At 29.8% G+C, this 57,671-nt stretch carries 68 protein-coding genes and 1 riboswitch (1 of these 69 running past the window's edge); of the genes, 65 read left to right on the plus strand and 3 right to left on the minus strand.

Annotated elements, in window-relative coordinates; genetic code table 11:
- The first annotated feature begins 115 nt into the window (after window positions 1-115).
- From glnA to rpsD, 13 genes are all read left to right on the plus strand, one after another.
- Window positions 116-1,546: a type I glutamate--ammonia ligase gene (gene glnA, locus V6137_RS05610; RefSeq protein WP_425446910.1), complete on the plus strand. Its 1,431-nt coding sequence runs from the start codon at window positions 116-118 to the stop codon at window positions 1,544-1,546.
- 14 nt (window positions 1,547-1,560) lie between these two features.
- On the plus strand, window positions 1,561-1,794 hold the full coding sequence (locus V6137_RS05615; protein WP_425446911.1) for a hypothetical protein: 234 nt from the start codon (window positions 1,561-1,563) through the stop codon (window positions 1,792-1,794).
- Window positions 1,795-1,957: 163 nt separating this feature from the next.
- Entirely contained in the window at window positions 1,958-2,407 is a 450-nt protein-coding gene (gene rnhA / locus V6137_RS05620) for a ribonuclease HI (protein ID WP_425446912.1), read from the plus strand.
- Window positions 2,408-2,478: 71 nt separating this feature from the next.
- Entirely contained in the window at window positions 2,479-3,132 is a 654-nt protein-coding gene (locus V6137_RS05625; RefSeq protein ID WP_425446913.1) for a DUF4397 domain-containing protein, read from the plus strand.
- A gap of 177 nt (window positions 3,133-3,309) precedes the next feature.
- Window positions 3,310-4,209, plus strand: coding sequence for a DUF5685 family protein (locus V6137_RS05630; RefSeq protein WP_425446914.1), 900 nt, complete (start codon window positions 3,310-3,312; stop codon window positions 4,207-4,209).
- Window positions 4,178-4,789, plus strand: a complete 612-nt coding sequence (locus V6137_RS05635; RefSeq protein ID WP_425446915.1) for a J domain-containing protein — start codon at window positions 4,178-4,180, stop codon at window positions 4,787-4,789. Before V6137_RS05630 ends, V6137_RS05635 begins: the two co-directional genes overlap by 32 nt.
- Window positions 4,790-4,804: 15 nt before the next feature.
- Window positions 4,805-5,326: a hypothetical protein gene (locus V6137_RS05640; protein WP_425446916.1), complete on the plus strand. Its 522-nt coding sequence runs from the start codon at window positions 4,805-4,807 to the stop codon at window positions 5,324-5,326.
- Window positions 5,327-5,568: 242 nt separating this feature from the next.
- Complete coding sequence (locus V6137_RS05645; protein ID WP_425446917.1) at window positions 5,569-6,576, plus strand: 2-hydroxyacyl-CoA dehydratase family protein; 1,008 nt, start codon at window positions 5,569-5,571, stop codon at window positions 6,574-6,576.
- Window positions 6,573-7,328, plus strand: coding sequence for an acyl-CoA dehydratase activase (locus V6137_RS05650; RefSeq protein WP_425446918.1), 756 nt, complete (start codon window positions 6,573-6,575; stop codon window positions 7,326-7,328). The genes V6137_RS05645 and V6137_RS05650 overlap by 4 nt, the downstream gene beginning before the upstream one ends.
- A gap of 20 nt (window positions 7,329-7,348) precedes the next feature.
- The gene (locus V6137_RS05655) at window positions 7,349-8,008 is read left to right on the plus strand and encodes a queuosine precursor transporter (protein WP_425446919.1); all 660 of its coding nucleotides are present in this window, start codon (window positions 7,349-7,351) and stop codon (window positions 8,006-8,008) included.
- Between the two features lie 117 nt (window positions 8,009-8,125).
- Complete coding sequence (locus V6137_RS05660; protein WP_425446920.1) at window positions 8,126-9,244, plus strand: MBL fold metallo-hydrolase; 1,119 nt, start codon at window positions 8,126-8,128, stop codon at window positions 9,242-9,244.
- Window positions 9,245-9,255: 11 nt separating this feature from the next.
- A complete protein-coding gene (locus V6137_RS05665) occupies window positions 9,256-9,471 on the plus strand; it encodes a DUF3006 domain-containing protein (RefSeq protein ID WP_425446921.1) in 216 nt (71 codons plus the stop codon).
- 120 nt (window positions 9,472-9,591) lie between these two features.
- Window positions 9,592-10,188, plus strand: coding sequence for a 30S ribosomal protein S4 (gene rpsD / locus V6137_RS05670; protein ID WP_425446922.1), 597 nt, complete (start codon window positions 9,592-9,594; stop codon window positions 10,186-10,188).
- Window positions 10,189-10,208: 20 nt separating this feature from the next.
- Here the strand turns inward: rpsD and V6137_RS05675 are convergent, their stop codons facing one another.
- Window positions 10,209-10,877, minus strand: a complete 669-nt coding sequence (locus V6137_RS05675; protein WP_425446923.1) for a BON domain-containing protein — start codon at window positions 10,875-10,877, stop codon at window positions 10,209-10,211.
- Between the two features lie 207 nt (window positions 10,878-11,084).
- Here V6137_RS05675 and V6137_RS05680 point away from each other — a divergent pair, with 207 nt between their 5' ends.
- The 11 genes from V6137_RS05680 to V6137_RS05730 all read left to right on the plus strand — a co-directional run bounded on the left by V6137_RS05680 (window position 11,085) and on the right by V6137_RS05730 (window position 18,841).
- Window positions 11,085-11,324, plus strand: coding sequence for a YkoF family thiamine/hydroxymethylpyrimidine-binding protein (locus tag V6137_RS05680; protein WP_425446924.1), 240 nt, complete (start codon window positions 11,085-11,087; stop codon window positions 11,322-11,324).
- A 172-nt stretch (window positions 11,325-11,496) separates the two neighbouring features.
- Entirely contained in the window at window positions 11,497-12,669 is a 1,173-nt protein-coding gene (locus tag V6137_RS05685; protein WP_425446925.1) for a CD0519/CD1768 family membrane protein, read from the plus strand.
- Window positions 12,670-12,841: 172 nt separating this feature from the next.
- Window positions 12,842-13,312 carry a hypothetical protein gene (locus V6137_RS05690; RefSeq protein WP_425446926.1) on the plus strand — a complete coding sequence of 157 codons (471 nt, stop codon included), beginning with the start codon at window positions 12,842-12,844 and terminating at the stop codon, window positions 13,310-13,312.
- A 147-nt stretch (window positions 13,313-13,459) separates the two neighbouring features.
- Window positions 13,460-13,834, plus strand: coding sequence for a NifB/NifX family molybdenum-iron cluster-binding protein (locus V6137_RS05695; protein WP_425446927.1), 375 nt, complete (start codon window positions 13,460-13,462; stop codon window positions 13,832-13,834).
- Between the two features lies 1 nt (window position 13,835).
- Entirely contained in the window at window positions 13,836-14,675 is an 840-nt protein-coding gene (locus V6137_RS05700; RefSeq protein ID WP_425446928.1) for a nucleotide-binding protein, read from the plus strand.
- Window positions 14,676-15,533, plus strand: coding sequence for an ATP-binding protein (locus V6137_RS05705; protein ID WP_425446929.1), 858 nt, complete (start codon window positions 14,676-14,678; stop codon window positions 15,531-15,533).
- Window positions 15,534-15,538: 5 nt separating this feature from the next.
- Entirely contained in the window at window positions 15,539-15,898 is a 360-nt protein-coding gene (locus V6137_RS05710) for a NifB/NifX family molybdenum-iron cluster-binding protein (protein WP_425446930.1), read from the plus strand.
- Window positions 15,899-16,082: 184 nt separating this feature from the next.
- The gene (locus tag V6137_RS05715; RefSeq protein WP_425446931.1) at window positions 16,083-16,565 is read left to right on the plus strand and encodes a Fur family transcriptional regulator; all 483 of its coding nucleotides are present in this window, start codon (window positions 16,083-16,085) and stop codon (window positions 16,563-16,565) included.
- Window positions 16,552-16,929, plus strand: a complete 378-nt coding sequence (locus V6137_RS05720) for a DUF134 domain-containing protein (RefSeq protein ID WP_425446932.1) — start codon at window positions 16,552-16,554, stop codon at window positions 16,927-16,929. The genes V6137_RS05715 and V6137_RS05720 overlap by 14 nt, the downstream gene beginning before the upstream one ends.
- Before the next feature lie 73 nt (window positions 16,930-17,002).
- Window positions 17,003-17,782 (plus strand): nitroreductase family protein, encoded by a 780-nt coding sequence (locus V6137_RS05725; protein ID WP_425446933.1) that lies wholly within the window; start codon window positions 17,003-17,005, stop codon window positions 17,780-17,782.
- Between the two features lie 135 nt (window positions 17,783-17,917).
- Window positions 17,918-18,841: an aminoglycoside phosphotransferase family protein gene (locus V6137_RS05730; protein WP_425446934.1), complete on the plus strand. Its 924-nt coding sequence runs from the start codon at window positions 17,918-17,920 to the stop codon at window positions 18,839-18,841.
- Between the two features lie 115 nt (window positions 18,842-18,956).
- Here the strand turns inward: V6137_RS05730 and V6137_RS05735 are convergent, their stop codons facing one another.
- Window positions 18,957-19,157: a hypothetical protein gene (locus V6137_RS05735; RefSeq protein ID WP_425446935.1), complete on the minus strand. Its 201-nt coding sequence runs from the start codon at window positions 19,155-19,157 to the stop codon at window positions 18,957-18,959.
- A 133-nt stretch (window positions 19,158-19,290) separates the two neighbouring features.
- Here V6137_RS05735 and V6137_RS05740 point away from each other — a divergent pair, with 133 nt between their 5' ends.
- The 30 genes from V6137_RS05740 (at window position 19,291) to V6137_RS05885 (ending at window position 46,456) form a co-directional block, all read left to right on the plus strand.
- The gene (locus V6137_RS05740) at window positions 19,291-19,869 is read left to right on the plus strand and encodes an NAD(P)H-dependent oxidoreductase (protein ID WP_425446936.1); all 579 of its coding nucleotides are present in this window, start codon (window positions 19,291-19,293) and stop codon (window positions 19,867-19,869) included.
- Window positions 19,870-19,975: 106 nt separating this feature from the next.
- Entirely contained in the window at window positions 19,976-20,173 is a 198-nt protein-coding gene (locus V6137_RS05745; protein ID WP_425446937.1) for a hypothetical protein, read from the plus strand.
- 14 nt (window positions 20,174-20,187) lie between these two features.
- On the plus strand, window positions 20,188-20,361 hold the full coding sequence (locus V6137_RS05750) for a hypothetical protein (protein ID WP_425446938.1): 174 nt from the start codon (window positions 20,188-20,190) through the stop codon (window positions 20,359-20,361).
- Between the two features lie 177 nt (window positions 20,362-20,538).
- On the plus strand, window positions 20,539-21,159 hold the full coding sequence (locus V6137_RS05755; RefSeq protein WP_425446939.1) for a DedA family protein: 621 nt from the start codon (window positions 20,539-20,541) through the stop codon (window positions 21,157-21,159).
- A gap of 10 nt (window positions 21,160-21,169) precedes the next feature.
- Window positions 21,170-21,859, plus strand: coding sequence for a TIGR01906 family membrane protein (locus V6137_RS05760; protein ID WP_425446940.1), 690 nt, complete (start codon window positions 21,170-21,172; stop codon window positions 21,857-21,859).
- A 56-nt stretch (window positions 21,860-21,915) separates the two neighbouring features.
- Window positions 21,916-22,881: a restriction endonuclease gene (locus tag V6137_RS05765; RefSeq protein ID WP_425446941.1), complete on the plus strand. Its 966-nt coding sequence runs from the start codon at window positions 21,916-21,918 to the stop codon at window positions 22,879-22,881.
- A gap of 57 nt (window positions 22,882-22,938) precedes the next feature.
- Window positions 22,939-23,511, plus strand: a complete 573-nt coding sequence (locus V6137_RS05770) for a flavodoxin family protein (protein WP_425446942.1) — start codon at window positions 22,939-22,941, stop codon at window positions 23,509-23,511.
- Between the two features lie 3 nt (window positions 23,512-23,514).
- Window positions 23,515-23,826, plus strand: coding sequence for an MTH1187 family thiamine-binding protein (locus tag V6137_RS05775; RefSeq protein WP_425446943.1), 312 nt, complete (start codon window positions 23,515-23,517; stop codon window positions 23,824-23,826).
- A gap of 50 nt (window positions 23,827-23,876) precedes the next feature.
- The gene (gene aroC / locus V6137_RS05780; RefSeq protein ID WP_425446944.1) at window positions 23,877-25,028 is read left to right on the plus strand and encodes a chorismate synthase; all 1,152 of its coding nucleotides are present in this window, start codon (window positions 23,877-23,879) and stop codon (window positions 25,026-25,028) included.
- A gap of 4 nt (window positions 25,029-25,032) precedes the next feature.
- Complete coding sequence (aroB, locus tag V6137_RS05785) at window positions 25,033-26,115, plus strand: 3-dehydroquinate synthase (protein WP_425446945.1); 1,083 nt, start codon at window positions 25,033-25,035, stop codon at window positions 26,113-26,115.
- Entirely contained in the window at window positions 26,112-27,389 is a 1,278-nt protein-coding gene (gene aroA, locus V6137_RS05790; protein ID WP_425446946.1) for a 3-phosphoshikimate 1-carboxyvinyltransferase, read from the plus strand. Before aroB ends, aroA begins: the two co-directional genes overlap by 4 nt.
- A gap of 147 nt (window positions 27,390-27,536) precedes the next feature.
- Complete coding sequence (gene pduL, locus V6137_RS05795) at window positions 27,537-28,109, plus strand: phosphate propanoyltransferase (protein ID WP_425446947.1); 573 nt, start codon at window positions 27,537-27,539, stop codon at window positions 28,107-28,109.
- A 15-nt stretch (window positions 28,110-28,124) separates the two neighbouring features.
- A complete protein-coding gene (deoC, locus tag V6137_RS05800) occupies window positions 28,125-28,793 on the plus strand; it encodes a deoxyribose-phosphate aldolase (RefSeq protein WP_425446948.1) in 669 nt (222 codons plus the stop codon).
- Between the two features lie 67 nt (window positions 28,794-28,860).
- Window positions 28,861-29,058 (plus strand): CDGSH iron-sulfur domain-containing protein, encoded by a 198-nt coding sequence (locus tag V6137_RS05805; protein WP_425446949.1) that lies wholly within the window; start codon window positions 28,861-28,863, stop codon window positions 29,056-29,058.
- 180 nt (window positions 29,059-29,238) lie between these two features.
- On the plus strand, window positions 29,239-31,137 hold the full coding sequence (locus V6137_RS05810) for a glutamine synthetase (RefSeq protein ID WP_425446950.1): 1,899 nt from the start codon (window positions 29,239-29,241) through the stop codon (window positions 31,135-31,137).
- 84 nt (window positions 31,138-31,221) lie between these two features.
- Window positions 31,222-31,485 (plus strand): hypothetical protein, encoded by a 264-nt coding sequence (locus V6137_RS05815; protein WP_425446951.1) that lies wholly within the window; start codon window positions 31,222-31,224, stop codon window positions 31,483-31,485.
- A 240-nt stretch (window positions 31,486-31,725) separates the two neighbouring features.
- Window positions 31,726-32,772 (plus strand): HD-GYP domain-containing protein, encoded by a 1,047-nt coding sequence (locus tag V6137_RS05820; RefSeq protein ID WP_425446952.1) that lies wholly within the window; start codon window positions 31,726-31,728, stop codon window positions 32,770-32,772.
- Window positions 32,773-32,906: 134 nt separating this feature from the next.
- The gene (locus V6137_RS05825) at window positions 32,907-33,362 is read left to right on the plus strand and encodes an RNA polymerase sigma factor (protein WP_425446953.1); all 456 of its coding nucleotides are present in this window, start codon (window positions 32,907-32,909) and stop codon (window positions 33,360-33,362) included.
- Between the two features lie 11 nt (window positions 33,363-33,373).
- Complete coding sequence (locus V6137_RS05830; protein WP_425446954.1) at window positions 33,374-34,564, plus strand: hypothetical protein; 1,191 nt, start codon at window positions 33,374-33,376, stop codon at window positions 34,562-34,564.
- A gap of 91 nt (window positions 34,565-34,655) precedes the next feature.
- Window positions 34,656-34,824: riboswitch (Lysine riboswitch) on the plus strand.
- A 221-nt stretch (window positions 34,825-35,045) separates the two neighbouring features.
- Window positions 35,046-36,347 carry a diaminopimelate decarboxylase gene (lysA, locus tag V6137_RS05835; protein ID WP_425446955.1) on the plus strand — a complete coding sequence of 434 codons (1,302 nt, stop codon included), beginning with the start codon at window positions 35,046-35,048 and terminating at the stop codon, window positions 36,345-36,347.
- Window positions 36,348-36,361: 14 nt separating this feature from the next.
- Complete coding sequence (locus V6137_RS05840) at window positions 36,362-37,567, plus strand: aspartate kinase (RefSeq protein WP_425446956.1); 1,206 nt, start codon at window positions 36,362-36,364, stop codon at window positions 37,565-37,567.
- A gap of 154 nt (window positions 37,568-37,721) precedes the next feature.
- Window positions 37,722-38,600, plus strand: a complete 879-nt coding sequence (gene dapF, locus V6137_RS05845) for a diaminopimelate epimerase (protein ID WP_425446957.1) — start codon at window positions 37,722-37,724, stop codon at window positions 38,598-38,600.
- Complete coding sequence (locus tag V6137_RS05850) at window positions 38,587-39,594, plus strand: aspartate-semialdehyde dehydrogenase (RefSeq protein ID WP_425446958.1); 1,008 nt, start codon at window positions 38,587-38,589, stop codon at window positions 39,592-39,594. The genes dapF and V6137_RS05850 overlap by 14 nt, the downstream gene beginning before the upstream one ends.
- Window positions 39,581-40,471 carry a 4-hydroxy-tetrahydrodipicolinate synthase gene (gene dapA / locus V6137_RS05855; protein ID WP_425446959.1) on the plus strand — a complete coding sequence of 297 codons (891 nt, stop codon included), beginning with the start codon at window positions 39,581-39,583 and terminating at the stop codon, window positions 40,469-40,471. The genes V6137_RS05850 and dapA overlap by 14 nt, the downstream gene beginning before the upstream one ends.
- Before the next feature lies 1 nt (window position 40,472).
- Window positions 40,473-41,231, plus strand: a complete 759-nt coding sequence (dapB, locus tag V6137_RS05860) for a 4-hydroxy-tetrahydrodipicolinate reductase (protein ID WP_425446960.1) — start codon at window positions 40,473-40,475, stop codon at window positions 41,229-41,231.
- A 33-nt stretch (window positions 41,232-41,264) separates the two neighbouring features.
- Window positions 41,265-42,002, plus strand: a complete 738-nt coding sequence (gene dapD / locus V6137_RS05865) for a 2,3,4,5-tetrahydropyridine-2,6-dicarboxylate N-acetyltransferase (RefSeq protein WP_425446961.1) — start codon at window positions 41,265-41,267, stop codon at window positions 42,000-42,002.
- Window positions 42,003-42,041: 39 nt separating this feature from the next.
- A complete protein-coding gene (locus V6137_RS05870) occupies window positions 42,042-43,238 on the plus strand; it encodes an aspartate aminotransferase family protein (protein ID WP_425446962.1) in 1,197 nt (398 codons plus the stop codon).
- 16 nt (window positions 43,239-43,254) lie between these two features.
- Window positions 43,255-44,403: a M20 metallopeptidase family protein gene (locus V6137_RS05875; RefSeq protein WP_425446963.1), complete on the plus strand. Its 1,149-nt coding sequence runs from the start codon at window positions 43,255-43,257 to the stop codon at window positions 44,401-44,403.
- A 329-nt stretch (window positions 44,404-44,732) separates the two neighbouring features.
- Entirely contained in the window at window positions 44,733-45,347 is a 615-nt protein-coding gene (locus V6137_RS05880) for a nucleoside deaminase (RefSeq protein ID WP_425446964.1), read from the plus strand.
- An 11-nt stretch (window positions 45,348-45,358) separates the two neighbouring features.
- Entirely contained in the window at window positions 45,359-46,456 is a 1,098-nt protein-coding gene (locus V6137_RS05885; protein WP_425446965.1) for a hypothetical protein, read from the plus strand.
- Window positions 46,457-46,488: 32 nt separating this feature from the next.
- On the opposite strand, the gene ychF is transcribed toward V6137_RS05885, so the two are convergent.
- Complete coding sequence (gene ychF, locus V6137_RS05890) at window positions 46,489-47,580, minus strand: redox-regulated ATPase YchF (RefSeq protein ID WP_425446966.1); 1,092 nt, start codon at window positions 47,578-47,580, stop codon at window positions 46,489-46,491.
- A 125-nt stretch (window positions 47,581-47,705) separates the two neighbouring features.
- Between ychF and V6137_RS05895 the strand changes: the two genes are divergently transcribed.
- The 11 genes from V6137_RS05895 to lgt form a co-directional block, all read left to right on the plus strand.
- The gene (locus V6137_RS05895) at window positions 47,706-47,906 is read left to right on the plus strand and encodes a hypothetical protein (RefSeq protein WP_425446967.1); all 201 of its coding nucleotides are present in this window, start codon (window positions 47,706-47,708) and stop codon (window positions 47,904-47,906) included.
- A 458-nt stretch (window positions 47,907-48,364) separates the two neighbouring features.
- Entirely contained in the window at window positions 48,365-49,291 is a 927-nt protein-coding gene (locus V6137_RS05900; RefSeq protein ID WP_425446968.1) for a phosphate ABC transporter substrate-binding protein, read from the plus strand.
- Window positions 49,292-49,402: 111 nt separating this feature from the next.
- Entirely contained in the window at window positions 49,403-50,359 is a 957-nt protein-coding gene (pstC, locus tag V6137_RS05905) for a phosphate ABC transporter permease subunit PstC (protein WP_425446969.1), read from the plus strand.
- Between the two features lie 2 nt (window positions 50,360-50,361).
- The gene (gene pstA / locus V6137_RS05910; RefSeq protein ID WP_425446970.1) at window positions 50,362-51,165 is read left to right on the plus strand and encodes a phosphate ABC transporter permease PstA; all 804 of its coding nucleotides are present in this window, start codon (window positions 50,362-50,364) and stop codon (window positions 51,163-51,165) included.
- A 21-nt stretch (window positions 51,166-51,186) separates the two neighbouring features.
- Entirely contained in the window at window positions 51,187-51,942 is a 756-nt protein-coding gene (gene pstB, locus V6137_RS05915) for a phosphate ABC transporter ATP-binding protein PstB (RefSeq protein WP_425446971.1), read from the plus strand.
- Window positions 51,943-51,968: 26 nt separating this feature from the next.
- On the plus strand, window positions 51,969-52,616 hold the full coding sequence (gene phoU, locus V6137_RS05920; protein ID WP_425446972.1) for a phosphate signaling complex protein PhoU: 648 nt from the start codon (window positions 51,969-51,971) through the stop codon (window positions 52,614-52,616).
- Window positions 52,617-52,715: 99 nt separating this feature from the next.
- Complete coding sequence (locus V6137_RS05925) at window positions 52,716-53,288, plus strand: YhcN/YlaJ family sporulation lipoprotein (protein WP_425446973.1); 573 nt, start codon at window positions 52,716-52,718, stop codon at window positions 53,286-53,288.
- A 91-nt stretch (window positions 53,289-53,379) separates the two neighbouring features.
- Complete coding sequence (locus tag V6137_RS05930; RefSeq protein WP_425446974.1) at window positions 53,380-54,552, plus strand: ferrochelatase; 1,173 nt, start codon at window positions 53,380-53,382, stop codon at window positions 54,550-54,552.
- A gap of 108 nt (window positions 54,553-54,660) precedes the next feature.
- Window positions 54,661-55,953, plus strand: a complete 1,293-nt coding sequence (gene yfmF, locus V6137_RS05935; RefSeq protein ID WP_425446975.1) for an EF-P 5-aminopentanol modification-associated protein YfmF — start codon at window positions 54,661-54,663, stop codon at window positions 55,951-55,953.
- The gene (gene yfmH, locus V6137_RS05940) at window positions 55,946-57,229 is read left to right on the plus strand and encodes an EF-P 5-aminopentanol modification-associated protein YfmH (protein WP_425446976.1); all 1,284 of its coding nucleotides are present in this window, start codon (window positions 55,946-55,948) and stop codon (window positions 57,227-57,229) included. The genes yfmF and yfmH overlap by 8 nt, the downstream gene beginning before the upstream one ends.
- A gap of 261 nt (window positions 57,230-57,490) precedes the next feature.
- Window positions 57,491-57,671 carry the start of a prolipoprotein diacylglyceryl transferase gene (lgt, locus tag V6137_RS05945; RefSeq protein WP_425446977.1) on the plus strand. Its footprint extends 572 nt past the window's final position, so 181 of the gene's 753 nt are visible here — the first part of the coding sequence; it begins with the start codon at window positions 57,491-57,493; its stop codon lies beyond the right edge, outside the window.

A 57,671-nucleotide genomic window follows, 5' to 3' on the forward strand; every position in this document is an offset into this window, starting at 1 on the left:
TATATAATATTATGAAATTTATAAATATATAAAATAATATAAAAATATGTTGACAACTGAAAATATTTGCAATATTATAAGGGTGCAATACTTAAAGTTAAAAGGGGGGCATCTAATGTTTAATAATGTTAAAGAAGTAAAAGAATTTTGTGATAAGGAAGATATAAAGATTATAGACTTTAAAGTAGTAGACTTAACTGGTAGATGGCATCATCTTTCTATTCCAGTAGAGAGATTTGATGAAGATCTTATGGAAAAGGGAATCGGATTTGATGGATCAAGCTATGGATTCTTAACTGTAGAAAAGTCAGATATGATATTTAAACCCGATATAAATACAGCATTTGTAGATCCATTTTGTGAAATAAAAACTTTAACTATGATTGCAGATATATATCAATTAGGAGATGAAACAAAGAGGTTTGAAGGGGATCCAAGATATATTGCCGAGAAAGCCCAACAATATTTAAGGGAAACAAAAATAGCAGATGAAAATATAATTGGACCGGAGTTTGAATTCAATGTATTTGACCATATTTCATACGTAAATAAAGGCCATCATCAGGAAGTGTTTATAGACACAGCCCAGGCCCATTGGAATATGGGAAGGAAAGAGGAACAAAACTTAGGCTATAAGGTACCGTTTCAAAAAGGATATCATGTGGACATACCAAATGATCTAACCAATGACTTTAGAAATAAAATAACTCTACAACTAGAGAAAATGGGGATAGAGGTAAAGTATCATCATCATGAAGTAGGGGGAGCAGGACAAATTGAGATTGAAGTTGAACGGGGTAAGTTATTAGATATGGCGGATAATACTTTAAAATTGAAGTATATTGTTAAAAATTTGGCAGTACAAGAGGGTAGAACAGTTACCTTTATGCCTAAGCCAATATATGGAGAAGCAGGAAATGGTATGCATGTACATATGCAGTTATTTAAAGACAATGAGCCAATTTTTTATGATGAAAATGGTTATTCCCAATTAAGTGATATTGCATTATATTATATAGGAGGCATATTAAAACATTCAGCTGCATTATTGGCATTTACTAATCCTAGTACTAATTCATATAAAAGACTTGTACCTGGATATGAAGCACCGGTTAGTATATGCTTTGCAACTGCAAATAGAAGTGCAGTTATAAGGATACCAGATTATGCTAGAAAACCTGAAGAGAAAAGATTTGAATTTAGACCTTCAGATGCTACAGCAAATCCTTATCTAGCCTATTCAGCGCTACTAATGGCAGGGATAGATGGTATCATTAATAAAATAGATCCAACTGAAGAGAAATTTGGGCCATATGATGTAAACATTTTCGAATTACCGGAAGATAAAAGAAAAGAAATTAAAAGCTTACCGAAGTCATTGGAAGAGGCAGCAGATGCTTTAGAAAAGGATTATGAATTTTTATTATCCGGAGGAGTATTCACTGAAGCATTAATTAAAGATCAGATTATGAGAATTAGAAAAGAAGCTAATAAAGTTAATACATTTCCAAATCCTAAGGAATTTGAATTATACTATGATTTATAAAAAGGTGGTTTTTGGTGCTTACTATAAAATGTGCAAGGTGCGGTAAAAAAGTATTTAAATATCTTAAGATAGGGCAAGGTAAGGTACTAAGATGTTACCGTTCAAGAATAAAAAAAGATTATAGCAAATCAAAGAATAATAAAATAAAGTGTTATAAATGTGATAACGTTATAGGCATTGACGAAGAAAATTATATTAAGATGAATCAGAAAGAGTTTACTTATACAGGAACTAAAATGAACAAATAAACCAAGGGTATGTTAACATACCCTTGGTTTATTTGTTGTCACTTATGGAACTTAATTTTTTATAAAAAATTAAGTTGTTATAATAAAAAATAAAGTATGATATGCTATAATAGGCAAGAAGATTTTACTATTAGAATAAAATACATATAGGAGAGATTAATATATGGAAAAGATAATTATATATACAGATGGAGCTTGTAGCGGTAATCAAAATGAAAAAAACAAAGGAGGATATGGTGCTGTATTAATATATAAAGAGCATAAAAAAGAAATCCATGGAGGGGAAGAAAACACTACTAATAATAGAATGGAACTAAAGGCATGTATAGAAGCCCTTAAGACATTGAAAAAAGTCAATATTCCCGTTGAAGTATATACAGATTCAGCATATCTATGTAATTGTATGAATCAAAAATGGTATTTAAAATGGCAAAAAAATGGCTGGAAAAATTCTAAAAAGAAACCTGTTGAGAATAAAGACTTATGGGAAGAATTATTATACGTAGTAGGAAAAATTAATGATATAACCTTTTTAAAAGTAAAAGGTCATGCTGGAATAGAATTAAATGAATTGGCGGACCAGTTGGCAAACAAAGGGGCCAGAGAAGTGTAACTCCCTATAACATTGTTGAATATATTATAGTAGCAAAAAATATATTTAATAATGTTATGGAGGGTTAAATAATGTATAGTTATTGTGATTACTATCCCTATGAAGATTATGCATCAATGGAAACAAAGTCCTATGTAAGGTTATTTCATGCATCTCCAGATGCACCGCCGGTGGATATATATATAAATAATAGATTAACAGCATCCAATCTAAAATTTAAAGATTTTACTGAATATTTACCATTGGAATCAGGATTATATAATGTTAAAGTATATCCTGCCGGCAAAAAAAATAATCCAGTTTTAGATAGAGATATACGTATTCCAGCTAGAGGAATATATACAGTTGCAGCTATCAATAGACTTAAAGATTTGGCTTTATATCCTATTTTAGATGAACCAAAACCTATACCAAGTGGAAAAGTATATGTTAGATTTGGACATTTATCTCCCAATGCACCAGCAGTTGATGTAAGGCTTCCAAATGGTCAAAATATTTTTAAGGATGTAAAATATAAAGAAGTGACTGATTATGTACCGGTTAATCCAGGAACATATACATTTGAAGTATATCCTACGGGAACTAATAAGAGGGTATTATATGTTCCTAATATAACCTTAAAGGGAGATAGATTCTACACAATATATGCTGTGGGGTTGGTTGGAGAAGAGCCACCACTACAAGTGGTAGTTCCCCTTGATGGGAATTCTTATATTAGGGTATAAAAAAATATATTCTTGTACAATAGACCTTCTAGAAGAAGGCTTAAGGGCTTCAATATATTGAAGCCCTACATATCAAAGAAGAATGGGTAAAGACGAAAGAAGAATTGTTGATATTTTTCTTTAGTTAAATTAAAATATATATAAAGTCTTAAATTTTTTGAGAAATGAGTGAAGTAGTTGTTTGGATATGTAAAACCATATAAGAGTGAACTAAAAGTTAGAGAGTATGATGTATTCAAAGGATATTATTGTGGGCTTTGTAAAAGCATAGGAAAAGAATTTAATCAATTAAATAGAATGGGACTAAACTATGACTTAACTTTCTTAGGTTTATTATTATCTTCATTGGATGAAAAGAAGGATATTGTAAAGGTACAGGGATGTATTGCTAATCCTTTAAAGAAAAAGCCAATAATAGACTCTAATATGTATCTTGAGTATACCTCTAATATTAGTATAATGTTAGTATATTTTAAGTTATTAGATGACTGGAAAGATGAAAAATCTATAAAAGCATTGGTTGGAATAATTCCTTTTTTAACATCTATTAGAAAAGCCAAGAAGGCATATAAAAATAAATATTGTCATATAAAAAAACAGTTAGATCATCTTTCAGAGCTTGAAAATAATAAGTGCGATATTATAGATAAAAGTGCAGATGCCTTTGGGAAACTGATGGAAGAGCTTTGGAATCCACCATTCATTGAAGATAATAAGAAAAAAAGAATATTAAAGTGGTTAGGATATAACCTTGGTAGATGGATATATATAATTGATGCATATAATGATATAGAGAGGGATTTGGAAAAATCTAACTATAATCCAGTAATATTACAATATAAGTATAAGGAAGAAGAAAGTATTGAAAATTTTAAAAATAGGATAAAAGATAACATTGGATTTTCACTTACTTTAACCTTAGATAATATTGCTAAGAGTTTTGAATTATTAGATATAAAATATAATAGAAGTCTTCTAGAAAATATTATATATATGGGTACAAGACATAAAATGGAACAGATTATTTATAAGGAGGAACGTGGACATGGAAAATCCATACAAAGTATTAGGCGTTAGAGAAGGAGCCAGTGAAGAGGAGATAAAGAGAGCATATAAACAATTAGTAAAAAAATATCATCCCGACCAGTATTCCAATAATCCCCTTTCGGATCTAGCTGAGGAAAAGTTAAAAGAAATAAATGAAGCATATCATATTTTAATTAAAGGTAAAGGGAAAAGTAACTATAATAACCAAAGGAGTACTAGAACTAATAACAGTCATAGCAGTAGTGGGAATAATCTTGCTGAAGTAAGAATATTAATAGATAGAGGAAATATTATGAAAGCAGACCAGCTACTTGAAGCTATTAGTAATAGGAATGGGGAGTGGCATTTCTTAAAGGGTGTTATATTTTTAAGAAGGGGATGGCATGACCAAGCTTATCAATATATAAAAAGGGCTGTGCAAATAGATCCGGCAAATACTGAGTATAGAACTGCTCTTAATAATATGACCCATAGAAATAATACATATAGAAGTTTTGGAAATCAGGGAGGATATAGAAGAGGCCCGTCGGCATGTCAAATGTGTGAGTGCTTAATTTGTTCAGATTGCTGCTGTGAATGTATGGGCGGGGATCTAATCGAATGTTGTTAGCGGGAGGAGCTAATAGTGGATTATAGAGGAAGGGGAAGTTTAGCTAGGAAAATAGCATTTGGCGGTATTATAACTTTACTTACAGTTATATCTTTATATTTAGCATCTTTTTTACCCACCAATAGAATATTTTTCTTTGGTTTAAGTTCGGTATTCTTAGCGGCTATGGTGATAGAGTTTAGTATAAAAGATGCTATTTTAACATATATAGCTATTTCTATATTAGGTTTTATAGTTATTCCCAATAAGTTGATGCTTATACCATATGTATTGTTTTTCGGATATTATGGGATACTAAAATATTTTATTGAGAAACTAAATATTTTAATTATAGAATGGATATTAAAACTTTTATCCTTTAATATAGCAACATATTTAATATATGTCCTAGCAAAGGAACTTCTTATGATAGATATTATAAACAGATTACCTATTGGTATTTTAATATTAGGAATTGAAATTATTTTTATATTATATGACTATGGCTATAGTGTTGGAATATGGTATTATAAGAACAAACTAAGGAATATTAAATAATTATTGTTATTGAAAAGTCTTTATGATATACTACCTAAGTACAATTAAATAAGACAGTTCGAAACCATCCTGTCTAAAAATAAAACTAGGGCCAGCTACCTTTATTACATTAAGGTGGCTAATAATACTGGGCTCTTATGCCCTTTTTTTATTGCAAAAAATAGACTATAAATATATTGTATTAGTTTTTGGTGGTCACTGGGGATTATAATCTTCAAACTAACTTGAAAGGAATGAAAATTATGAATACAAATAAAATAGGAATCACAACCACCGTTCCAATAGAAATTCTTATAGCAGCAGGATATGAAACCATTGATTTAAATAATGTGTTCATTACATCGGATAAATATGAAAAGTACATAGATATAGCTGAAAGAGAAGGATTCCCAAAAAGTTTGTGTGCATGGATAAAAGGAATATATGGAGCATGTATATATAATGATATAAAAGAAGTTGTGGGAGTTAAAGAAGGAGACTGTTCTAATACAGAAGGGCTAATAGAGGTGCTTAAATTAAAGGGAATAAAGGTGCATCCCTTTTTATATCCAAATATCCATAAGCTTCAAGATGTAAAATACTCTATAGATAATTTTATGAATAGATTTGATGTGGATTTAGAAGAGGTAGAGAAAACAAGATTAAGGCTTAATAAGGTTAGGAAACTGGCAAGGGAGATAGATCGGTTGACTTATATTGATAATAAGGTGAGGGGTTTTGAAAATCATCTATATCAAATAAGTCTAAGTGACTTTAATGGTAATGTGGATAAATTTGAAGCGGAATTAAAAGATAAGATAAAAGAATTTAAAGGTAGAGGTACTAAAGATATAAAATTAAGATTAGGATATATAGGGGTACCTCCAATGACAGGGGATTTATATGAATATGTGGAGGGATTTAATGCACATATAATCTATAATGAAGTACAGAGGGAATTCGCATTTCCAAGATATGATCAGTGCAAGAATATTTATGAACAATACTATGACTATACTTATCCCTATGATATACATTTTAGACTTGAAGATATAAAAAAGCAGATAGATGAAAGAAAGTTAGACGGACTAATACATTACACCCAGGCTTTTTGTCATAGGGCTATAGATGATATAGTTATAAAAAATAAAATAGATATGCCAATTTTAAATATAGAAGGGGATAAATTAAATACATTAGATGCAAGAACTAAACTTAGAATCGAAGCTTTTTTAGATATGCTTATAGATAGAAAGGAAATGTCAAAATGAGAATATTAGGAATTGATTTAGGCAGTAGAGAAGTTAAAATAGCTATAATGGAAAATAACAAATTAGTATATAGTAAAAAGGTTAGTACTATGGCCTTTTATAGAGATTATTGTAATTTCGATGGAAAAATAGTTGTGGATTTAAATAAATTAAACATAAAGAATATAGATAAATTTATATCTACAGGCTATGGTAGAAATAATACTGATTTAAGAAAGTTTAGAGTAATAAATGAGCTTAAGGCCCATGTATATGGTGCTTTTTATCAAACAGATTTAGAAGACTTTACATTATTGGATGTGGGTGGGCAAGATGTTAAAGTTGTAAAAGTAGAGAAGGGTATAATTACAGACTTAGAGTTAAATGACAAGTGTGCTGCATCATGTGGAAGATACTTAGAGAATATGGCAAATGTTTTAGAAATAGATTTAGATGAAATGTTTAACTACTATGGGGATCCTATAGAATTAAACTCAACATGTGCTGTTTTTTCTGAATCGGAATTAATAGGCAAAATTGCAGAGGGAATCGTTATAGAAAGATTATGTTCAGGAGTTAACTATTCATTATATAAAAGGTTACGACCTCTTTTAACTAAGTTTAAGAATAAAAAGATAGTACTATCTGGAGGAGTTGCAAGAAATAGAGCAATAAAAAGGTATTTACAAGATGATTATGATGAAGTTATACTACTTAACAAACCTCAACTTAATGGAGCTATAGGTTGTTGTTATTATGGAAGCAAAATTTAAATTATAGAGGAGGAATTTATATGGAGAAAGGTTTCACTAGGGAAAACAAAGTATTTTTATTGTTAAGTTGTTTATTTGTTACACTTTTAGTAGTGAGTAATATTATAGCAAGTAAAATAATGATAATAGGTGGTTTAATGGGACCAGCGGCAGTGTTGTGTTATGCCTTTACATTCGCTATTTCAGATACTATGGCGGAGGTATGGGGAAAAGAAAAAACCACATATATTGTAAGACTAGGTTTTTTAGCAAGTATAGTTGCAGCTATATTGATTAAAGTTGCCATAGCTATGCCTGCTTCTCCATTTTGGAAAAATCAAAGTGAATATAGCTTGATACTAGGTAGTAATATAAGGATGGTTATAGCCAGTATGCTTGCATATTTAGCGAGTCAACATCATGATATTTGGGCATTTCATTTCTGGAAAGGAAAAACAAAGGGAAAATATCTATGGATAAGGAATAATATGTCCACATTGATATCCCAAATTATAGATACAGTTATATTTATATTAGTGGCATTTTATGGATTAGGTATGCCCCTTTTAACGATGATAAGGGATCAATATATATTAAAGATTATAATTGCGATAGGTGATACTCCATTGGTATATTTATTTGTTTATATGGTTAGAAGGTATATTGGAGATGAAAGAAGGGAAAAAGTAATAGAAGCATAGTAAAGACGACTCATAAGTCGTCTTTTTCTTGATATTAATGTTAAAATGATCTAGAATATAAATACAAACCTATGTTCCCTTATACTGGGAGATGGAAAAGACAGGAGGAGAAAAAATATGTACATAAGAAAAAAAGCAGGATTAAGTTTAGTGTTTATATTCATTTTAAGTTTATTTTTAGTGGCTGGATGTGATGGTGTTATAAGTGAACAGGATGTGGTAGGTGAAAGTTTACCTAAGGAAAACTTTGATTTAGATAGTATTGATGGAAAATTAGCGGTACACTTCATCGATGTTGGACAAGCTGATAGTATACTTGTACAATTGCCCAATGGTGAAAATTCTCTAATAGATGGGGGAAATAGGGGGGATGGGGATCTTATTATAGATTATATAAAAAATCTTAATATAAGAAAAATAGATTATCTTATTGGAACCCATCCCCATGAGGATCATATAGGGGGATTACCGAATATTGTTAAAAACTTTGAAATAGGAAAGATATATTTACCCAAGAAATCTGCAAATACAAAAATATATAAATCATTATTAACTGAAATAAAAAAGAAAGGATTAAAGGTTACAACTGGAAAAGGGGGAATAGATATATTAAAGAGAGAAAATTTAGTTTATAGTATATTAGCCCCTAATTCAAAGGAATATGATGAAACAAATGAATATTCTATTGTAAACAAACTAACTTATAAAAATAATAGCTTTATATTTACAGGAGATGCTGAAAAGGAATCTGAAAATGAAATGTTAAAATTAGGATATGACTTAAAATCAGATGTATTAAAGGTAGGTCATCATGGGGGAAAAACTTCGACGAATAAAGAATTTCTAAAGAAGGTAGATCCTAAATATGCTATTATCTCCTCGGAAAAGGATAATAGTTATGGTCATCCCCATAAAGAAGTATTAAATAGACTTAATAACAGAAATATAAAGCTATATAGAACGGATAAAATGGGGACAATAGTAGTTACTTCAGATGGGAATAATTTGGAATTTAATAAAGCACCAGAAACTAATAAAGAAACTAAAAAAGCAGATAGTATTAATATTAAAGGAAATACGAAAGAAACTAAAAAATATATAGGTAATAAAAATTCAAAAGTATATCATTCACCAAGTTGTGGAAGTCTTCCTAATAAAGAGAATCAAATATTATTAAAGTCAGAGCAGGAAGCTAAGGAACAAGGATTTAGACCCCATAAAATCTGTGTAGAATAGGAGGAAAGCTTATGAAGGGTATTGTGGATAGGTTTGAAGGAAAATATGCTGTAGTTGAGTTAGATAGTAATATTATGAAGAACATACCTATAGAAAAGTTACCCAATGGAATAAGGGAGGGAGATGTAATAAGTATAGGAGAAAAAGACATAGTTATCGATAAAAAAGAGACTAAAAAAAGGAAGGAAGATATAGAAAAATTAATGAATGAAGTCTTTGAAGAATAATGAACAAATGATAACGCATATCATTTACAAACGCATATCAATATGCTATAATAATAACTGGCATATTCTTAGAATATAATACCGCGGCAAAATATATATTCTAAATGCGGAGGAATGAAAATGGCAAAAATAATGGAACCTAGATTTAAACTATCTAGAAGGTTAGGTGTAAATATATATGGACATCCTAAAGCTATGAAAAGAGCTAAACCGGGGATGTCAAGGAGAGACAGGAAACTATCTGATTATGGATTACAGCTTTTGGAGAAACAAAAGTTAAAAGCATATTATGGAGTCTTAGAAAAGCAAATGAGAAAATATGTGGATAAAGCTAAGAAATCTTCACAGATAGCAGGTGAGACTTTAGTTGAAAAATTAGAGTGTAGACTTGATAATATGACATATAGAATGGGCTTTGCCTCATCAATAAGGCAGGCGAGACAAATGGTAAACCATGGTCATATATATGTAAACGAAAAAAAGGTAGACAGACCTTCATATGAAATAAAAGTAGGAGATAAAGTTAGCCTTAGGGAAAAATCAAGGAAAGTAGATATGTTTAATGAAAACTTTACTGAAGGTAGTAAATTTAGTCTTTCCTATATTTCTAAGGATATAGATAATTATAAGGCAGAATTAGTAAAAATGCCTAAAAGAGAAGAAATACCAGTGGAAGTTAATGAGAATTTAATAATAGAATACTATTCAAGAAAATAAACCTATTCAAAAGAATAGGTTTATTTTTTTCTTATTTTGATCATATTTTTTACTTTAGTTACACCTTCAACATCCATTGCTATTTCCTTGGCAAACTCTGCTTCGGCTTTGTTGTCTACATATCCAATCAGGGTGGCTACACCGTTTTTAACATCGCAGCCTATGTCTTTGTTCTCAATTTTTCCGTGGATATTATTGTTTATAGTTACGTCATCAAAGACATTAGCAGTATCTACCTTTATGTTATTTACCACATCTTTTATGCCACGACATCGGGAGGCTAAGTCCATAGCTATATGGGAGTCCTTTAATTTATCAACATGACCAACTAAGTTAGCTACACCATTATTTACTTTTACCCCTACTGCATTTACATTACCTTTAAATTCAGAGGTAAATAGTCTTTCTCTAACTTCTTTTTCCATATGTTTATCTGTTATATTACTATCTACACCAATAGTAATAGAATTTTCAATTTTTTTTATACCATCCATATCTTTAGCAATTTTTTCAGCATATTTCTTTTCTGCTAGGACATCCACAAAACCCGATAATTGAGCTACTCCATCCCTACATGTAACATTTATATCCATTGCTGAAGCTTGCATTTTTTCTTCCAGTTGATCTTTAATATAATCTACTAGTAATTCATCATTTGTTAAATGTTTATTTTTATTTTTTATATCCATGAAATTCTCCTTTCTAGTAGTACAAATAATTGTAGTATTATTTTTATAATATTCTTTAATAGTTTTTGCTATGATAACAAATATTATAATTAATAAATGAAATCCTATATTTACAATGGATATTTTTTTACTATTGAAACAAAATATTTATTGTATGAAAAAAATATATCATTTTATGAAATTTTAAAGTGAAAGGAGAGGATTCAATTGTTAACAGCAGAAGTGGCAGTTTATCCGTTAAAGACTTCTAAAGCTACAAATGTTATAAGTAATTCTATAAATACTTTGCAAGGGAATAATGTACAATATAGTGTAAATTCCATGAATACAGAGATTAAAGGTAATAAAGCAGAAATATTTAGTAGTTTAGAAGCTATGTTTACTGAAGCAGAAAATTCCGGTGGAGAGATAAGTATGGTGGTAACTATATCAAATGCATCTAAGTAAAAAAAATTAAGTATTACTAAAAAAAGAGCGCCTATTATAGGCGCTTTAGTTATTATATTAATAAAAATTAAATATTTCTAAAAATTTTCTATTGCTAATAGTGATATTTTTCTAGTATAATGGTGATAGCAAATTTTATGATTGAAATCAATAAGAAGAAGAGGTGAATTTTATGCAAAAATCCGTTGGAGTTAAGAGAAAAAGGAAAACGATTCCACACTTGGACACTATAGCTTTTATTACTATTTTAGTTCTTTTCTTTGGCTATGTAGGTTCACAAATGGGAGTGGCAAATATGTTTTCTACTATTATGCAAACCTCCTACAAACTTTTATTAGATACTGTGTTTCTAATAATGGCAGTTGCTGTTCTGGCAGGAGCCTTTGGAAAATTAGCTATGGAATTTGGACTGGTTAATTTATTAAATAAGGTGTTTGCTCCACTTATGAAACCCATATTTAATATGCCAGGGGTAGCTTTTTTGGGAATTATAACTACTTACTTATCCGATAACCCAGCTATTATATCACTGGCTAGAGATGATGATTATATTAGTTACTTTAAAAGGCATGAGGTTCCCTGTCTTTGTAACTTAGGAACTGCTTTTGGTATGGGGCTTGTTGTGACAACATTTATGATGGCTCAAGGTTATTTAAAAGAAGCTTTAATAGGTAATGTAGGTGCCTTTATTGGTTGTATAGTTAGTGTAAGATTGATGGCTCGTAGTACTAAAAAAAGTCTTGGAGTCGAAGTAGTAAAGGAAAAAACCGATTTATCGAGGGATGAATTGGCGGACAACTTAATTGAAACAAATGAAGGTAGTTTCTTTGAAAGATTTTTATCTGCTTTTTTAGAAGGTGGAAAACTAGGAGTCGACATAGGACTAAGTATAATACCGGGAGTATTAATAATTTGTACTGTGATAATGATACTTACATTTGCGCCGCCAACAGGAGGTTTTTCAGGGGAAGCATATGAAGGTGTGGCTCTTTTACCTAAAATAGGAGAGCTATTATCACCTATACTACAACCATTATTTGGATTTGAAAATCCTGAAGCCATAGCTTTTCCAATTACTGCATTAGGAGCAGTTGGAGCTGCATTGAGTTTAGTAGAAAAGTTTTTAGAAACAGGAATTATAGGTGGGAATGAGATTGCGGTATTTACTGCCATGGGAATGTGTTGGAGTGGATTTTTAAGTACCCATGTTGCAATGCTAGATTCATTGGGACATAGAAAATTAATATCTAAGGCCATAAGAAGTCATATCGTGGGAGGATTAGTTGCTGGAATATCAGCCCACTTTATAGTGGTATTTTCAAACTTTATAATGGGATTCTTTTAAAAACTTCAGGATTTATCCTGAAGTTTTTTTAAAAAGAAATATAGTTTTTGCACCTTGGGTCCTGGGCAGAACAAAGAAGGGACAAAGGCGCCTTTGTTCTTTGAACATAGTAATAAAAAATGGTAAACTATATATTAAATAGTGCATAATTAAAGAAGGGAGTATAGACAAAATGATAAAAGACTCTAAAAAGTATGTTTATATTTTATTAGGCATAGGAATTGGTTTAATAATAGGAGGTTCAGTAGCTTTATTAAGTCCTAAAGTAAAATATAAATATAAAGAATACACAGATGAGGAAATCTTAAAAAGGGCTACTGAAATAAAGTTAGATAAAATAAAAAACAAAGATACAGATAGTAGCAAAAAGAAAGATAATAAAGTTAAAGATAATATTGTAAAAGATGAAGAAGACAATAAAGAAAATAAAATGATTAAGTTTATAATAGAAGAGGGAGAGAAAAGTCAGGATATAATAAATAATTTATATAATAAAGAAATTATAGATGACAAAGAACAATTTAGGGATATAATGATAAAAGAAAATGCCGAAAAGTCTTTTATATATGGTATATATAATATAGAAGAGGGCTTAAGCAATGAAGAAGTACTTAAAATATTGACCAATAAAAAAAAGAACTAATCTTAAAAAAAGATTAGTTCTTTTTTTATTGGTTTTATACAAAAAATTATATAATCCTACTTTTAGTTTTTGGCATTTGACAAAAACTAAAAGTAGGATTATAATGAAAATAGCATATGCCATAAATATACTAAGGAGGTGTAACATATGAAGATATGTTTTAGCAGTACCGGAGCTAGTTTAGATAGTACATTAGACAATAGGTTTGGGAGGTGTAGATATTTTGTATTGTTTGATAGTGACTCAAGAGAAGTAACCGCTATTGAAAATAAAGGAGTAAATAGTCCCCATGGAGCCGGGGTGGCAGCTGCAACCCAGATATCCAATGAAAATGTAGATGTCATTGTAACATGTAATATGGGACCAAATGCCATGGATATAATTAATACTTCAGGATCAAAAATATATGAAGGGAAATTAGATACTCTAGAAAATAATTTTAAATTATTAGAGAGTAAAGATTTAGAAGAGTTAAAAAGACCTGGAGCTAAGCATTTTGGACTAAGAAATAGGGGTAGATAGTATGAATATAGCAGTTTTGAGTGGTAAAGGAGGAACTGGAAAGACAACTCTTTCCACAAATTTAGCCTATTATATTAGTAAAAAAGGTTATAATACCCAGTATTTAGATTTTGATGTGGAAGAGCCTAACGGATTTATTTTTTTAAAGCCTAGTATTATTGATATAAAAAAAGTTGAAGTTAAAGTCCCTGATATTAACAAAGAGTTATGCACTGGATGTGGTTTATGCTCAGAGAAATGTAATTTTAATGCATTGGCTTTAGTTAATAAGCAAATAATGTTTTTCGAACAAATTTGTCACAGCTGTGGTTTATGTAATATAGTATGTCCAAATGAAGCTATAGCAGAAGTAAACAGGAAAATAGGCATTATAGAGAGGGGAGAAAGGGATAATCTAATATGTACTAGAGGAGTATTAGATATAGGAGAACCTATGGGAATACCAATACTTAGAGATATGATTAAATATTTAAGAAATGATTTAGTAAATGTAATAGATGCTCCTCCAGGAAGCTCATGTAGTGTAATAAATTCTATAGAAGAAGCTGACTATTGTGTTTTAGTAACAGAGCCTACGAAGTTTGGATTAAGTGATTTAAAAATAGCATATAAAGTAGTTGAAAGGTTAGGCCTTAAGGGTGGAGTTGTAATAAACAGATCCGATGGGGAAGATACAATTATAAAAAATTATTGTAACATGGAAGGCATCCCTATAATTGAATCAATTCCTTATGATAAAGATATAGCTATCGCCTATTCTAAGGGGGATCTTATGACCAGTAATAAAAAGTTTCAAAATATATTAGAAACCATTATTTCTAAAATAATGGAGGTTGAATAAATGAAAGAGATTGTTGTAATAAGTGGAAAGGGAGGAACAGGAAAAACTACTGTGGCATCCTCCTTTGCATATCTAAGCGATAATAGAAATGTAGCTGATTGTGATGTTGAGACTCCAAATTTAAATTTAATATTGGATAATAAAGTTATATCACAAAAGGCATATGTTGGAGGAAGTGTGGCATATATAGATAAAGATAAATGTATTCAATGTAGTAAATGTATAGAAACTTGTAGATTTGAAGCTATAAATGATAAATTTCAAGTTGATGATATGAGATGTGAGGGATGTGGTACTTGCAAAGAAATATGTAAAGTGAATGCAATAGATATGCTAGAAGTTGATACAGGAAAAATATTGACAAGTGATATAAAAGGCGGCAAGTTTGTTTATGGAAATTTAAAAGTGGGAGCAGATGGTGCAGGAAAGGTTGTATCTGAAGTTAGACAAGAAATAGGAAAATACAATGATAATGCCCAATATACTATAATAGATGGATCGCCGGGGATAGGTTGCGTAGTGATAGCTTCTATTACAGGGTGCGATGCTGCTGTTATAGTAACAGAACCTACTCAATCAGGTATAGATGACTTAAAAAGAGTATTATCATTAACAGAATTTTTTAATTTACAGTCCTATATTGTCATTAATAAATCAGATATAAACAAAGAAAAAGCAGATGAAATCAAAATGTTTGGAAAGGAAAATGATGTGGAGATAATTGGAGAGGTTCCCTTTGATAAGTATGTAAATAGGGCGATGAAAGAAAGTATACCAATTATTCATTATAGTGAGAGTGTAGCAGCCAAATCCATAAGGAGAAGCTGGGAAGTACTTAAAAATAAATTAGGGAGGTAGTTTTTATGAAAATAGCTTTAGCAAAAGAAGGTCAATTAGTATCACAGCATTTTGGACATTGCGAAGGATTTGAAGTTATTAATATAGAGGATAATGATATTAAAGGAAGAGAGTTTATACCTAATCCAGGACATAGACCAGGGTTTTTACCAAAGTTTTTAAGTGAAAAAGGAATAGATACAATAATATCAGGTGGGATGGGACAAATGGCTCAAGCTTTGTTTGAGGAAAATAATATAGAAGTAATTACAGGGGCATCAGGAAATATAGATGATAATATTAATAAATTTATTAATAACAAATTAGAATCTACAGATGAAGTTTGTAATAAACATGAGCATCATGATGAATGTGGTGAACACTAGGAGTTAACTAATTTAGGATGATATTAGATACTTAATAATCAAGTAGAAGTATGTTTTGAAATCCCATAGTTTGTACAGAGTGCAGATGAGGGGTCTTGATATATTAGAAAGTTTATTATTTTAGAAGCTCGTCATATATGACGGGCTTTCTTAAATAGTAATAATATATTTAAGGAGGGTTTTGGTGACAAATAAAGAAGTAGAATATATAAATAAACTTTTATTAAATAATGGGTATAAATTAACTTATCAAAGAAGACTATTAGTAGAGATCTTTCTAAAAAATCCAAGTAAACATTTTAATCCAATGGAAGTATACGATTATGTAAAAAGGAAAGATAATTCAATAGGCTTAGCCACAATATATAGAAACCTTAAAATATTAGAAAAAAATGATATAATAGAAGAGATAATATATAAAGATAAGTCCTTGTATGAATTAAAAATATTTGGGAAGAAATCTATTCACTTACACATACTATGTTCTAAATGTAATAGAATGATAAACTATGTAGATAAGAATATATCTAAGGAATTAATAAATGTAAATAATATAATTAAAGAAAAATATGATTTTGATGTATGGAATACTGATTTTATTTTAAAAGGAATTTGTAATGAGTGTTTGGAGAATAAAAAGGGAGGTAGAAAATTTGCCGAGACCTAGGAAATGTAGAAAAGTTGCTTTTATACCAGAAGAAAAATATTTTGTACCCCATGGAAAAAGTGATAATGATGAAATAATAATAAAAATTGAAGAAGTTGAAGCTATGAGATTAAAGGATATTGAAAAATTATCTCAAGAGGAATGTGCCGCTAGGATGGAAGTTTCAAGACAAACTTTTCAGAATATAATTAATTCAGCAAGAGAGAAAGTAGCAAAGGCGTTAGTTGAAGGGAAATCAATAAGAATAAAAGGTGGAAACTTCTCCTTTAAACAGGGGATGGGAAGATGTAAAAAATGTAGAAAGAGATTTAATAATGGATTTTCTGTAGATAAGGAATGTCCAAAATGTAAAATTAAAGAGTGACAAGAAATATGGTTCTATTTAATTTTATAGTTTAGTACCTAAGTATGTAAAATATAAAAGAGGGGGATTTAAAGTGAATAAAACAATGGAAGTCATTGAAAACCGTGTATCTTTAAGAAAATATGATAAAAAGGATATTTCAAATGAGGATTTAGATAAAATAATAAAAGCTGCAATGAGGGCACCAACCGCTGGAAATATGATGCTTTATAGTATCTTAAAGATTAAAGATCAAAAGAAAAAAGATAAACTTATTGAAACATGTGATAACCAGCCATTTATAGGAGAGGCTCCAGTGGTATTGATTTTTTTAGCTGATATGCAAAGATGGTTTGACTATTATGACTATTGTGGTGTTAAGGACTATTGCGAAAAAAATAGTTTAGAATACAACGGGCCGGAGGAAGGGGATTTATTATTAGCAACGACTGATGCAATAATAGCTGCTCAAAATGCCGTTATAGCAGCAGAATCCCTTAATATCGGTTCCTGTTATATTGGAGATATTATGGAAAATTATGAAGTACATAGGGAAATGTTTAATTTGCCGGACTTTGTTTTTCCGGTGGGAATGCTTTGTTTGGGATATTATCCCAAAGAAGTAAAGCGAATACCGAAACCAAGGTTTAATAAGGAATATATTGTGTTTGATGAGGAATATAAAAGATTATCAAATAAAGATTTTAATGATATGTTTAAAAGATTAGAAAATAGGATATCGAAGGACAATAGTGTAAATGCTAAAAATTTTGGACAATTTATGTATGCTAGAAAGACAGGATCAGATTTTTCTAAGGAAATGGCTAGGTCAGTTAGGGAAGCATTAAAACACTGGAATGGAAGAAAATTGTAAAGAATACAACAAGAAAATAAATATTTTAAATCTACACTTTTTACTAAACAACCTAGCCATTTTGCTATCTTAATTTTATTATTAGGATAAAGGCACGTAATCTTTATATAATCATATAGCTCTAGGAGGAATGGCATGAATAACTATCACAAAGGTATAATAGAAATCATCGAAAGAAATATAGGAAAAACCAAGGAAATAATCCCCGTTGGACATCATGAGTTAGGACGTCACTTTGTATACCGTATAGAAGATAGTAAGAATAAACAGTATATATTAAAAATTTATGGAAAAGAAAATAGATGGTGTAAAGAAGTAAATGCTTTAGAGCTTTTAAATGGAGTAATACTTTGCCCTGAAGTTATTAATAAAGGTATATTAGAAAATGGTGTAGAGTGGATACTACAGGAGAAAATATCAGGGGTAATACTAGAGGAAATTTGGGATCACCTATCAAATAATAACAAAATATATATCATAGAGGAGATAGGAGAAATTCTCGGGAGTATACATAGTAGCTACAAATATGATTATTATGGATATTGTGAAAAATTAGAATATAGAGTTGATGATAAGAAAGGATTTATTTCATATAGGAAGTCTAAGGACAAAAAAATTATTAATAATATTTTAAAACAAGAGTTACCCCATAAGGAATTTTTAAAGAAAACATATAGTGCTATGATTAAATATTATAGATATCTAAATACTAATGAATATTCATGTTTATGCCATCATGATTTTTCTGCAAGAAACATTATGGTTAATAGGAAGGAAAATATGTGGAAAGTAACGGGAGTTATAGACTTTGAACATAGTTATCCCAATGATCCATATATAGACTTTACTGATTTATATCAGACTATATTTATAGATGAAAAACCATTAGAATACTATTTTTTAAGAGGATATACTAAATATATGAAGTTGGATAGGAATCATATTGAAAAAGTAAGATATTATTTACTTAATAAAGGGTTATTCATATGTAGTTGGACATATGATTCCATAAGGGATTATTATAATGAAGGCATGAGATTGCTTAAGTGGTTAATATAGGACAAAGGAACTTTGTCCGGTGCAGAGTGCAAGGTGCAGAGTTCAGAGATATTACCCTGTACCTTGTACCCTGTACTTTGCACAGAACAAAGAAGCACCAATGGCACTTTTGTTCCTATTCGTTACTATAGCCATAACAATCATATCCATGGCCGCTAAACATAAAGATTATAATAAAAATTAGGAATATCCAAATCATGCTTCCGCCCAAAAAACCGGAAGTATTAACTTGCTCCTTTTGTTCTTCTTTTTCTTCTTCTACAATAATATCTTCTTCAGGAGCTATATTTTCTTGTAAGTAAGGTCTTCTTCTCATAGGGCACCTCCTTTAGTTTTCACATTATTATATTATGAAAAAGATAAAATTGTGTTACTACTTTTTTAGCTGGGTAAATTATATATCATAGGAAACAATATATTTTATAATTAAAAGAGTTAGGAGGAAAATAATGAAAACATTAATTGTATTTGCCCACCCCAATAGAAAGAGTTTTAATGGTACTATTTTAGATATTGTTTTAGAAGAATTAAATACTAAGGGATGGCAATATAGAGTAACGGATTTATATGAAGATAACTTTAGCCCGATATTGTCCCAAAGAGAATATGAGGAGTCAATGAAAAATATATATGCAAATGATGTAAAAAGGCATCAAGAGGATATACAATGGGCTAAAAATATTATATTTATATATCCAATTTGGTGGATGTCAACTCCAGCCATATTGAAGGGATGGATAGATAGAGTTTTCGCTATGGGATTTGCCTATGGACAAGGACAGAATGGCATTAGGGGACTTCTAAAAGATAAAAAAGCTATTTTTATTACAACTTCAGGCCATGGGCAAAAAGAAATGATTGAAAGTGGAATGATAAATGCCATGGAAAAGATTCATATTGAAGGAACTATGAATTTTTGTGGAATTTATGATGTAACATTTAAAAATTTAGGAGGGGCTGTAAGGGCATCAAATGAGGAGCATAAAGAGATGCTAGGGGAAGTTAGGAAATTAATAAGAAATATTTAAAAATATTTGGTTAGTAAATTGAAGTTACTCGATAAATCGAGTAACTTTTTTTGAATAAAAAATTAAATATTGAAGAAAATAAAGATAAAAGGTTAGGAGGCTACTTATGTATTTAAAGGATAATAGTCCAGATGAATATACTAACAATCATTTATTAGACAACATTGGTGATCATATGTCAAATCATTATAATAATTTATATAAAAATGAGAATGCTAAAGAAGAAGATGGGCCTATGGAAGAGTATAAGGAGAATAATCTCTCTAATATTTATTTCTATATAGGTCATAATCCAAATTATTAAAAAGGAGTGTTTTTATGAATAATACACCTAAATTCAATGAAGTTAAACAAAGATTTAAAAATGCAGATCTACAAGGGAAAATAGAAATTTATACAACAACTCAAGGACTTACAGTAGATCAGTTTAAAGAACTATTGGGGATGTTTCCAATACAACATCTTGACAAACTTGAAAGGGCCATGGCTTAAATAATATGTTATATATTAAAGTGACAAATAGAAAAACACCTAAAAATTTTAGGTGTTTTTCTATTTGTATCATAAAATAATTAAATTCAACTTTTCAAATTAGAAGATTAAGGGTACAATATAATATGTATAACAAACTAAGAGAGAAAAACAATATGACTATGAAAGGTAGATTAAATGGAAGAGATTATTATTAATTTTGCAAAGGATATTGTAAGTGAAAATATACTATTATCATTTATATTCTTCTTTATATCCCAGTCACTACAAATTTTATTTCCTCCCTATCCAGGAGATATGGTTTTAATACTAGAGGGATATTTATCTGAACTTGCCAATCTAAATATAATAATAATTATTATAAATGCAATACTTGCTACCTTTATTTCATCAGTGCTATTATATAAGCTTGGCAAAAAGGAAGATGAAAAAATATTGCAATCTAAATTAATTAAGTATTTATTTGATGTAAATAAAGTGGATAAGCTTAGAAAATTATTTGAAAAAATAGGACCATTAGTTATTATAATAAGCAAGTTTATCCCAGGAATTTTTTCCATAACCATGATCTCAGCAGGAATATTTAAAATGAAAAAAAGGCTAGTATATATATCAACTTTGTTAGTTACTTCTTTACATCATATAGTATTAATCCTGTTGGGAAAATTTTTAGGAGAGAATTGGACAGTAATTTTTAATAAAATAAATATGTACAATAAATATATATTTATTTTAGGGATTATTGGTCTTGCTGTTTATGGAGGATTGCATTTGTTAAAAAAGAAATTGCTAACATAAGGGGGAGCATATGAAAAATAAAATCAACTTAATTCCAAAAGTTATATTAATATTATCAATACCTATATTTCTTTTATTGACTACTTTTCAATTAGTCGTGTTCGATATGGATTATTTTGAAAAAAAATATCAACAGTATAATATAACCCAAGTAACAGGAATGGATGAAGAAAGTCTTATGACGGTAACAGAAGAATTGCTTAATTATCTAGAGGGAGAAAGGGAAGATATTGTTTTAAAAGAAAAGATTAATGGAGAAGAAAGACAAGTATTTAGAGAAAGGGAATTATTACATTTAAAGGATGTTCAGGTATTGTTTGATAAGGGATTTCTTATAAGAAATGTTAGTTTGATATTAATTTTAATTAGTCTATTTTGGCTATTTATTTTTGAGAGAAATAAAATACCAAAAACGTTCATTCTATCTAGTCTGGTAACTATTATTACTATGATAGTTTTTGTTGTATTAATTTCAATAGACTTTTATAAGTACTTTACATATTTTCATGAAATCCTTTTTACTAATGACCTATGGCTATTAAATCCTAAAACTGAAGTTCTAATCCAAATGTATCCTTTAGATTTTTTTAATAGTATATCAATGAAGATTATAATGTTTTTTGTGGCTGAATTAATAATTTTATTTATTTTAGGAATTTTAGGAAACAAGTTTATGAAAAAGAGAAGAATGATGTTCTAAATAAGTGTTTAGAATAAAATAATATGGAAAACCTCTTATTAATGGGAGGTTTTTTTATGAAAGAATATTTAGATAAAATAAAACAACTATTAAAAAGAATATCTAAAAATAGAAAGCTAAAAAGATATTATTATGAGAAATTTATAGATGGGAAAACAATTACGGCAGTTTTTGCCGATTCCATAGTTTCTAAAATATTAGTTTTGGTATTAGGCTATGGTTATGTTTATATAAAGACTAAAGACTGGGTTTTTAGTCTATTAATAGCTATACAATTTTTAATATTATATAGTTTAGTATTCTATAAAATAAAGAAAGTTAAGCTTAATAAATGTAAGACCAGAGTTAACAATAAAATAGCTAAAAAGATAGTTTTAAAGGATTTACAAAACAAAACTCCCGATGAATTTATTAATAGTATAAAAGAAACATTTGAAAAGTTAGATTTTATTAACTTAAGAAATGAGTATAGTAGAAATATTGACTTTATCGGTAACTTTAGAAATAGGGATGTGGCAATAAAATGTTTTCAATATAGTAGTGATTATAAGGTTAGTATTAATGATATTAGAGAATTCTTTTTAGAGCTAAAGGAAAAGGAAATAAGTGAAGGAATAATAGTTACAATATCTTCCTTTGATGAAGATGTAAAAGATTTTTTGCCTAAGCTGCAAAAACATATTAAAATACATACTATTGATATAGATAAATTTGTTGGTATTATGAAAAAAGCAGAGACTGCTCCATCCTTAAAGGATATTGAACAGGTTATCATCAATAAAATTTCGGAACGAAGGAGAAAAGTAATAGAATATAGAAATAAAGTATTAGCTAAGGGAAAAGCTATTAAATACCTTTTAATTGGTTTTTTAATATACTTATATAGTGGATTAACCCCATATAATTCCTATTATAAAATAATTTCTTATATACTTTTTACCCTTGGAGTGGTAGCTATCATAAACTATATAATGGGATTATTAAAACCAGAGGAAGAGGAAAAAGCTGATAGTTTTATGTAATGCTAAATGATATAATAAATTTGTAGATTATTGCACTTACAGTTAGAGGAGGATTATATGAAGAAGTTATTAGCCATAATGGGAAGTCCTAGAAAAGGGAAAAATACAGATACTGTTTTAGACAAAGTCTTAGAAGGAATCGATAAAGATAACGTAGAAATTACTAAAGTATATTTAAGGGACTTAGAAATGAATCCATGTGTAGCATGTGATGCATGTACAAAGACGGGAAAATGTTGCATAAGAGATGACATGTCTAATCTTTATGATAAATTTAATCATAGTGATGGAATAATAATAGCATCCCCGGTATACTTTAATACTGTTAGTAGTTTAACTAAAATAATGATTGATAGATGTCAAGTATATTGGTCAAGCAAATATGTACTTAAAAACCCATCAATAGATAGGAATAAGAAAAGAATAGGTATGTTTATAGCTACTGGAGGAGCACCTAATAGGAAGGAACAATTTGATGGTTGCTTTCCAGTAATGGACTTATTTTTTAGAGCAGTAAATACAGAGCATAAACATAATATATTAGTTTCAAATACTGATAAAGAACAAACATGGACAAGACAAGATATTTTAGACAAGGCATATAAAATGGGAGTAAATTATTTTAAATAGGGGGTGAATATTTTGGCTGTAGTAGAGGTAACCATAGTACCATTAGGAACTAAAGATACAAGTGTTAGTAAGTATGTAGCAAAATGCCATAGGGTACTTGAAAAACAAAGTGAGCTAGAATATATGTTAACACCAATGGGAACTATAATAGAAGGGGATTTAGATGAAATCCTATCACTAATTAGAGATATGCATGAGGTACCCTTTCACGAAGGTGCAAAGAGGGTTTCTACACAAATTAAAATCGATGATAGAAGGGATAAAATAGGCACAATGAAGGGAAAACTTCAATCGGTTGAAAGTAAGTTAAAATAAGAGGTTCTTAAGAACCTCTTATTTAGATTAAGCACGAAAGGAGACAGTATATGTTAAGATTTTTAAATAGTGGTGAATCCCATGGTAAGGGACTTGTTGCGATAATAGAGGGACTTCCATCAAATATAAACATAGATATAGATTATATAAACAGTGAATTAGCGAGAAGACAAAAGGGCTATGGTAGAGGGGGAAGGATGAAAATAGAGACCGATAAGGTAGAAATACTTTCTGGGATAAGACATGGTAAGACTCTAGGTAGTCCTATTACTATTTTAATTAAAAATAAGGATTGGGAGAACTGGAAGGATATAATGTCTATAGAGAAAAAAGATATGGATGAAAGTAGTATAGTTACTAGGCCTAGACCGGGACATGTTGATTTGGCAGGTGCTATAAAATATAACCATAGAGATATTAGAAATGTACTAGAAAGGGCAAGTGCAAGGGAAACTGCAACTAGGGTTGCCATAGGAAGTATAGCTAAGGAATTTTTAAAGGAATTTGATATAGAAATTTTAAGTCATGTTATACAGATAGGATGTTATAGAGAAAAATGTAAGGAAATAAAATTTGAAACTTTAAGGTTGGCAGAAAAGTCCCCTGTTAGGGTATTGGATAGAGAGCTTGAAAATAAAATAATATCAGAAATAGATAGAGCTAAAAAACAAGGGGATACATTGGGAGGAGTTTTTGAGATACATGTACATAATCTACCAATAGGTCTTGGAAGCCATCAAAATTGGGATAGAAAATTAGATGGCAAAATTGCTCAAATATTAATGGCACAACAGGGAATAAAAGGAGTGGAAATAGGAGCTGGATTTGAAACAGCCAATATGTTAGGTTCTAAAGTCCATGATGAAATATATTATGAAAATAACTATAAAAGGACCTCAAATAATGCTGGAGGGGTTGAAAGTGGTATTTCAAATGGAGAGGACATGGTTGTAAGGGCAGCTATGAAACCTATACCATCATTGGTTAAACCTTTAAAGAGTGTTAATATGGAAACAAAAGAAGAGTTTGAAGCTCAAAAAGAACGGTCAGATGTATGTGCAGTTCCAGCTGCAAGTGTTGTGGCTGAACATCTAATTGCATGGGTAATAGCTAAAGAGATGTTAATTAAATTTGGTGGAGATGATATAAAAGAAGTTAAAAGAAATTATAATGAATATATGAAGTATGTAAGTAGTAGGTGATAAAATGATTAGATTAGATGTAAATACTAAGGACAATAGCTATCCTATATATATAGGAGCAGATTTTTTTAGTGATTTAAAAAAAATGTTGTTGGATAATAATATAAATAAAAGAATTTTTATTATAACTGATGATAATGTTAGAGATTATTATTTAAATATGACAATAAAGGTGTTAGAGGATTTTGAGGTTTATACCTATGTTGTGAAACCCGGGGAAAATAGTAAAAGTTTTGAAACTGCCAATAAAATCTATAAAAGATTATTGGAATTATCCTGTGATAGAGATACTACAATAGTAGCTTTAGGTGGCGGAGTTGTGGGAGATTTATCAGGATATGTGGCATCCACATATATGAGGGGATTAAATTTTGTTCAAATACCAACAACGTTATTATCCCAAGTTGATAGTAGTGTTGGGGGAAAGGTAGCAATAAACTTTGAAGGTTATAAAAATATTATAGGTTCATTTTATCAACCTAAAGCTGTGATTATAGATGTTAATATGCTTGAAACACTGGAAAGTAGAGAGTTTAGCTCTGGGATGGGGGAAGTAATAAAATATGGAATAATTAGAGATTATAAGTTTTTAAAATGGATAGGGGATAACTTAGATAATATTTATAACTTAGATAAGGAATTAGTCATATCGATGATAAAAAACTGCTTAGCTATAAAAAGTCAAATAGTAGAAGAGGACGAAAAAGAAAAGAACATAAGGAAAATACTTAACTTTGGTCATACAATAGGTCACGGAATAGAATCGTTAGGAGAATTTAAATGTTTCAACCATGGTGAGGCTATATCCTTAGGTATGATTTATGAAAGTTATATAGCTAGGGAGTTAGGGCTAATAGATCCTGATTATCATAATAAAATATATAGTATAGTAACAAAAATAATAAAACTTAAAAAGTTCAACGATGAAGAAATAACTTATATAATGGAAAGCCTTAAATATGATAAAAAATCTAAAAATGGAAAGCCAGTTTTTATCTTACCAATAGATAGGGGTAATGTAGATATTTTTGACAATATAGATGAAAAATTAATATTAAAAAGTTTAAAGGATGGTTATAAGATATGAAGATAAAAGGAGAAAATAAACCATTAAAGGGGGAAATAACAGTACCAGGGGATAAGTCTATATCCCATAGATCTATAATGCTAGGAGCTATATCCAATGGTGAAACTATAGTTAGCAACTTTTTAATGGGACAAGATTGTATATCTACAATTAATTGTTTTAGAAAATTAGGAGTTAATATAGAAATAAAAGAAGAAAGAATCATTATAGATGGAGTAGGTTTAAATGGATTAAAGGAGGCTACCACTAGTCTAGATGTTGGGAATTCAGGAACTACTATTAGATTAATAAGTGGTATTTTGTCGGGACAAAACTTTTCCACAACCATAACTGGAGACGATTCAATTAAAAAAAGACCTATGAAAAGGATAATGAAGCCTTTATCTTTAATGGGAGGGAATATAACTGGAATCGATAATAACTATCCACCACTTAAAATTAATCCTGTAGATAGTATAAAAGGTATAACATATCATCAGCCTATTGCCAGTGCCCAAGTAAAATCAGCGATATTACTAGCAGGACTCTATGCTAACGAAGAGACTAAAGTAGTTCAGCCTAGTTTATCTAGAGATCACACTGAAAGAATGTTAAAACATTTTGGTGGTGATATTAACACTTCTGGCAAAATGGTTACACTAAAACCTAAAAAAATTCTCAAAGGAAAAGAAGTCCTAGTTCCTGGAGATATATCATCGGCAGCATTTTTTATAGTGGGTGGACTTATAACTAAGGGTTCACAGTTAACCATAAGAGATGTTGGACTTAATGAAACAAGAATAGGAATAATTGAAGTGTTAAAGAATATGGGTGGGTATATAAAAGTAGAAAATAAAAGATTAGTTAATAATGAACCAATAGGTGATATAACAGTAGAGTACTCAGAGCTTAAGGGAGTAGCAATAAAGGGAGATATTATTCCTAAATTGATAGATGAGATACCTATTATTGCAGTAGCAGCCTCTGTAGCAAAGGGAACTACCATTATAAAGGATGCTGAAGAATTAAAGGTAAAAGAAAGCAATAGGCTAGATGCAATGGTTAAGGAACTTAAAAAAATGGGAGCAGATATAAAGGGTCTAGATGATGGAATGATAATAAGCGGAGTTGATAAATTAAAGGGAGCTAAAGTTGAGACATATAAAGACCATAGAATAGCTATGTCCCTTGCAATAGCCTCTTCGATAGCAGATGGAGAGTCGGAAATTGATAATATTGATAGTATAGATATATCTTTTCCTGGATTCTTTGATTTGTTAAATAAAATAAAGTAGTAAATTTAATTTTTATTAATTTGATTTTTACATATAAAAGAATTATAATTTTATACAGTGGGATTAATTTCCTAGGAAATAGATATAATTATTACTAAAATTTTATTTTAATATATTAAATTAAACTATACCTAAGGAGGAATAATAATGAAGACTAAGTTACCAGTGGCTTTATCTAACAGACATGTTCACTTATCACAAGATGACATTAAAGAATTATTTGGGGAAGGTTATGAGCTTACAAGAATAAAGGACTTATCTCAACCAGGACAGTTTGCTTGTGATGAAAAAGTTGATTTAGTTGGACCAAAAAGAACTATAAAAGGGGTTAGAGTATTAGGACCTGCAAGGGGTAAAACTCAAGTTGAAGTTTCTTTATCAGATGGATTCACTTTAGGATTAACTCCACCTGTTAGAGATTCAGGAGACATAAAAGAAAGTCCAGGGGTTAAATTAGTGGGACCTAAAGGGGAAGTAGATATTGAAGAAGGAGTTATTGCAGCTGCAAGACATATACATATGCATACAGATGATGCAGAGGAATATGGAGTAAAGGATAAAGATAGAGTTAAAATAAAAATGGAAGGAGAAAGAGGACTAGTTTTTGATAACGTTTTAATCAGAGTAAGTCCTAAATATGCCCTTGAAATGCATGTTGATGTTGAAGAGGGAAATGCAGCAGGAATTAAAAATGGAGATATGGTTGAATTAATAAAATAATTGGAGGTAATGAATATGAATGTAGCATCAATGATTGATCACACTATATTAAAGCCTGATACTACAAGGGAAAAAGTTAAGAAGGTTTGTGAAGAGGCAAGGGAACATAAATTTGCTTCAGTATGTGTTAATCCATACTATGTAAGTTATGTTAAAGAACTTCTTGACGGTACAGATGTTAAAGTTACATCTGTTATAGGATTTCCATTAGGTAGTTCCATAAAAGAGGTAAAAGCATTTGAATCTGAAAAAGCAATTGAAGATGGTGCTGATGAATTAGATATGGTTATAAACATAGGTGCCCTTAAGGACAAAGAAGATGATGTTGTAAGGGAAGATATTAAAGCAGTAGTTGATGCAGCAAAAGGAAAGGCAATAGTAAAGGTTATAGTAGAAACATGCCTATTAACAGAAGAAGAAAAAATAAGAGCTTGTAAGATATCTAAAGAAGCAGGAGCTGACTTTGTTAAAACATCAACTGGATTTAGTACAGGTGGTGCAACTGTGGAAGATGTAAAGCTTATGAGAGAAACTGTTGGAGAGAAGATGGGAGTTAAAGCTTCAGGGGGCGTAAGAGATATCAATAAAGCTAAAGAGATGATAGAAGCAGGGGCAACTAGAATAGGAGCCAGTTCATCTGTAGCAATAGCAGAGGGTAAAGAATCAGATGAAGGTGGATATTAATAAGAAAGTTTAACTTTTAAATTTTGGGTATAAAATATGTATACTAAAATAATAAGGGAGTGTATATATGGGCGACTCAAAAATAAAAGTTAATGATAATGGTTCACTATTAGTGGATAAAAATATAAAATTAATCGATGGAGAAGGCAACGAAATAAAGACAAATGGCAACTATTATCTTTGTCGTTGTGGACTATCGAAAAATAAGCCTTTTTGTGATGGCTCCCATAAGGGAAAATTCCAAGATAAAGTAAGAGCTAAATAATAAAAGCCACTCTAAAATGATTAATCATTTTAGAGTGGCTTTTATTATTTTGTACAAAAAATGGTTAAAAGAATAAATTTATTTATAATATGCGAAAAATGAATAAAAAGATTATGATGTTTACAAATTAATGAATAAGTATTATACTATAATAATTAAAAAAAAGAATGGAGAGATATTATGAATAAGTTAATATATGTTATACCACCTATTGATCATAATAAAGAATCTTTATTAGAGATTATAACTTCTCATCCACAAATAAAGTTTGTGTCTTTAATGGGAGTGGATCTTGGGGGAAATGCCACCGAAGAAAAAATACCTATAGAAGAGTTTGGGAACAATATAAAGAGTTTTTTAAAATCTGGCATTCAAACCGATGGTTCAAGTGTAGTTTTACATGATATAGCGGTATTAAATAATGCTAGAGTAGACTTAGTTCCAGATCTATCGGTCAATTGGTTTGTTGACTATAATTATGATCATATCTATGAAGGTACAAATTTACCTGTGGGAACTTTAAAAATACCATCTTTTTTAGTTCATAATGGAAAGAAAGTTGATTCTAGGTCTATTTTAATGAAAGCTACAGACCATTTTAAAGATAGTATAAAAAAAATATTGAAAAAAAATTCAGAGTTTTTAAATAAAATAGATATAAAGAATTATGATGATATTGACGAAATACTGTTGACTGCTGCAACTGAATTAGAGTTATGGGTTAAAACACCCGATGATAAAGCAAATATAGAAGAACTTTCAACTTCTCAAAGGTTAAAGGAACAATATTGGAAAAGAACAGTTGGAACGGTTAGAACTGCTTTGGAAAAGTCCATAATATTATTAGAGAAATATGGATTTGAACCAGAAATGGGTCATAAAGAAGTTGGGGGAGTAACTAGTAAAATAGGAATATCAGGGAAAACCAATTACGTTATGGAACAGCTTGAAATAGACTGGAAGTATAGTGATCCCATTCAAGCCGGAGATAACGAAATTATTATTAGGGAATTAGTTGAAGATGTATTTACCTATCATGGATTGGAAGTTACATTTGAAGCCAAACCTTTAGCAGGGGTAGCAGGAAGTGGAGAACATACCCACGTTGGAGTTTCTGTAAGATTAAAAGATGGAACAATTAAAAATCTTTTCTCTCCTAAAGATATGGAAAAAGATTATCTAAACGAATTTGGCTATGGGGCTTTAATGGGAATATTAAAAAATTACGAGGTAATAAATCCATTTATTACTTCTTTAAACAATGCTTTTAAAAGGTTAAAACCAGGATTTGAGGCACCGGTTTGCATTGTAACCTCGTTAGGGGAAAGTGCTAACAATCCAACTAGAAATCGTTCTGTTCTGGTGGGGGTTATTAGAGATTTGGAAAATAGGTTGGCTACGAGATTTGAAGTACGTTCCCCAAATCCTTTGTCAAATACTTATTTGGTAATAGCTACAATATATCAAGGGATCTTAGATGGGATCTTAGCAGTAGTTAATAGTAATAAAAATATAAAGGAATTGGAAAAAGAAATTTCGAAGAAACCAGGGGAAGAGGGGTTCTATCTAGAAAAATCTAGACAGTATAGAAGCGAAGAAAATGTATTTGAGTACTATAGTGAAGAAAAAAGAAATGAAGTTTTTGGGTATCATCCTTCAACAGTATGGGAAAATCTAAAGAACTTAGATTTATATGTTGAAAAGATAAATGTATTGTTAAGGGGAGATGTTTTTACTAAAGAAATAATTCACTCTTTCAAACTAAGTACCTTGGATAGATGGATAATGGAACTTAGAAACAGAATACTATTAGATAATATGGAGCTTTTAAGGTCTTGTGTGAAACTTCACGATAATGAGGATGTAACTGATTTAGATGTGGTAATGTGGGAAAAAATTCATGGACTAAAACTTTATCTTATGAAAAATAGTTTAGATAGGAAATCATTATTTACCAAGATCAAAGATGCTTTAGATAATAAGAATTATGAACTGGCATCAAATTTACAGCTTGAAATGGATGGAAAGATAATGGAACTTAGAAATTTATATGATGAATATAGTAAAAATTTATTTTAATTAAATTACTGGAGGAATTTTGATTTTAATGTAGAAGTAGTAATATAGTATAAAATAATCATTAAAGTATAAGGAGGAAATAACTTGTCGAAAGTTATATTGAAACATTTAGATAATAAAAAATTGGTGTGTCCTTTATGTGATAAAGATGATGAATTTGAGCATAGGGATAATATTGATTTGTCAAGGGATGAGCCCTATGTTAGCACAAGATATGTGCAAACAGATATGATATTTTGTTCATGTGGTTGGACAATGTTTTTAAAAGATGTAGAGGTTAAAAGTACATTTTGGAGCGATAAAAAAGATAAAGTGAATTATAATGAGATAATAGTAAATAGAGAATAGTATACAGAAAGCCCCTAACATAATCTAAGAAAGAGTTAGGGGTTTTTTATATATAATTCTTTAGAGAAGATTATAAATACTGGCTTTGATACAAAAAATGTTGAAAAAAGAAATAAATAACTTATGTTATGGAAAAAAATGACGATAATAATAGGGGATATAAAAATTAGTGTTAACTAATGGGGTTATAAAATCATTAATAAGATATAATAGACTTATCAATGGGAGGAAACGGTTAACATGAAAGAAAAAATGGTAATATTAAGTGGGGAGTTAATAGGGGAAGTTTTATCTAGAAATATTTATGATAGCAAAGGGACTTTAGTAGTGTCAAAGAATACCACTATAAATGAACGGATATTATATAAAATGGAAAATTTTAATATAGGCAGTTTATATATTTATGATAAAGAAGAATTTGAGAACAAAGATGAATTAAATTTTAAAGAATTAAAGAAAGAATATAAGGAAGGTATAAGAAATATAAAGGATATAATTGAAAATCTTACAGCAGGGAAAGATATGACAGAGGAAGAAATATTAGGGACATTTGATTTTATGGATTCTAGGACATATGGCAATAACCTAATAATAGCATGTGTAGAAAGTCTTAAGGATATAGATGATTATACATATACCCATAGTGTCAATGTGGCTTTATATGCCATGTTAATTGGGAAATGGTTAAAACTTAGACAAACAGATATCAAAAAAATAATTTTAGCTGGACTCTTACATGATATAGGTAAAAGTAAGACTCCACCACATATCTTAAATAAAAGGGGGAGGCTATCACCCCATGAATTTGAAGAAATGAAGAAACATACAATACATGGATATAATATTTCAAAAAACGTTTACAATATTGATAAAAATGTACAACAGGCTGTTTTAATGCATCATGAGAGAATAGATGGATGTGGTTATCCATTGGGAGTAAAGGGGAACCAGATAGGTTTATATGCAAGAATAATAGCCGTTGCAGATGTGTATGACGCACTTACATCTAAAAGAGTTTACAAGGATAAGATGACCCCATTTAAAACCTTTGATGAAATGATAAAAATGGGATATGGTCATTTTGATGCAAAGATTATGCTAACTTTTTTTAATAATTTAACAAATTATTATTTAGGTTCAAAGGTTAAAATGGATTCGGGAGAAATAGGTAAGGTTGTATATGTTTATCCTTATAATACTTTTAAGCCAGTGGTGAAGACTGAAAGGGCAATAATAGATTTATTATCAAAGGGAAAAGATGATATATCGGAAATTATATGTGAATAAGAATACAAAATGAATATAATTAAGGACTGGATATCCAGTCCTTAATTATATAGGAAAAAATAAAATTTTTTTGGACACTTTTGGTGTTTTATCCGTTATATAAGTGAAGGCAGCAATCGAGGGGGAAGGATTTTATGAATATTTACCTAGTTTATGAGAAGTATAATAGGGATTTTATAGCATATGCAAAGTCTATTACTAAAAATAAGGATAAAGCTTTGGATTTAGTACAGGATGCTTATATATCGGCTATAGAAAGGGAAGAAATATTTAATGTTATGAATGAATATCAAATCAAAGGGTGGTTTTTCACAACAATAAAAAACAAAAACATTGACAATATAAGGAAAGGGAGAAAAATGACATATTTAGATAATGAAGAAATATTTGGTGGAATTGAAACCTTTGAGGAAAAATTAATAATGAAAGAAGTACTAAATAAACTACCTAAAAAGAATAAAGAGGTATTAGTGCTTAAATATGAAATGAATCTAAATAGTAGAGAAATAGGTAAAATTCTTAAAATATCACCTTCTACAGTAAGGTCTCGATTGAGTAAATCATTAGAATTGTTAAAAAATATATTATAGGGGGTATTTAAATGTCAAAAGTTACAAATATAGGCTTATTAGATGTTAGAAATATTAAAAAGGATCTAGCAGAAAAGATCACGAAAATTTCAAATGTAGGATTATTGATAGAGAGCGATGAATCCCAAGAGTTATTACAAGATTGCAAAAAGAGTAATGTGGGAACTACACTGAAGTTAAGCGGAGAAATAAATACAATAAAGCAAAATGGTGATATTGAATTAGATAGGGAGTACTTAGAAGGAATTTTGGAACCTGTAATTATTTTAGTAAATGGTAATTTAACAATTAAAGAGGATGTAGATTCAAAATTAATAAATGATAGAATATATTCTGTTGTAATAAATGGAACACTGATATGTAGGAAAAATTTATTAGGAAGTATTCAGTCTAAAGGTATAGTAAATGGTGATGTTTTAGGATATAAAAAGGGATATAATTTCATAAGTGAAAATATTAAGCTAAATGACAGATTTTTAAAGGGATTAAAGCCAAATAGTAAATTAGCCTTTAATAGATTACAAATAACTGAAGAAATTGATATGGAATTATTACAAGAGAAGATAGCAAATATTGATATATTAGGTGAATTAATTATTGTAGATTCATATGAAGATGAAATTCCACAATATATAGATGAATATTATTCGATAAATAAAACTGTAATTCCTAAAGGTGCTAAATATATAGAAGAAGATATAAAACTAGATGATAGCTTAATAAAAAAATATAATGGTGATATTGTGTATGTGGATGGAGAGGTGGAGCTATACCTAGAAGAGGATATAGAGGCTAATGATCATATAAAAACTTTGATATGTTCAAAAGTTATATGTGATGAAAAAGGCTATAATATCATTAAGGACTGTCTAGATGAAGAGGTAGAAATAGAAATAATTAAAGGAAAATTATTAAAGAATATTAGTAAGATGACATTGGAAGGTTATTTAGAAGAAGAACTAACTATAAAGAATATGGGAAAATTGGTTATAGGAGGAAATCTTAATTGGGATAAATTTAATAAAAATGTTCAATCCATAATAAATTATGGACTTATTGAAGTACCAAAGGATAAGATTAATATTGTTAAAGCCAAGGTCAAAGATAATTGTGGAAAAATTAAAACTTCAGAAGACAATACCGATGATTTACAGGGGGATGAGAAAATACTATACTCTAATATGGGAGAATTAAAACTCTAGAGCTTTAATTTATCAAATTAAAATGAATATTTTTATTGACATTTCAAATTTAGTATGTTAGAGTATTAATCAATTCAACAAATGAATAGCAATGTGGTGTAGAGGCCGCGGTATGTCAAGAGTACTATAATATTTGGTATTTATAGGAAAGGGGCTATCGCCGAAGTATATAGTTTAGCTATATGCTGGGGCTATGTTTAATAAGCATAGTACTGTCACTGAGAGATTACCCAATTTTTCAGTGGAGCACTGGTCACATTGAGGGAAAGGTGTCTGTATAAAACAGCTATGAGTCCTTTTGCTCATAGCTGTTTTTTTATTGGATAAAAAAGTTAACTTTTTATAGAAATTATATATTCACCGATAGATATGTAGTGACTAGGCATGCTTAGTTCAGGTTTAAAGCCTAATAACATAAATTAATAATAATATATATATTGATAAGTAAATCAAAGGATAAAAATAGAAAGTGGTGATCTAAATGAAACTTTTTGGAACAATGGAAATCAATAACAAAGGTCATTTGAAGATTGGTGGATGTGATGTAGTTGATTTGACTAATAAGTATGGAACACCAGCTTATGTGGTGGACGAGGACTTAGTTAGGGAAAGATGTAAGTTATTTAAATCAAATTTTTCTTATAAAAAAATGGACACTGAAGTAATTTATGCATCTAAAGCCTTTCTTAATATAGCAATGTGTCAACTTGTAAAAGAGGAAGGTTTGTCATTGGATGTAGTATCCGGAGGGGAGCTATATACTGCAATCAAAGCAGATTTTCCAGTTGAAAAAATATATATGCATGGAAACAATAAGACAATAGAAGAGCTAACTATGGCTATAGAGGCTGGAGTAGGAAGAATAATAGTTGATAACAGACAGGAACTAGAGCTAATAGAAAGCCTATGTGAATCATTAAATAGCAAAGTAGATGTTTTATTAAGGGTCAATCCTGGAATTGAAGCCCATACCCATGAATATATAAAAACTACTAAAAATGATTCTAAATTTGGTGAAAGTATTTTTAGTGAAGAAATTTATAAAATAATTAATAGAATCAACAATAGTTCCCATATGGAATTCAAGGGACTTCATAGTCATATAGGTTCACAAATATTTCAGGAAAAATCTTTTTACGAACAAAGTGAAGTGATGTTGAAATTTGTAAAAAAAATCAAGGAAAAATGTGATGTAAGGGTTAAGGAATTAAACTTAGGTGGTGGATTTGGTATTTATTATTCTGAAGGAGATACCCCTATGAAACTAAATGAATTTCTTAAAAATATGCTGGAGAATATTGAAGATAAAGCTAAAGAATTAAGTATAACAGTTCCAAAGATTATGATTGAACCGGGAAGATCAATCGTGGCTAATGGAGGAACTACACTATACAGGGTTGGGGGAACTAAAAAGACATATGGAGGGAAACATTATATATTTGTTGATGGTGGTATGAACGATAATCCAAGAACAGCTTTGTATGGAGCACAATATGAGGCAGCCATTGCTAATAGAATGACAGAATCCCATGAAGATATCTATACAATATCAGGGAAATGCTGTGAATCTGGAGATATGATTGTGAAAGATATTAATTTACCCCACCCAAATGTAAATGATGTGGTAGCAGTTTTTAGTACAGGAGCATATAACTATAGTATGTCTAGTAACTATAATAGACTACCAAGACCCCCAGTTATATTTGTAAAAGATAAAGAAAGTAGATGTGTGGTTAAAAGAGAAACCTATGAGGATCTAATAAAAAATGACTTAGCTATTTAACAGGAGGGATATTATTGAATACAGTAGTACAAAAGTATGGAGGTACTTCGGTTAAAACAATAGAGAGGATGGAGCATATTGCCGATAAAGTAATTCATAAAATAAATAAAGGCTATAATGTGGTCCTTGTGGTTTCTGCCATGGGTAAAACCACTAATCGTCTTATAGAAATGGCTAAATCTATTTCTACTAATCCAAGTAAAAGGGAACTAGACATGCTTATGTCTACTGGAGAGCAAGTTTCAATATCCCTTTTATCCATGATACTAAAGGAGAGGGGATATGATTCTATTGCATTAACAGGGTTTCAAGCTGGAATTATGACAGAAGGAATCCATACTAAGAATAAAATTACCCAAGTAAAAATAGATAATATAAAAAAACACATAAAACAAGGAAAAGTTGTAGTGGTGGCGGGATTTCAAGGAATTAATGAAACTGGAGATATAACAACTCTAGGACGGGGAGGCTCTGATACTACAGCAGTAGCTTTGGCAGCAAAACTTAAGTGTACATGCGAAATATATACCGATGTAGAAGGTATATATAGTATCGATCCTAGGGTATATCCTAAGGCTAGAAAGCTTAAATATATTAGTTATGAAGAGATGATGGAGATGTCAAGTCTAGGGGCTAAGGTTATGGAACCAAGATCAGTTGAATTAGGAAATAAATATAATGTACCTATTTATGTGGCATCTAGCCATAAGGCAACTAAAGGAACCTATATAAAGGAGTTTGATAAATTTATGGAACAGAAAAGTATAACTGGATTAAGTTTAAGTGAAAATGTATTGATGATAACAATAAATAATGTCCCATATTCACCAAAAAGTATATCTGACGTATTTGGGAAGTTAGCCAGTGAAGAAGTAAATATTGATATGATCAGTCAAACATCTCCTAGAGAAGGATATGTAAATATATCTTTCACTACATCTAAAGAAGATGAAGAAATAATTGATAGAGTCATAAATGGATTAAAAAAAGAAATTAATAATATAAAAATCCAAAAAGATACAAATATAACTAAAATATCTGTTATAGGTATGGGAATGAGACATGAATCGGGAGTAGCATCTAAAGTTTTTAAATTATTTGCAGATCATAGTATTGAATTTAAACAAGTAACTACTTCAGAGATTAGTATTTCTTATACTATTAAATCTAAGGATAAAGAGCGAGCTATAAGTGTACTTACAAAGGAATTTAATTTATAATAACTTATTTTTAATATAATTAGTTTACTGTTATAGGAGGTATATAAACTCTTAGACTTTTCTTAATATTTATAATTTTATGAAACTATATTGACCTTGAGTAGTCTAATTAAAAATATTAATAAATAATTACTTAGAAATGTAAGTTTATAATATGGGGGTGTTACATCTGTTATATTTTGAAAAGTTTCATGGGGCAGGAAATGATTTTATTATACTTAATGGATTAGAGGAAAAACTATTATCTTTACCTGTATTAGCAAAAGATATATGTGATAGACACTTTGGTATTGGTGCTGATGGAATGATAGTAGTAGAATCTTCTAAAATAGCCGATATTAAGATGACTTTTTTTAATAGTGATGGTTCTAGGGCTCCAATGTGTGGAAATGGCATAAGATGCTTTGGGAAATATGTTTATGATAATAAGATAGTTGATAAAGAAGTGTTTGATGTTGAAACATTAGCAGGGATAATAAAGCTAGAGGTTATTCCGTCAGACAAAGGAATTGAAGGAATTAGAGTAAATATAGGGGAACCGATATTTGATAACAATAAATTTCCAATAAATACTGAAAAATCTATAGTAATAGAAGAAAGTATTGAAGTAAATAATCAAGAATTTAAAATCTCTGCACTGTTTATAGGTACTATTCATGCCGTGATATTTGTAGCTAATCTAGATGAAATAGATATAAATACTATTGGACCATGTATAGAAAATAACTCTATGTTTCCAGAGAAAACCAATATAAACTTCTGTGAGGTTATAGATAATAAAAATCTGAAGGTTATAACTTGGGAGAGGGGAGCGGGATTAACCTTAGCCTGTGGAACAGGAGCAGCAGCTACTGCTGTTATAAGCTCAATAGTTAATAAAACTGATAATAACGTAAATGTTTATGTACCAGGAGGCTTATTGAAAATAGAAAAAACGGAAGCTGGAGTATATATGACAGGGCCAGCAGAACTTATATGTAAAGGCAATTATAATTATACTAATTTAAGGAGTGATGAAGATGAAAAATGTTAATTTAGCCATAGTTGGAGCAACAGGAATGGTGGGGAGAACATTTATTAAGATACTTGAGGAAAGGAAATTTCCTGTTAATAAGATATATTTTTTGGCATCAGCTAAATCTAAGGGGGAAGTCCTTATATTTAGAGGTCAAGAGTATGTAGTTGAGGAGCTTAATGAAGAGTCATTTGATAGAGATATTGATATAGCTTTATTTTCCGCAGGAGGTGAAGTAAGTAAAAGGTTTGCTCCAGTGGCTAGAGACAAAGGAGTTATAGTTATTGACAACAGTAGTGCATGGAGGATGGATGTAGATGTACCATTAATTGTACCTGAGTCAAACCCACAGGATATAAAAGGGCATAATGGAATAATAGCTAACCCAAACTGTAGTACCATTCAAGCTATAGTACCATTAAAAGCATTAGATGATAAATTTAAAATTAAAAGAATAATTTATTCCACTTATCAGGCAGTATCTGGTTCAGGGGTAGAAGGATTAAAGGACCTTGAAGATGGAGTACAAGGACTAGAAAACTCAAAATACCCCCATCCCATAGCATTTAATTGTCTTCCCCATATAGATGTATTTATGGATAATGGTTATACAAAGGAAGAAATGAAAATGATAGAAGAAACTAAAAAAATCCTTGGAAATGATGATTTAAAAATAACAGCAACAACAGTAAGGGTACCTGTAAGACATGGTCATAGTATATCTGTAAATATAGAATTTCAAAAGGATTTTGAATTGGAAGAAGTTTATGACGTTTTAGAAAATACTAAAGGAGTAATAATAGAAGATAATCCTAAGGAAAATATTTATCCTATGCCAGTTAGGGCTGAAGGCACAGATGAAGTTTATGTAGGTAGAATTAGAAAGGATTATAGTATAGAAAATGGCCTTAACATATGGGTCGTGGCAGATAATATTAGAAAGGGAGCGGCTACAAATACAGTACAAATAGCAGAATTGTTATTGGAGGATGATGATTATGACATTATTTAGAGGATCAGGAGTTGCATTAATAACTCCTTTTGATAGCAACGGTATTAATTATGAAAAATTAGAAGAACTTATCTACTGGCATATAGAAAGAAAAACTGATGCAATTATAATATGTGGAACTACCGGAGAAACTCCCACTATGACTAAGGATGAAAAGAAGAAAATTATTAAATTTACTGTAGATAAAGTTAAGGGTAGGATTCCTGTTATTGCAGGTACAGGAAGCAATAATACTAAGGAAACTGTAGACTTAAGTAAACATGCACAGAAAGTAGGTGCAGATGGATTATTACTTGTAACACCCTATTATAATAAAACCACCCAAAGAGGGTTAATCCAGCACTATAGATTCATAGCAGATAGGGTAGATATACCTATTGTACTTTATAATGTTCCTGGAAGAACCGGGTTAAATATGTTACCAGAGACTGTAGCTGAACTTGCTAAACATCCTAATATACAGGGATTAAAGGAGGCCAGTGGTGATATTAGTCAGGTGGCAGAGATAGGAAGACTTTGTCCAGAGGATTTTGACATATATTCAGGAAATGATGATCAGATTGTACCCATATTATCCTTAGGGGGTAAAGGGGTAATATCAGTTGTGGCTAATATCTTACCAGAAGAAACCCATAATTTAGTTATAAGTTACTTAGATGGAGAAGTAATTAAATCAAGGGACTTACAATTAAGTTTAAATGGACTGATCAATTCACTATTTATAGAAACTAACCCTATACCTATAAAAGAAGCAATGAACATTTTAGGAATGGAAGTGGGAGAAGTTAGACTGCCACTGGTAAAGATGGAAACAATAAATAGAAATATACTTATAGATAATTTAGAAGAGTTAGGATTAAGTACTGGGAGGGAATGATATGATAAGGACTATTATTTATGGATGCAATGGAAAAATGGGTCAAGTTCTTAGCAAACAACTAATGAATAATGATGATTTTCAAATAATTTGTGGAATTGATAGAAATACTACTGAATACAATAATAATTATCCAGTATATAATAGCTTATACCAATATAAAGAAGAAGTAGATGTGATAATAGATTTTTCCCATAGATCTTATTTAGATGAGATATTAGAGTATTCTTTGGATAATAAGATTCCTGTAGTCATAGCAACAACAGGATTCGATGATAAAGATTTAGATAAAATTAAAGGTGCCTCTAGAGAAGTTCCTATTCTTCATTCTTCCAATATGTCCCTAGGGATTAATGTACTATCAATGGTATTAAAACAAATAAGTGAATTATTAGATGAGAATTTTGATATAGAAATTATAGAAAAACATCATAATAGGAAGATAGATGCCCCAAGTGGTACTGCATATTTATTGGCTAATACTATAAACGACTCCTTAAAGAATAAGAAACAATATGTTTACGGAAGAGAAGGTGGAGATGCAAAAAGACAAGAAAGTGAAATTGGAATACATGCCCTTCGTGGTGGGACCATATCTGGAGAACATTCTGTTATTTTTGCAGGTCTTGATGAAGTAATAGAACTAAAACATACAGCATTATCTAAAAATATTTTTGCAGTTGGAGCTATGAGGGCTGCTAGATTTTTAGTTAATAAATCACCTGATTTGTACACTATGAATGATATCTTTAACATTTAAAGGTTATTAAACTAAAGAAAGGATGAAATACAAATGAGTATTGAAAATAAAATAATTAGTAATGAAAAAAAGTTAGAGGATGCATATGAAATAGCTAGATTTATAAAGGAAGCAAAAAAATCAACTCCAATAAAGTTATATATAAAAGGAGAACTAGAGAAGATTGATTTTAATGGGTTAAAAGTTTTTGGAGAAGGTAAATCAAGAATTGTATTTGGAGAATATGATGAAATAAAAAATATTCTTATAGACTATGAGGGAGAAATTGAGGACTTTCATATAGAAAATGATAGAAGAAATTCAGCTATTCCACTATTAGACATAAAAGAAATTAATGCTCGAATTGAACCGGGAGCTATTATTAGAGACATGGTAAAAATAGGAGATAATGCAGTTATTATGATGGGATCAGTTATAAACATAGGTGCCGAAATCGGAGAAAACACTATGATTGATATGAATGTAGTGGTTGGAGCTAGAGGAACCATTGGGAAAAATGTCCATGTAGGTGCAGGGTCAGTTATAGCTGGGGTATTAGAGCCGCCTAGTAAGACTCCAGTTATTATTGAAGATAATGTACTTATAGGGGCAAATGCAGTTATATTAGAAGGTGTAAAAGTAGGAGCAGGAGCAGTAGTAGCTGCTGGGGCTATGGTTACTAGAGATGTACCTTCAAATAGTGTAGTTGCAGGTACTCCAGCAAGGATAATTAAAGAAAAGGATGCAAAAACAGCTGATAAGGTAAAAATTTTAGATGATTTAAGAAAATAATTTTGGAAAGCCATAAGGAGAGTAATTGGGGGTTTTATTATGAGAAATATAATTATGGAGGATAGAAAATATATATTAAATGTTTATAAGAGAAATAAGTTAAAGATTGTAAAGGGTAAAGGATCCTATTTATATGATGAAAAGGGAGATAAGTATTTAGATATGTATAGTGGAATTGCTGTAAATAATCTAGGATTAAGCAATCCAGATCTTTTGTCTAGAATAACCGAACAGGCATCTAAATATATCCATTTATCTAACTATTTTGTATCGGAACCTACAGTGAATCTTGCAAAGGTATTAGTTGAATCTAGTTTTGCTTCTAAAGTGTTTTTCACTAATTCAGGAACCGAGTCAAATGAAGCAGCTATTAAATTGGCAAGAAAATTTGGTAAAAGTTATCATGAAGATAAGGTGGAAATACTTACTGCATATAATTCCTTTCATGGTAGAACAAATGGTAGTTTAGCTTTAACAGGGCAAGAAAAATATCAAAAAGATTTTAGACCTTTATTACCTAAAATAAACCACTTTAAATTCAATAGCATTGAAGAATTAACAGAAAAGGTTAATAAAAATACCTGTGGAGTATTTTTAGAAATAATTCAAGGTGAAGGCGGTATTAGAGAAGTTAGTGGGGAATTTATTGAAACCCTAGTGAAACTATCTAAGGAATATAATTTTTTAATTATAATAGATGAAATTCAAACAGGACTAGGTAGAACTGGGGACTTATTTGCCTATGAAAAGTTTGAACTTAGGCCCCATATAGTTACTTTAGCTAAATCTCTAGGAGGGGGGATGCCCTTAGGAGCAATGCTTGTCAGAGAAGATATAGAAGATATACTTAAGCCTGGAGACCATGGAAGCACATTTGGTGGTAATCCAGTAGCTTGTGCTGCTGGGGAGTATGTTATGGAAACAGTATTAAAAAAAGACTTTATAAATGAAGTTAGAAATAAAAGCGATTATATATTTAAAAGGCTAAAGGAACTGAAAGGTAAGTATTCTGATATCATTAAAGAACTTAGAGGAAGAGGTTTAATGATTGGAATAGATGTTGGTGATTACGCTGAGGATATTAAGAGTAAGGCTTTAGATAAAAAATTATTATTAAATGTAACCAGTGGATCAGTTATAAGATTATTACCTGCTCTCACTATTGAAACTAAAGAAATAAAAGAGTTTTTCACAAAATTTACTGAAATATTAAGTGAAATAGAAAAAAATATTTAAAGTAAGGAGGGTAAATTTGGAAGATTTATTGACTAATATTAGTAATGAAGTAATAAAAATAAGAAGAAAATTACATCAAATACCGGAAATAGGATTTAAAGAATTTAAAACATCCCGTTACATTAAAGAGAAATTAAAAGAATATGGATATGAAATAGAAGAAGTTGCAAAGACCGGCATTATAGCTATAAAAAAAGGAAAATCCAATAAAAAGGCCATCGCCTTTAGAGCAGATATGGATGGACTTATGGTTAATGAAAAGACAAATGTTATTTATAGCTCTATACATGAAGGGAAAATGCATGCATGTGGACATGATGGCCATATGGCTATCCTATTGGGATTGGCTCTTTACTTATCAAAGATAAACAACATAGACAGAGATATAGTTCTTATATTTCAACCGGCAGAGGAAGGTCCAGGGGGGGCTAAGGTTATAGTAGATGAAGGATATTTAGATAAATATAATATTGGAGCTATCTTTGGACTCCATACATACCCTGGGATAGAAGAAGGAAAGATAGGTGTAAAAAGGGGCCCTCTTATGGCACAGAACGGAGAAATTAATATTGAGATAAAAGCTAAATCCAGTCATGGGGCAATTCCCCATAAGGGTATAGATGGTATTGTCATAGCTTCCCAATTGGTTCAATCCTATCAAAGTATTATAAGTAGAAATATAGATCCATTGGAGGGAGCTGTATTGACAATAGGTAAGATCAAAGGTGGAGAAGCTAGAAATGTTATTGCATCTAATATTAAATTGGAAGGAACAATGAGAGCTTTTAATCCTGAGGTTTATAATCTAGTAAAAGAAAGAATTTTAGACATTAATAAGGGTATGGAAAAGGCATTTAATTGTAAAATAGAAACGGATATAATAGACTTTTATCCCCCAGTAATAAATGATGACAATCTATATACTACTGTTATAAATGCACTAGGGACAGAAGAAATAATTAATATTGATCCCATGATGATTTCAGAAGATTTTTCATATTATCAGCAAGCTATACCGGGATTTTTTATGATGTTAGGATCTAGAAATATAAGTAAAGGGTTAATTCATCCCCTTCATAGTTGCTATTTCGATTTTAATGAAGGTATTTTAATAGAAGGAGTAAAGGCTTATATTAAAATTTGTGAAGAATTGGAAGTTATCTGAGGAATTATAATTGTAATTATGTATGGACTGGATATAACTAGTCCATTTTGATTTAGCTTATTTGGTATTTTGCTTAGTTTATTTCAGATTTTAGATTAACTTTTAGTTTTTGGGGGATTCGTAATCCCCCAACTTATTTAACCATCAATAGATAAGGACAAGGCATGTTTTATCTTATCCATTATATAGGCATATAAAAAATAAAGGAAAATGGAAACAAATGTAGAAAATCAATTAAATAGTATAGGTTAAAATATTATGTGAAAAAGAAACTGCCAATTCATTGGAAGTTTAAGTTAGTCATTGAATAAATCATAGGGGGGAAAAGAATGTGGAATAAAATGTCTGAGCCATGGAAAGTATGTTTTGAAGAAGCATGGGAAGCCTATTGTAGTGGTTCAATACCAATAGGAGCAGTAATAGTTTCAAAGAATGGGGAAATTATATCCAAGGGAAGAAATATGATATATGAAGATATAAAGGAACCAAGACGATTAAGTAAAAGCAGGCTTGCCCATGCAGAAATGAATGCAATATATAACTGTGAAGAAGAAGTTAAGAATACTATAATATATTCAACAATGGAACCTTGTGTTATGTGCTTTGGAGCCATTGTAATGAATAGTATTAAAGAAGTTAATTATGCTGCAAGGGATGGAGTTGCCGGTGGAGTTAACTTAAAAAACTCTTTCATAGAAAAAAGGGGCATTAAAATAAATAAACATAATCCACAACTAGAAATAGTTCAATTAGTGATAAAGACAGATTACATATACAGAAATAGGGGAGATAGAGCTGAGGAGTTATTAAGTGTTTGGGAAAAAACATGTCCAGTAGGGATACAAATAGGAAGACAATGGTATAAAGAGAATAGGTTATTAAAGTTTAAGGAAGATAAATATAGTATAGAGCAGATAATTGAAGAGATTAGTAAAAATATATAGGGGTGTTATTGTTGAAAAAATTTAAAATATATAAGTATAAAAGTTTTTGGATTATACTTATTATAATGATAATAGCATTTAAAAACTATCAGTATTTTAGACATCGAGACCTTATATCAATCATAGATAAAAGTAATATTGTGGGGTCACAGAAGGTAATTATAAGGAGAAGTGATATGAGGGATTCGATTCACTATAACTTTGATATAGATAATAAAAATGATATAGAAAAAATAATACAACTTATAAAGTCTATCGAAGTTAGAAGGTATAGTAGTGGACCCAGCGGTATCCGTTATAATGGGTGTGAGAATAGTATTGTTTTTGAAAATAAAGATAACATAATTAATATGGATATAATCGGGAATAATCATGTTAGCATTCGCTCATATCCCGACGATTTTGATTATAATACTTATAAAATAATTGGAAATATAGATGCTAGTTGTCTTGATGATATAATAGAAAAAAAGACTAAATATATAGAAAACAAGTCTGACAGTAGTTTTAATTTATATGACATATATGCAGTAGATAGAGATGGCTATTGGGATTATAAATTATCAGACGGCACACATATGTACAAAAATTTAGGGTTTAAAGAGATAAAAGATAATAAGATTAAGGTAAACATGAGATATGTTAAAGATAATATAGATAAAAGGGGAAAATATATAGATAGGATTAAAGAAAAGGAGATTGAAATAATATCAAGTCAGCTTATCATAGACGATACTATGGTATTAAAAACTCCTTTAAAGAAGGGAAATACTTGGCAAACAAAAGTTAAGCTAAATATAGGTGGTGTGGAGGAAATTTATGATGCAACAGTTACCATAGAAGAAGTTACTAAAAAAATAGTTAAAACAAGTTTAGTAGTATCAGATCTAAAAAAGTTTAAAAATAAAGAATATATAAGAACCCAGATATATCAAAAGAATTTTGGATTGATTTATGAGAAATATAATGATAAAAATGGTTTAAACCACGAAGTTAGATTAGATAAAGTCTATAAATATTCTCTACGTGAATTTATAGATCCTAGAGAATATATGAAGCTAAATGATTTAGAGGTTATTGAGGATGATTTTAACTATATAGAAAAATAGAGCAATAAAAAACAGCCATTTTTGGCTGTTTTTTACACATTAAATCTAAATTCTACTACATCTCCATCTTTCATAACATAATCCTTACCTTCAAGTCTAACAAGACCTTTTTCCTTAGCAGCTGTCATACTTCCAGAATCACTTAAATCATCATAGTGAACAATTTCTGCTCTGATAAATCCTTGTTCCATATCGGTATGAATTTTACCTGCTGCTTGGGGAGCTTTAGTTCCTTTCTTTATAGTCCAAGCTCTAACTTCTTTAGGACCAGCAGTTAAGAAAGAAATAAGACCAAGTAATGAATAACTAGCTTTTATTAATTTGTCTAGACCTGATTCTTTAAGTCCTAGTTCCTCTAGGAACATATCCTTTTCTTCTTCATCTAGTTCTGATATTTCAGATTCTATCTTTCCACAAACTGTTATAACTTCAGAGCCTTCTTTTTCAGCATAGTCTTTTAATACCTTAATATGTTCATTATTATTTTCATCTAATATATCTTCCTCAGACATATTAGCAGCATATAATACAGGCTTGTTTGATAAGAAGTTATAATGTTTCATAAGCTTAGCTTCATCTTCACTTAACTCCAAACTTCTAACAGGTTTACTTTCTTCTAAAACTTCCACAGCTTTTTTAAGTACCTTTACTTCTTTAACTAAAGATTTATCGTTCCTAGCCATTTTTTCTATTTTTGCAAGACGTTTTGAAGCTATTTCTAAGTCAGAAAGTATTAATTCTAAATCAATTATTTCAATATCCCTTAAAGGATCTATATTTCCTTCAACATGGGTTATATTTTCATCTTCGAAACACCTAACCACATGGACTATAGATTCAACTTCTCTTATATGAGATAAAAATTGATTTCCTAAACCTTCTCCTTTACTGGCACCTTTAACTAATCCCGCTATATCAAAAAATTCTATAGCTGTAGGGACTTTCTTTTGAGAATCATACATTTTTTCAAGTACATCAAGTCGTTCATCTGGTACTGAAACAACTCCAACATTTGGTTCTATAGTACAGAATGGATAGTTTGCTGATTCAGCTCCAGCTGAAGTGATTGCATTAAAAAGAGTGCTTTTACCTACATTTGGTAATCCCACAATACCTAATTTCATCTATATCTTCCTTTCAAATGTTAATAATATTATTATACAAGTTTATAGTATCAGACTAAATTATACATCAACATTGGCTAAATTTCAATAAAGAATTAAATATTAGGGAGTAGGAGGTGATATATATGAATAGAGAGAAACAAGTTAGCTCCATAATCAATTATGTCGATAATAATAAAAATTCAATAGAAAGTAAAAGAATATGTACAATGATACTGGGAGAAAAAGATAGGGAAGTTAATGATGAATTAATTAAAGAGCTCCATGCAAGGCTCCCAAGAGCTAAACAAGATGTATTAAATAGTTGTTATAACATTATAGAATAATTGGATCTTATGATTATAGATTTTCTTCAAGGGCTGAATATATTCAGCCCTATTTATAATTCAAATAAGGTTATGTTTTTTAACCCTACTTACCCCCCCCATCCACCTATCTCTAATGAAAATTTAACCCTTTTGAATAAGATTAAACTAAATATTAGGAATAAACCAAGTTTGAAAGGCAATAACCTTTTCCGTGGAACTACCATAAATAATAAACTTAAATAAAGAAATAAAAGTAAAGTCATAATGGAGGCCTCCTTAAGTTATTTATTATTTATTTTGACCATATCAAAGAAAATAATCCATTAATAGTAATAGGTAAATGTTGTTATCATTTCACTTAACATTCATTTAACAAACCATTAACAGTGCCTAAACAAACAATATACTTTTCGGTGTTATACTATCCATGTACTAAAAAACAAATAAATTTTAAAAACGAAAGGGGTAAATTATTTATGAAATTATTTACAAAATCAAAAATATTGATTTTAGCTTTAGTATTAATTTTATCAGTATCAGTATTAGCAGCATGTGGTTCAGATGAAGATACAAATGGAAATGTAAGCTCAGAGGATAAAAAATCAGATAGTAATACTAATGATTCTAGTGATAATAAATCAGATAATAATAAATTAGAAGGTACAGTTGAGATAGCAGGCTCCACATCAGTACAGCCGGTAGCAGAGAAGTTAGCAGAAGCATTTATGGATAAAAATTCAGGTCTTACTATAAATGTACAAGGGATAGGATCATCAGCAGGGGTTAAGGCAGCTAATCAAGGAACTGCTGATATAGGAACAGCGTCAAGAAATCTTAAATCTGGTGAAGAAGAGTGGGGAGTAGATGACCATGTAATCGCCTATGATGGAATAGCTGTTGTTGTTAATAACGATAATCCAATTTCAGATTTAGATAAAGAAACTATAGTTAAAATATTTAAAGGTGAAATATCTAATTGGAAAGAAGCTGGTGGAGACGATGAAGACATTATAGTAGTAAGTCGTGAAGCAGGGTCAGGGACAAGGGGAGCATTTGAAGACATACTAGACCTTAAAAAAGAAGTAAATGGTAAGGAAGTAAGTGCAGTTGTACAAGATGTGGTAGGCAACTCCAATGGAGCAGTAAAACAAAATGTTGTAAATAAGAAAAATGCTATTGGATATATATCATTTGCATACTTAGATGATAAAGTTAAAGGTTTAAAAGTGAGTGGAACAGAACCAACAGTGGAAAATGTATTAGCTGATAAATATAATATTTCAAGACCATTCCTAATGATAACTAAAGGAGAAGTTCCAAAAGAAGCCCAAGCATTCTTAGACTTTGTATTTAGTCCAGAAGGTCAAAAAATAGTAGGAGAAGAACAAATACCTGTAAAATAAAAAAATATGTAATTATAAAGTTATCGGCATCGACTCTGCATTGTATGTGGAGTCTTTGCCCATGTTAAACAGTTATTGAAATATTCGGATTTTTATTTGGAGGTGACTATATTGGAAAAGAGTAGTGAAGTATTAACTAGAGGTTTAAGTAGGTCAAGTATAAAAGATGATGGAAATAATAAAGTTAATAGTTCAGCTTCAATGGAACAAAATAAGTGGGTAACTTTATGGGAGAAAGTAGTAGAAAAAATATTTTTAATTAGTGCAAGCATGGCTATATTAAGTGTTGCAATAATTACAATATTTATTTTCATAAAAGGTGGTCCCGCTATATTTAAGATAGGAGTTTTTGATTTTATTTTCGGAACTGATTGGTATCCTGAGGCAGAGATATTTGGTATAGGACCGATGATATTGGCTTCAATATATGCAACTGTAGGGGCTATAATTATTGGAGTGCCAATTGGAATATTAACGGCAGTATTTATTTCAGAGATAGCGCCAAAGGGAATAACTAAGATTATAAAGCCTGCAGTGGAGTTATTAGCAGGTATTCCATCGGTAGTATATGGTTTCTTTGGTTTAATTGTTATACTTCCTATGATTGATAAATATTTTGGTGGTGGAGGTAATAGTTTATTAGCGGCCTGTATAATTTTAGGGATGATGATTTTACCTACTATTATCAATATATCTGAAACAGCAATAAAAGCAGTACCTAAAGAGTACAAAGAAGGTTCATTAGCAATGGGAGCCTCTAAAATACAAACTATTTTTAAGGTTGTTTTGCCGGCTGCAAAATCTGGGATTTTAGCAGCGATTATATTAGGAATCGGAAGGGCCATTGGAGAAACCATGGCGGTTATATTGGTTGTGGGAAATACTGTTCAAATTCCAGGTTCACTTTTAGATAGTGTTAGACCCATGACATCAAATATAGCACTTGAAATGGGATATGCCTTTGGTTTACATCAAGAAGCCCTTTTTGCCACAGGAGTAGTATTATTTATATTTATTATGTTATTAAATGTATTACTAGGTGTAGTAACCCATAAGGTAGGTGAATAATTATGAAAAAGAGAGTAATAATCGATAATTTATTAAAGGGTATAATAATATTATCTTCTGTGGTAACAGTGGGATTTTTAGCTTGGATTCTTCTTTATGTTATTATGAACGGATTTAGTGGAATAAAACTAGACTTCTTGCAGGAGATAGTACCCTATATAATTAGTACAGTATATATGATATTGGTAACTATAGTGATATCTACACCAATAGGAATTGGAGCGGCTATTTACTTGGTAGAATATGCGAAACCTGGAAAAGTAGTTAAAGCTATCAGATTTGCCACAGAAAGTTTAGCTGGAATTCCATCAATTGTTTTTGGATTATTTGGATTTATATTTTTTGTTACAACACTAAACTTTGGATGGTCTATTTTATCGGGAGCCTTAACATTAAGTATAATGGTGTTACCAACAATAGTAAGAACTACAGAGGAAGCATTAAAATCGGTTCCTAACTCTTATAGGGAAGGTAGCTTAGGACTAGGGGCATCAAAGCTAAGAACAATTAGAAAGGTTATTTTACCAAGTGCCATACCGGGAATATTAACATCGGTAATATTAAGTATAGGTAGGATTGTAGGAGAAACGGCGGCTATTTATTTAACAGCTGGAACAGCTAAATGGATTCCCGACAGTGTTATGGATGGTGGAAGAACATTGGCTGTACACTTATATTATTTAGCATCTGAAGATGTTAATTTTGAAAAAGCTTTTGCAACGGGAACAGTTCTGATAATTATAATCTTGGCCATTAACTTAACAGCAAATGCACTGGGTTCTAGATTAAACAAAAGAAAGGCTTAATGATTAGAAGGGGTGAAAAATATGAGTAAAACTAAAATGTCTATAAAAAATCTGGATTTGTTCTATGGTGATTTTCAGGCTTTAAAAAATATTAATTTAGATATAGAAGAAAATAAAATCACAGCTTTAATAGGGCCATCTGGATGCGGAAAGTCTACTTTTTTAAAAACTTTAAATAGAATGAATGATTTAGTTGAGGGAGTTAAAATTAAAGGAAATGTCCAATTAGAGGGAAAAAACATATATAAAAATGTTGATGTTATAAAACTAAGAAAAAGAGTTGGAATGGTGTTTCAGAAACCCAATCCATTTCCAATGAGTATATATGATAATGTGGCATATGGTCCAAGGGCCCATGGTGTTAAAAAGAAATCAACCCTAGATGAAATAGTAGAAAAAAGTTTAAAAAGAGGGGCATTATGGGACGAGGTAAAGGATAGATTAAAGAAAAATGCTCTAGGGCTATCAGGGGGACAACAGCAAAGGTTATGTATTGCAAGGGCATTGGCGGTAGAACCAGAAGTATTACTAATGGATGAGCCAACATCAGCTTTAGATCCAATTGCAACTGGGAGAATAGAGGAATTAGCAAAAGAATTAAAAAATCATTACACTATAGTTATGGTTACCCATTCTATGCAACAGGCGGGAAGAATATCAGATAATACAGCCTTTTTCCTATTGGGAGAACTAATAGAATATGGTTCTACTAAAAAGATTTTTTCAAATCCAGATAATCAAAAAACAGAGGATTATATTACAGGTAGGTTTGGTTAATATTAAAATGTGAAGGGGATGGAAAGATGAGAAAGTATTTCGATGAGCAATTGGAACAATTAAAAACTCAGTTATTAAAAATGGGAGCACTGGTAGAAGAAGAGATAGATATAGCTATAAAGTCACTAATAGACCAAGACCTTGAGTTAGCAGAAAAAGTTTTTGAGTTAGAAAGAAAGACTGATGAATTAGAATTGATTATTGAAGATAAGTGTTTAGATTTGTTGGCACTTCAGCAGCCTATTGCTAAGGATTTACGAATGATAAGTACTATTTTAAAGATAATAACTGACTTAGAAAGAATCGGAGACCATGGAGTAAATATTGCTAAGGTTACATTAAAAATTGGAAAAGAAAAACTAATAAAACCCCTTATAGATATTCCTAGAATGTCTGATATAACTAGAAAGATGATAAAAATGAGTTTAGATAGTTTTATTAGTGAAGATTCGGAAAAAGCTAAAAAGGTAGCAGAGATGGATGATAGTATAGACATTATCTATGAAGATATATATATAGAACTATTGGAGATGTTAAGTAACAATAAAAAGGTAATGAATCAAGTAATAGACTTGTTGTTTATAGGAAGATATTTAGAAAGAATAGCAGATCACACAACTAATATTTGTGAAGGAATAATATATATGACAACTGGAGAGAGACTGGAATTTTAAAAAAGAATATATTTCCTTATATTCTTTTTTTTGTGTTGATATTTATATATATAAAAACCTCTTAAATAAGACACAATAAAGTTTAGGAGGTGTATAAATGTGTTAAAAAACAAAAAATATCTTATTTCAACTTTAGTTATTCTTTTGCTATTAGCCATGGTTTCAGTAGGATGTCAACAGGGAGAAGAAAAGCCAAATTTAGATAACAATAATATGAATGGTACAGATGATAAAGAGTATGGTGGAAATGTAGATGATGATGCTAATATAGACGATGATAATGATATGTTAAACAATAATAACATGAACAATAATATGAATGAAAATGGTATGAATAATAATATGTCCGCCAGAGCAGATAGAATAGCTAATAAAATAACAACTATGGATAATGTTGATAGGGCTACAGTAATAATTACTGGAGATACAGCATTAGTTGGTGTAGATATGAATGGTAATACCACAGGTAATATGACAACGACTGTTGAAAATGACATAAAAAAAATGGTTAAAAATACAGACAATCAAATAGATAATGTATCGGTTACAACTGATCCAGACCTATTTGATAGATTAGACAATATTTATGAGTCCACAAGAAATGGTAGACCTGTTTCTGGTTTTGCAGATGAAATAGAAGAAATAATGAGAAGAATTACACCAAATATGTAAATAAAATTAAATAAAGCTTTACAAGTATTTTGAATAATTAATTCTAAATCCCCATATTATTTACAAAGACTAAATAATATGGGGGATTTTTATGTTTAAAAAACTATTTATAAATAAAAATACAATTTATATTTTTATGTTTATATTTTTTACATCTTTATTTTTATCATACAGGGATCCACTTGAGAATATTTTTATAACTATTGCCTTTCTTGGTCTTATATTAATTATAAAGAATATATCTTTTCTTAATGATAAAAATAACTTAATAGCATTTATTATATGCATAATTATTTTTTATATAATGTCAGTACTCTTTATATATAATCAGCATTATCCTATAACTAAGAAGAGCAACTTAAGAAATAATAATTCCGATATAGCCGTTTTATTAGTATACGATGGGGAAAGTCCAAAATATAATATGTCTAAGTCAATAACTAATATTAATCTTAAAGATGAAATTGTAAATAAAGCAATGTTACCATTTTCTTTAAATAAAATAAAAAAACAGTATAAATCCATTGGAAAAAGTAATTACAAAAGTAATACTAAAAAAATAGCTGATGAAGTTAACCGAATACTTTCTAATGAATACAAAATTTATTTAGGTTATTTATATGATACACCCTATATAGAAGAAGAAATAAATCAAATATTAACAGATGGACATAATAAGATAATAACTGTACCAATATATTTAACAAAAAATAAAAGTTATTGTTTGTTTAGAGAGAGAATTAATAAAATGCATTTATCTAAAACTAATGCTCAAATAAGGCACACTAAAGACTTAGTAGATAGTGAAAGTATATTTAATAGTTTTATAAATAAAATAAATTCAAATATAAACAAAGAGAAATTACTAAATACAGGAATAGTATTAATAGGGTCTCAAGAAGGAAGTAAAGAATCTACTGAAAAAGATTTTGCTTTTAGAAATAAAATCAAAGAATACTTGATTGAATATCTTAAAATATCAGAGGATAGGATAGCTATTTGCTGGGATAATAATTCAGGCTCTAATTACATAAAAGAAGTAAAAAAGATGTTAGAATATGGTGTTGGAGAAATACTTTGTATCTACGTAAAACCATCGGTTACATATATAGAAAATAATCTTATAATTAATAATCTTCTTAATGAAATAGAGCTACCCGATGGAGCAAAAATAAAAGTTATAGACGGTTTTTTAGAGGATAATAATTTTATATATGATATAAAGAGAAGAGTTAGAAGTAAGAATGTTATTGAGTGGAATTAGAAACATTTTTATTACTAGCTATAATTAAAATTTAAATTGTGGTAATAATAAAAGATAGTATATTAGATATAGTGTTTCGCATTTTTAACAAAGTAAGGAGGAAAAAGCTTGATAAACAACTTTAGATCTAAAATAGATGATGGAATATATATGAACTTAATTAATACAGATAAGTTTAAAACTAATTTAGTTAGTATATATATAGTGAGACCCTTATTAAGAGAAGAAGCTACTAAAAATGCATTGCTTCCCTTGGTGTTGAGAAGGGGAAGTGAAAGATATAGAACATCTTTAAACATACAGAAGGAATTAGATAAATTATACGGAGGAAATTTAAATGTAAGTGTTACAAAAAAGGGAGAACGGCAAATAATAAGGTTCGCAATAGAAATAGTTAATAGTAAATTTATTAAAGAAGACAGTTTATTTGATAAATCATTGAAAATATTAAATGAAATAATTAATAATCCATTAATAAATGATGGGAAATTTGATGATAAGTATGTAGAACAGGAGAAAAGAAACTTAGTAGATAGGATAAAAAGTAGAATAAATGATAAGAAATCCTATGCTGTAGATAGATGCATAGAAGAAATGTGTAAAAATGAAAATTATAGTATATATAAATTTGGTTTTATTGAAGATATTAAGGATATTGATAGTGAAAGTTTATTTACCCACTATAAAAAAATTATTGAGACCAGTCCAATAGAAATAAATATAGTGGGTAATATACCCAAAGATTATGCTCTAAAAGCTGCAGAAAAGTATTTAAGCTTTCAGCGACAAGAGATTATTAATATACCTAGGGAAAATGTATTAAAGGACATACAAACTAAAAATAGAATATATGAAGAGATGGAAGTGAATCAGGGGAAATTAACGATAGGATTTAGAACTAATATACCCTATGAAGATGATTTATACGAAGGTATAATATTGGCAAGTAATCTTTTAGGGGGAGGTACCAATTCTAAACTATTTAAAAATGTAAGGGAAAAAGAAAGTCTGGCATATTATATATATGCTAAAACCTATAAATTAAAATCCCTTATGATTATTGCATCGGGAATTGAATTTGAAAACTTTGATAAAACATTAGATATAATTAAAAAACAAGTTGAGGAATTAAAAGAAGGTACATTTACAGATGAGGATATTAAACATTCAAAAAATGCCATTGTAACTTCTATTAGATCAATGATTGATAGTAATTATTCGTTATCTGAGTTTTATTTTACTCAGATACTTACCAATGAAAGTAAATCTATAAATGAAATGATAGATAAAATAAGGGGAGTCACAAAAGAAAATATTATAAAAGCAGCACAAAAAATTAGTTTAGATACTATCTATTTCTTAAAAAACAAAAGGGAAATGGAGGAAGAAAAGGTTGAATAAAATATATAGTGAAAATAAAAGACTGGAAGAAAAGATTTATTTGCGAGAACTTGATAATGGATTAAAGATATTCTTTATGCCTAAAGAGGGATATACAAAAAAGCATGCAATTTATGCAACCAATTATGGTTCAAATGATAACAAGTTTATACCATTGGGAGAAAGTGACTCCATAGAAGTTCCGGAGGGGATAGCACATTTTTTAGAACATAAGCTTTTTGAACAACCAGAAGGTAATATTTTCAATGAATTTTCTCAATTAGGATCATATGTAAATGCTTTTACTAATTATAATCAAACGGCTTATTTGTTCTCATGTACAGATAAATTTTATGAAAATCTAGATTTATTAATAAAATTTGTACAGAGTCCTTATTTTACAGATGATAGTGTGGAAAAGGAAAAGGGAATTATTGAACAGGAAATAAGAATGTACGATGATTCTCCAAGATGGAGAGTATTTTCAAATTGCCTATCAGGACTTTATAAAGAATATCCCGTTAGGGTAGATATTGCGGGAACTGTAGAGAGTATAAAAGAAATAACAAAGGAAGATTTATATAAATGTTATAATACATTTTATAATCCTAAAAATATGATATTATTTATTATAGGAGATATTGATTTTGATAAGGCTTTAAATATTATAGAAAAACATCAAAATCCCAGTATTGATAATGGGATTATAAAAAGATTTTATCCAAAGGAACCAAGGGAAATAAATGAATCCCTTATTGAAACAAATTTAAGTGTTTCTACACCCCTTTTTAATATTGGTTTTAAGGATCTGAACATAGGTTTTGGTGGGACTAGATTAATAGAAAAAGAAATGGTTACTAATATATTACTTGATTTAATGTTTGGAGATAGTACTGAATTTTATAATACACTATATGATAAAGGGTTAATTAATAAGTCTTTTGGGGCACAGTATGTTGGAAATAAAGGATATGGTCATACTATAATCGGTGGTGAATCAGAAAATCCTAAGAGGATTCTAAATGAGATTCTTAATCACTTAAAAAGTATAAAAGAATCAGGATTGTTAAAGGATGATTTTAACAGAGTAAAGAACAAGATGATGGGTTATTATATAATGGATTTTAACTCTATAGAATCAGTTGCCAGTTCCTTTATATCTAAATATTACAATGGTGCTTCCATATTGGATTATTTAAGTATAATAGAAGATATAACCCTAAATGATATAATGGAAAGGCTAAATGAACATTTAACAGCAGATAACTATACGTTATCTATAGTAAAACCCAGTTAGTTTGTTGACACAATATGCTAATATGTAATATTATATATTAAAGTGTAATAAGAAGTCTAACAAAGAGAATATTATTTAGGTATAATGGATTTTGGAAAAAAAGACTTTGGGGCTTCAATATATTGAAGCCCTACACATATTTTATCCTGCTAAATCCCTGTACTTTCCTCTCTGCACAAACTAGGAACAAAAAAGTACTAGGGTAATTTTATTTATAATTTACATAATTAAACTAAATACAAAATATGAGGAGGTAATTAAATGGATCCAGTAGCTTTTGAGATATTTGGATTATCTGTTAGATGGTATGGAATAATTATTGCCACAGGATTAGCTTTGGCTACTATAGTGGCTTTGAGGGAAACCAGAAGGATTGGTTTTGATGAAGAGTATTTGATAGACTTGCTTATTTTTGCAGTACCAGCAGCCATTATAGGTGCAA

The organism is Dethiothermospora halolimnae, from assembly GCF_037577855.1.
In the GTDB taxonomy this organism is placed as follows: Bacteria; Bacillota; Clostridia; order Tissierellales; family VENL01; genus Dethiothermospora; species Dethiothermospora halolimnae.

Coding starts and splice junctions, on each gene's coding strand:
- glnA (WP_425446910.1), top strand. CDS start 116: ATGTTTAATAATGTTAAAGAAGTAAAAGAATTTTGTGATAAGGAAGAT.
- rnhA (WP_425446912.1), top strand. CDS start 1,958: ATGGAAAAGATAATTATATATACAGATGGAGCTTGTAGCGGTAATCAA.
- V6137_RS05625 (WP_425446913.1), top strand. CDS start 2,479: ATGTATAGTTATTGTGATTACTATCCCTATGAAGATTATGCATCAATG.
- V6137_RS05635 (WP_425446915.1), top strand. CDS start 4,178: ATGGAAAATCCATACAAAGTATTAGGCGTTAGAGAAGGAGCCAGTGAA.
- V6137_RS05645 (WP_425446917.1), top strand. CDS start 5,569: ATGAATACAAATAAAATAGGAATCACAACCACCGTTCCAATAGAAATT.
- V6137_RS05650 (WP_425446918.1), top strand. CDS start 6,573: ATGAGAATATTAGGAATTGATTTAGGCAGTAGAGAAGTTAAAATAGCT.
- V6137_RS05655 (WP_425446919.1), top strand. CDS start 7,349: ATGGAGAAAGGTTTCACTAGGGAAAACAAAGTATTTTTATTGTTAAGT.
- V6137_RS05660 (WP_425446920.1), top strand. CDS start 8,126: ATGTACATAAGAAAAAAAGCAGGATTAAGTTTAGTGTTTATATTCATT.
- V6137_RS05665 (WP_425446921.1), top strand. CDS start 9,256: ATGAAGGGTATTGTGGATAGGTTTGAAGGAAAATATGCTGTAGTTGAG.
- rpsD (WP_425446922.1), top strand. CDS start 9,592: ATGGCAAAAATAATGGAACCTAGATTTAAACTATCTAGAAGGTTAGGT.
- V6137_RS05675 (WP_425446923.1), bottom strand. CDS start 10,877: ATGGATATAAAAAATAAAAATAAACATTTAACAAATGATGAATTACTA.
- V6137_RS05685 (WP_425446925.1), top strand. CDS start 11,497: ATGCAAAAATCCGTTGGAGTTAAGAGAAAAAGGAAAACGATTCCACAC.
- V6137_RS05690 (WP_425446926.1), top strand. CDS start 12,842: ATGATAAAAGACTCTAAAAAGTATGTTTATATTTTATTAGGCATAGGA.
- V6137_RS05695 (WP_425446927.1), top strand. CDS start 13,460: ATGAAGATATGTTTTAGCAGTACCGGAGCTAGTTTAGATAGTACATTA.
- V6137_RS05700 (WP_425446928.1), top strand. CDS start 13,836: ATGAATATAGCAGTTTTGAGTGGTAAAGGAGGAACTGGAAAGACAACT.
- V6137_RS05705 (WP_425446929.1), top strand. CDS start 14,676: ATGAAAGAGATTGTTGTAATAAGTGGAAAGGGAGGAACAGGAAAAACT.
- V6137_RS05710 (WP_425446930.1), top strand. CDS start 15,539: ATGAAAATAGCTTTAGCAAAAGAAGGTCAATTAGTATCACAGCATTTT.
- V6137_RS05730 (WP_425446934.1), top strand. CDS start 17,918: ATGAATAACTATCACAAAGGTATAATAGAAATCATCGAAAGAAATATA.
- V6137_RS05735 (WP_425446935.1), bottom strand. CDS start 19,157: ATGAGAAGAAGACCTTACTTACAAGAAAATATAGCTCCTGAAGAAGAT.
- V6137_RS05740 (WP_425446936.1), top strand. CDS start 19,291: ATGAAAACATTAATTGTATTTGCCCACCCCAATAGAAAGAGTTTTAAT.
- V6137_RS05745 (WP_425446937.1), top strand. CDS start 19,976: ATGTATTTAAAGGATAATAGTCCAGATGAATATACTAACAATCATTTA.
- V6137_RS05750 (WP_425446938.1), top strand. CDS start 20,188: ATGAATAATACACCTAAATTCAATGAAGTTAAACAAAGATTTAAAAAT.
- V6137_RS05755 (WP_425446939.1), top strand. CDS start 20,539: ATGGAAGAGATTATTATTAATTTTGCAAAGGATATTGTAAGTGAAAAT.
- V6137_RS05760 (WP_425446940.1), top strand. CDS start 21,170: ATGAAAAATAAAATCAACTTAATTCCAAAAGTTATATTAATATTATCA.
- V6137_RS05765 (WP_425446941.1), top strand. CDS start 21,916: ATGAAAGAATATTTAGATAAAATAAAACAACTATTAAAAAGAATATCT.
- V6137_RS05770 (WP_425446942.1), top strand. CDS start 22,939: ATGAAGAAGTTATTAGCCATAATGGGAAGTCCTAGAAAAGGGAAAAAT.
- aroC (WP_425446944.1), top strand. CDS start 23,877: ATGTTAAGATTTTTAAATAGTGGTGAATCCCATGGTAAGGGACTTGTT.
- aroB (WP_425446945.1), top strand. CDS start 25,033: ATGATTAGATTAGATGTAAATACTAAGGACAATAGCTATCCTATATAT.
- aroA (WP_425446946.1), top strand. CDS start 26,112: ATGAAGATAAAAGGAGAAAATAAACCATTAAAGGGGGAAATAACAGTA.
- pduL (WP_425446947.1), top strand. CDS start 27,537: ATGAAGACTAAGTTACCAGTGGCTTTATCTAACAGACATGTTCACTTA.
- deoC (WP_425446948.1), top strand. CDS start 28,125: ATGAATGTAGCATCAATGATTGATCACACTATATTAAAGCCTGATACT.
- V6137_RS05805 (WP_425446949.1), top strand. CDS start 28,861: ATGGGCGACTCAAAAATAAAAGTTAATGATAATGGTTCACTATTAGTG.
- V6137_RS05810 (WP_425446950.1), top strand. CDS start 29,239: ATGAATAAGTTAATATATGTTATACCACCTATTGATCATAATAAAGAA.
- V6137_RS05820 (WP_425446952.1), top strand. CDS start 31,726: ATGAAAGAAAAAATGGTAATATTAAGTGGGGAGTTAATAGGGGAAGTT.
- V6137_RS05825 (WP_425446953.1), top strand. CDS start 32,907: ATGAATATTTACCTAGTTTATGAGAAGTATAATAGGGATTTTATAGCA.
- V6137_RS05830 (WP_425446954.1), top strand. CDS start 33,374: ATGTCAAAAGTTACAAATATAGGCTTATTAGATGTTAGAAATATTAAA.
- lysA (WP_425446955.1), top strand. CDS start 35,046: ATGAAACTTTTTGGAACAATGGAAATCAATAACAAAGGTCATTTGAAG.
- dapF (WP_425446957.1), top strand. CDS start 37,722: ATGGGGGTGTTACATCTGTTATATTTTGAAAAGTTTCATGGGGCAGGA.
- V6137_RS05850 (WP_425446958.1), top strand. CDS start 38,587: ATGAAAAATGTTAATTTAGCCATAGTTGGAGCAACAGGAATGGTGGGG.
- dapA (WP_425446959.1), top strand. CDS start 39,581: ATGACATTATTTAGAGGATCAGGAGTTGCATTAATAACTCCTTTTGAT.
- dapB (WP_425446960.1), top strand. CDS start 40,473: ATGATAAGGACTATTATTTATGGATGCAATGGAAAAATGGGTCAAGTT.
- dapD (WP_425446961.1), top strand. CDS start 41,265: ATGAGTATTGAAAATAAAATAATTAGTAATGAAAAAAAGTTAGAGGAT.
- V6137_RS05870 (WP_425446962.1), top strand. CDS start 42,042: ATGAGAAATATAATTATGGAGGATAGAAAATATATATTAAATGTTTAT.
- V6137_RS05880 (WP_425446964.1), top strand. CDS start 44,733: ATGTGGAATAAAATGTCTGAGCCATGGAAAGTATGTTTTGAAGAAGCA.
- ychF (WP_425446966.1), bottom strand. CDS start 47,580: ATGAAATTAGGTATTGTGGGATTACCAAATGTAGGTAAAAGCACTCTT.
- V6137_RS05895 (WP_425446967.1), top strand. CDS start 47,706: ATGAATAGAGAGAAACAAGTTAGCTCCATAATCAATTATGTCGATAAT.
- V6137_RS05900 (WP_425446968.1), top strand. CDS start 48,365: ATGAAATTATTTACAAAATCAAAAATATTGATTTTAGCTTTAGTATTA.
- pstA (WP_425446970.1), top strand. CDS start 50,362: ATGAAAAAGAGAGTAATAATCGATAATTTATTAAAGGGTATAATAATA.
- pstB (WP_425446971.1), top strand. CDS start 51,187: ATGAGTAAAACTAAAATGTCTATAAAAAATCTGGATTTGTTCTATGGT.
- phoU (WP_425446972.1), top strand. CDS start 51,969: ATGAGAAAGTATTTCGATGAGCAATTGGAACAATTAAAAACTCAGTTA.
- V6137_RS05930 (WP_425446974.1), top strand. CDS start 53,380: ATGTTTAAAAAACTATTTATAAATAAAAATACAATTTATATTTTTATG.